Raw genomic sequence first — 57,671 nt, forward strand, 5'->3', positions numbered from 1 at the left:
TGCGGGTACTTATATGAACGGGTTTGTAACCCATGCGAACGCGCTCCTCCCCTCCCTACTCGCTCCCTTTGGTCGCTCCTTGAGGAAGGGGACTCCGCGCTACCGCTTCAGTTGAACGTCGCCGTGGATAGTAACTGCTCGGGAGGGTCCGAGCGCGCGTTTTTGATTACTCCGTGAGCGCGGCCTCCGCCTTCTCGCGGAGCCGCCTCGCTTCGGTTCGAGCCGACGGGTACCTCGTTTCGTCGTTTTCTATCTCGCTCATCTCGTCAAGCAGAAAGGCCGCTTCTCTCGGCGTGAGTTCCATACCCATCCTACGCTCCGAGGGGGATTAACCGTGAATTTCAATTCTTTGAATAAAACTTCTAAAAGCGACGTTTTCGGGACTCTCGTGTTCTAATAGAGAGCGTAAACTCACCCTTCAACCAACGTGTTCTAAGAGAGCGTACTGTACTCCGGGGGGTCATCGAGTTTAAACACGAGTTCTAAGAGCGAGTTGCCACAGAGAGTAGATACCTAAGAGTAGTAACCTTAGAGAGAGCGACCCCCTCGAAGGATGAACTTCGGGGCGAAGACTCTCCCAATTTCCCCCAAAATTCAGCCGGTCGAGGGGACACCCCCACCGTTTTGGCCGCGACCCGCGGCCGTTCGATATGGCAATCGACGAATCGACTGTCGGCGAGACGCCGCTCGTGGAACTCGACGCCGGCGTCGCCCCGACGGTGTTCGGAAAGGTGGAGTGGCTGAATCTGCCGGGGGTCGGTCACGGGGGCGGCTCGATCAAGGCGCGTATCGCCGTCGCGATGCTCGACGTCGCCGAGGAAGCGGACCACCTCCCGGGAAAAACGATACTGGAGGCGTCGTCGGGAAACACGGCTCGCGCGCTTGCCCGTATCGGTGCGGCCCGCGGCTACGAGACGGCGTTCGTCGTCCCCGACGACCTCGGGAGCGGGAAACGCGCCGCACTGGAGGCCGCTGGTGCGACCCTCCACGAAGTTCCGGCCGCGGAGGGGTACGATGCTCTGCTCGACCGCGTGACGGAATTAGCGAGCGAGCCGGGCTACTGGCATGCCGGCCAGTATGAGAACGCGACGAATCCCAGCGCTCACGAGCAGACGGGCCGCGAGATCTGGCACCAGACCGACGGCGCGGTGACGGCCTTCGTCGCCGGCGCAGGGACGGGCGGAACGGTCACCGGTGTCGGTCGTACGCTCCACGAGCGCAACCCAGACGTACGCGTCGTCGGCTTCGAACCCGCGACCGAACCCCACGGACTCCACGGGCTGAAATATATGCGCGAGGGCGGCTACCACCCCGACACCTACGACGAGTCCGTCCTGGACGAGAAGCGGTATCTCGCGACGGAGCCGGCCCGCGTCGCCGCGCGCGAGCTCGCGGTCCGACACGCCGACACCGACCCGACCATCGTCGATGCGGGCCAACACGATGGGGAGACGATTCGGGCGACCCTTCGTGTCGACGGGGACTTTCTCGTCGGGCCGACGAGCGGCGGCGCGGTCGCGTGCGTGCGAGAACTCGCCCGCGAGGGCGTACTCGACGGCGCTGACACCGTCGTCGTACCGCTGTGTGACCGCGGCGACACCTACGCCGAGGGTGAGCTGTGGGGCAATCGGCTCTCCTGAGCGTGTGAATTGTCACTAACTGTTATGAATCCGGGCCGACCAGAGTCGATGATGTCAGCCACCTTTGAGCTGTACGAGGACAAGGAAGGGAAGTATCGCTGGCGGCTCCGCCACAGTAACGGCAACATCATCGCCGACTCCGGCGAGGGGTACGCCTCGAAACAGAAGGCCAAACAGGGTATCGAATCGGTGCGGAACAACGCCGTCGACGCCAGCATCGAAGAGCAGTGAGAACCGACACACAGTAACCGCCGAGCCTGCATCCGTCGGTATGGAGACTGCCGTCTTCGCACACGACGACCCCGCCTTCGACGACGCGCTCGACATCCGGACACGGGTGTTCGTGGACGAACAGGACGTGCCGATGGACCGCGAGGTGGACGGAAGGGACCCCGCCGCGACCCACTTTCTCGTCTCCGACCCCGACCCCGTCGCCGTCGCGCGCACCCGCGAGTACGAGGACGGTCTCAAGGTTGAGCGCGTTGCCGTTCTCGCCGATGCACGCGGTGAGGGGTACGGTCACGCCGTGATGGACGCCGTCGAGTCGTACGCGAACGAAGAAGGGTACGACCGGCTCGTCCTCGACGCGCAGGTCCCCGTCGTCGGCTTCTACGAGGCACGCGACTACGAGATACAGGACGACGAGCCGTTCGAGGACGCCGGCATCCCGCACCGCCGGATGGCGAAGTCCGTCTAAGCCCCCCGGGTCGCCGTCGCAAGCGCGTGACCACCTGGTCCCGTCGAAAGCTCTATTCTTCGACCGACGAGCACTGAGTGCAGTGAAGGAGACCAGTGACCGAGGCGGGGGTCGGTGGATACGGGCGGGACTGGTCGGTCTCGGCGGTGGGCTGCTCCTCGTGACGGCCGCGGAAATCGTGTTTTGGGTCGGTATCGCTCGGCTCATCGAACCGACGTTCGTCCTCGGGCTGGCAATGAGCGTCCCCGCGTGTCTGGCACTGCTCGTCGGCGGCTACCGACTACCGTCGACCGTCGTCACACCCGACTACTACGCGCAGATCGCGCTGTTGACCGGCGGATTCGGGGCCCTGTTCGGTGTGTTTTCGTTCCTCACTGGCGTTACCTTCCTTCCGGACGTCATCTGGGCGCTGGTCGGGTCGGTCCGGTGGGGGATTTCGCTGGGGGCAGGCGGCGGCTTCGTCGTCGGCTTCCTGAACGCCCGCAGCGTCGAGCGGGCACTCGACAGCGAACGGGCGTCGATTCGGGCCGAGGCGACCGAACAACAGCGGGAGTATCTCACCTACGTCAACGGACTGCTCCGCCACGAGGTCCTCAACACCGCGAACGTCATCAGTGGCAACGTCGACCTCGCGCGGGAGGCGACCGGCGACGAGGTCGAACAGCGACTCGACACCGACGCCGTGCTCGATGCCGTCGATGACGACGCGATTGCGGCGTATCTCGCCGAGGGCGCGACAAGCGATGACTGAGTGTGCGGTAACGACCCACGCTACGCTTTTTGACTCGACGCGCGTTGTACGCGTATGACCGAAGTAGTTGTCATCGGCGGCGGTCCCGCCGGTCTGAGCGCGGCACTGTTTACAGCGAAGAACGGCCTGGAGACGACGGTCTTCGACACCGACGGCACGTGGATGCACAAGGCGCACCTGTTCAACTATCCGGGGATCGGCTCCGTCGACGGCTCGAACCTACTCGACACGATGCGCGAGCAGGTTGACGACTTCGGCGTCGACCGAAACCAGGGCGTCGAGGTAACCGACGTGGCCGCGACCGACGACGGGTTCGAGGTCACGACCGAGGAGGACAGCCACGACGCTAGCTACGTCGTGCTCGCGACGGGCGCGAACCGCGACCTCGCCGAGGGGCTCGAGTGTGCCTTCACCGACGAGGAGATCGTCGACGTGGACGTGACGATGGAGACCTCAGTCGAGGATGTCTACGCCACGGGCGGAATGGTCCGCGCCGAGGAGTGGCAGGCGGTCATCTCGGCCGGCGACGGCGCTGCGGCCGCGCTCAACATCCTCACGAAGGAGAAGGGCGAACACTACCACGACTTCGACGTGCCGTCGGACGCCGAGGCGGTGTTCGGCTCGATGATCGACGAGGAGTAGACAGACGCGTTCTCTCGTATTTTCACACGTCGAGTGGCGACGCCGTCTCCCAGTAGCGCTCGAAGGTGTCGTGTGCCCATCTCAGGACGCGCTCGTCGTCGCTCTCGACCAGCGCGCGCAACACCTCGCCGTCGTCGCGCAACAGGAAGTAGACGGTGTCGTCGGCGACGCCCATCGCGAAGGAGACGGGCTGGTCGGCCACCCTGATAGTCACGGTGTCGCTGTCGGCGACGGCGCGAAACTGCGTCCACAGCGCGGGGGCGTCTCGCAAAGGCTCGATTGTCGCGTCGGTCACGACGGCCTCGAACTGCTGGGTTCCCTTGACGGTCGCCGCGTGGAGCCGTTCGACCATGTCGCGGTTGAGCGCGTACGAGAGGATGCGGTGGTCGCGGGCGTCGTCGGTGAGTTCGAGGGCGCGCTTCAGCGGGCCGCTCGGGTCGGTCGTCGTCGGGCGCGTAATCATCGCGTCGTGGAGCGCGGTCAGGCCGATATCGAGCTCGTCGGTCGGGAGCCACGGCGCGACGTCTCGGAGGTGTTGTTCCGTCTCCACGACGGTGAGGAGGTCGGCGAAGCCGTCGGCGAGCAGTCCACCGAGCGGCGTCGCGGTGTACCCTTCGTCGGTCCGGCGAATCCAGTCGTTCTCCTCGAAGTCCCGGAGAATCCGGGTGAGCGTCGGCTGTGAGGCCGCCGTCTCCTCCCGGAGGGCGCGCCGCGAGTGTGGCTCGTCGGCGACGGCGCGCAACACCGCCACGCGATTTGGCGAGCGCGCGAGGAACTCGATTGCTTCGAGCGGCTCCGTCATACCCCGGTATGCGCTTTCACCCGACATAGATGATGCGGTCGACTTTCACGGCGTGAAACACCGCCGCGCCGTGTGCGCTACGGCGGGGGTGAAACCACGACTCCGCGTGAATCGGTTTCTGGCCATCCCTATACCGTATCCGGCCTTTCCACGTAGTATGAGCGTCTTTCAGCAGTCGTCCGGTGATTCGCCACAGGAGTCGGTGCCGGGACCGTCCGCCCCTGGTGTGTTCGACCGTATCGTCCTCGCCGTCGACGAAGAGACGGACGAAACCGTCGCCGAGACGGCAGTCGCACTCGCTGCGGCCCACGACGCGACCCTCGACGTGCTCTCGGTCGTCCGGATGTGGTCGTCGGTGGACAACTGGGACGCGGCCGTCGAGCGCCGCGAGGCGAGCGCGGAGCGCGCACTCGATACCGCCGGCGAAATCGCCGCCGAGTCGGGCGTCGAGGCCGAAAAGCGACTCCGCTACGGGTCGCCCGCCGAGGAGATCGGGCTGTACGCCGAGGGGAACGAGGCCGACATCGTCGTCGCCGGCGAGCCGTCCCGCGGTCGACTCGGTCGGATCTTCTCGGGTCGCGCGACGATGGGCGACGTGCGCCGCGCCGTCTCGATGCCCGTGATGACCGTCCCGAGCGTCTGAGCTACCCGACGACCGGCCGGGAGATTATCCACAGCGACAACACGGTGTAGCCGACCATCAACACGACCAACGGGAAGTGACCGCGCTGGGCGGCTTTCGGCGTCGGGTACCGACCCATCGCGACTCGGTGTGCGGCGACGACCGCGACGACGTGACCGACGGTGACGAGTATCACCTGCGACCCCCAGAACACCGGGAGCGACAGCCAGCTAAGTGGCGAAACCGCAACCCCGGTGGTGAGTTCAAGCAGCCGTGTGAGGTTCTCGATGACGTACGGGTAGTTGTGCGCCACGTCGTACGCCGCAGCGATGGGAAGGACGGTCGGTGCAAGCGCCAACGTCGGTCCCCGCGACGTACCAACACCGTCACCGAGACCGAGAGCGTCACCGAGACGAGCGACGGCAAAAAAGAGTCCGACGAAGCCGACGAGGCCAATCACGTACAGCAGGATGCCGGTTGAGGGGCCGAGTCCGAGCAGTTCGCGGGCGTCGAACAGGAGCGTCTGGTACGAGCGGGTGTTCGTGAAGCCGTCGAAGCTGACGGTGAAGACGGTTGCGACGACGAAGACGACGAGCGACGGGTGTTCAAACGGTCGCGTGGTCCCCTGCCACGGTGGACGAAGTGAGACGACGAGCGACCCCGAGTCGGTGCGTACAGTCGAGACCGGAGCCACCCGACCAAGCAGCTGGTAGAACACGCCGAGTGGGTCGGCACGGTCGAACCACGTCGGACCGAACAGGACACCACCAGCGACCATCGCGAGCGCGTACAGCGCGATAATAACGCTCGTGAGCGCCGGCGAGCGCGGAATAATCGTTGCGTTCTCCACGAGTCCGACAAGCAGGAGAAAACCGACGACCGCGGGCCACGAGCCGAGCCGTTCGGGATAGGTTTGTGCGGCAAGTTCCCTCCCCTCCAGCCGACACAGTCCATCATAGACCGCACGCCACGGCGAGAGCACTCGCCACGGCGACCCGACGAGGACGGCAAACAAGCCGACACCGCGGAACCACACCGGCCACGTGAACACGGTGGCGAGATTCTCGGCAGCGACCTGTCGACCGGTGTAGCCGGCGACGAGCGCTCCCGTGACAGCGAGTCCGAAGCCGACCCGCACAACGGTAGCGATGCGTCGGGACGTGCGCGAATCGATCGTGGTGACGGTCCAGCCGTTACCTTCACTCGGCGTATCGTCGGTAATCGCGAGCCACAGCGCCGTCAGCCCGACCGTGCCAGCCGCGCCGACGAACAAGAGCGACAGAGGTATCGGTGCGTCGAACCGCGAACTGCCGATATCGTGTGCGCTGGCGACACCGACGAAGAAGGGAGTGGCCACGAGAGCCGTGGCGAGCATCGATAGCTCCCGACGGCGAGACATACCTCGGGTAGGAGATGGTGGTGAAAAACGCTCGTGGTTCGACCGTCGAAGCACAGAGCAGAGAGGTCTTTATCCACGGTCACCTACCCGAGCTATGCGACGCCGAACGACGGTGGCGGTGCTTGCCATCTGTGCTGTGCTTGGGGCACTCGTGCTGTTCGGGCTGGTCGCCGGACCGAGCGGGCAGCTCACGAGCGAGTGGGTGAGCGATACGCCGCGGGAGAACTCCGTGAACCACCACGCCGTCGGGGTCGGTCCGGATATCGACGTGGTGCTCGCGCCTGTCGCCGAGGTGCCACGCGACGAGGTGGCGATGACGCGCACCTCCTGTTCGCTGGTTCGGCTCGCACCGGATGACGGCACCACGTTGTGGCAAACAGAGATGCCCCCCGACGACTGCGTGACGCACGCGTTGACGGAGCCGGCTATCGGCGATATCGACCGCGACGGGGAGATGGAGGCACTCATCGCAACGACGGAGAACGCGCTCATCGCCTACGAAACAGACGAGGGGAACGAACAGTGGCGCGTCCCGCTGGACACCTTCGGCTACGGGCGACCGACGATTGCCGACCTGCCGCTCGGTCCCGGACCGGAGGTTGTCACCAGCGATATCGGCGGGGAGGTCGTCGCAGTCCACGGGAACGGCACGGTAGCGTGGCGGCAGTCGCTGAACGAGACGGGATGGGAGCGAACGACCGTCTGGCAGTCGCCGACCGTCGCAGATTACGACGCCGACGGCAATAGCGAGATACTGCTCGGCAGCAACAGCGGACCGGTGCTGTTGTCGGCAACCGGTGCTATCGAGTGGCAGCGCGAGGGTGGGGCGACCTACACCGTGACTGCACAGACCGACGACGACCCCGCGATGGAGCTGTTTACCGCCGACACCGACGGCGTCCGCGCGTACGACGGGCGGACGGGAGCACTCGACTGGGAGCGCGAGTTCACCGACGCGCGCATCCGGACGGCGACGGATAGTGACGGCGACGGGCGCGTCGAGCTGTACGTGGGCCGGCTCGGCGGCGAGGTGGTCGCGCTCGACGCCCAAACCGGTGAGACAGAGTGGACGACCGCACTGACCGACGACGACGACACGATTGTTCCGCCACCGGTGCTCGGTGACGTGGACGGTGACGGCGACCACGAAGTGGTCACAGCGCTGAACGATGGCACTGTCGCAGTGCTCGGAACCGAGACGGGCACACAGTTGGCGCTGTATGAACGACCGGTCCCGCTGTGGACCTTCCCAACAGTGGCTGATCTCGATGACGACGGCGCGGCGGAGGTTCTCGCCCGGTACGGCGACGGACGCGTGGTCGCGCTGTCGTATGAGTCACGCGAGGGGCTGTTTGGGCTGTAGCAAGGGCAAGCTCATTAGTTGCTCCCGGGAGAATCGCCGGCAGAATGAATGCGACAGAGATCGGGATACGACTGGCCGCGGGTGTCGGACTAATCCTGCTGAACGGGTTTTTTGTCGCCATCGAGTTCGCGCTGACGCGTGCACGACAGTTCAGCGAAGAGGAGTTCGTCGACGGGAGCGCCGCCCTCGAACGGGCGTGGGAGATGACACAGGAGCTGGAGCTGTATCTCACCACCTGCCAGGTCGGGATTACGGCCTCCTCGATCGCGGTCGGTATCGTCGCCGAGCCGGCACTCGCCGCCCTCTTCGAGCCGCTGTTCGCCGGGAGCAGACTGGCGACCATCGGCGCGGGCGCGCTCATCGGCTACTTCATCATCAACCTCGTCCACCTGACCCACGGCGAGCAGACCCCGACGTATCTCGGGGTCGAGCGGTCGCGGTTCGTCTGCCGGTGGGGCGCACGGCCGCTGCACTGGTTTTACGTGCTCATTTCGCCGATTATCACGCTCGGCGACGCCGTCGCGAAATGGACGCTGAAGCTGTTCGGCGTGGAGATGACCGGCGCGTGGCTCGAAACCGAAGAAGACGCACTGGAGTCGCGTGCCCAGCTGCGAACCCGACTCAGCGACCTGCTGGAGGAGGGTGAACTCACGCGCGAGCGCCGCGAGGAGGTTATTGGCGCACTCGACGCCGACGAGCGACCGATTTCCGATATCCTCGTCGATCGGGCCGACATCGTGTCGCTCTCGACGACGGCCTCACCCGCGGAGAACTTCGAGCGCATCCGAGATACGCCACACACCCGTTTCCCACTCGTGAACGGTGGCCTCGACTCCTTCGAGGGCGTCGTCTACGCGCCCTCCATTATCGACAACTACGAGGCGCTGAGAGACGGGAGCGTCCCCTTCGCCGACATCGCGGCCCCGTCGATGACCCTGCCCGCGAGCACGGCCATCAGCGACGCGTTCGACCGGTTCCAGGCCGAACAGCAGGAACTCGCGCTCGTCGTCGACGGCGACGAAGTCGTCGGCCTGCTCACCGCGACGGACGCGCTGGAGGCAATCATGGGCGATATCGAGGACCCACTCGATTCGGAGTCGGAGGGTCAGTAGCCGGGGTCCATCCGCATCGTCTCGAACCCGTCGGTGAGTTCATCCCACCGGGTTTCGATTTCTTCTGGCGTCCAGCGACCCTCCGTGGCGACGTCCTTCGAGATGGTTCGCTCGCGTTCGGGGTCCGAGACGATAGAAAGGTTCCCGCCCGCGATGGCGAGAGTGACGCCGTTCACGTCCGTCGCGGCCTCGCTGGCGAGAAACACCGGGACGGCGGGCACCAACTGCGGCCCCATGGAGTCCTCGTCGACCCCCTCCATGTCAGGGAGGTCCTCGGTCATCCGGGTGAGTGCGGTCGGCCACATCGCATTGACGCGCACGTCGTACTGGTGGAGCTCTCGCGCCGCGGTGCGCATCAGTCCGAGGATGCCGGCCTTCGCCGCCGAGTAGTTCGACTGGCCCGCGTTGCCGGCGGCGACCCCGCTGGAGACGCAAGTGAGCGAGCGCTGGCGGTCGAAACCGCCCTCGGCCTTCGAGCGCTCGCGCCAGTGGCGCGACACGGCCCGGACCAGCGAGAAGTGGCCCTTCAGGTGGACGTTGACGACGGCGTCCCACTCGGCTTCGTCCATGTTGAACACCATCGAGTCCCGGAGGATACCGGCGAAGTTGATGTCGCCGTGGACGGCTCCGTACGCATCGACGGTGTCGGCGACGAGCTGTTCGGTGTATTCGAGGTCGCTCACGTCACCGAAGTGGGCCATCGCCTCGCCGCCTCGCTCCTCGATTCGTTCGACCGTCGATGCGGCCGGCTCGGGGTCCGTTCCCTCGCCGTCGACGGCCACGCCGAGGTCGTTCACCACGACCGTCGCGCCGTGGTCGGCCATCGCGACCGCCGTCTCCTCGCCTAATCCACCGCCCGCCCCGCAGACAATCTGTACCGTGTTCTCAAGCATCACGCACGGCTACAGAGACGGAGTATATCAGTCCCCCCGCCAGAGCCGCTCACGGCGAACAACCAGATTGGCCCTGTCGCCGGTTCGGTCACCTATTCACCGGCCAGGTAGCAGACGCCGAGGAGACACAGCGCTGGGTGCGCGACGGCCACCCGTCTGCGGGCCGCAACCAATCCGAACGCCTCGTGGAACGTCCGGTCCTCGCGGGCGGCGAGCACCGTCGCCGCGACGGCTGCACTCCGCGAGACGCCGGCGCGACAGTGGACGAGCACGCTGTCGCGTTCACGCACGAGTCGGTCGGTGGTCGCGACCGCGCGGGGGAAGTCGGCGTAGTCGGCTCCCGGACCGTCCACGAGCGGGCGATGGTGCGTCGTCGCCTCGGTCGGCTCGGGTGTCTGGGAGACGACGGCGTCGAAACCCACTGTGGCGGCAGCGCGGTTTCCAAGAAACAGTGTCTCGGTTAGTCGCCGACACTCGGGAGTCTCACTCACAGCGCCGAGCGGGCGAACAGCCAGATTGTGCGACGCGTGGCTAGTCACCACGGGCGAACCGCGCCTGTTCGAGCGTTACCGATCCAGCCCGAGGTCGTTGCTCATCGAGTTGCCCGGTCGGGGAATCCCCTTCGCGGTGTAGGTCTCGCCGGCGATGAACGAGGCGGCGGGCGAGGAGAGGAAGACGGCGAGGTCTGCAATCTCCTCGGGGTAGCCGATGCGGCGGTGGGTCTGCTCGCGGTCGGGCATGTCGGACTCGTCGATACCGAGCGTCTGGGCGACGCCGGGGGTCTGGATGAGCCCGGGCGCGATGCAGTTGACGCGGACGCCGTCGTCGGACCACTCGGTCGCGAGCGTCTCGGTCAGCCGGATGATACCGGCCTTGGCCGCGCCGTAGTGGCTCTCGCCCGGAGCGGCGTGTTGGCCGTTCACCGAGGCCATGTTGATGATGACGCCCTCGCCGTCGCCGTTGCGGAGGTACTTTCCGGCGACGTTACAACAGCGGTAGGTGCCACCGAGGTTCAGGTCGGTGACGGAGTCCCAGCCGTTCTCGGAGATGTCCTCGAAGTTGGCGACGAACTCGCCGCCGGCGTTGTTGATGACCACGTCCAGTCCGCCGAGTTCGTCGGCGGCGTTCTCGAAGAAGGCCTCCACGTCGTCGCGGTCGCGCACGTCACACTCGAAGGCGACGGCCTCGCCGGGCACGTCGGCGTCGTTGATGTCGTCGGCGACGGGACCGACGCGGTCCATCGACCGCGAGCAGATCGCCACGTCCGCGCCCGCGGCGGCGAACGTCTCTGCGATGGACTGGCCGATACCCTGTGATGCGCCCGTGATGAGGACGCGCTTGCCGTCGACGCTGAAGTCGGGTTGCTGCATACCGGAGTGGCTCGCGCGACCCACTTCGCTCTATCGTTCGCGTCGCTCGAGCAGGAGCACGCCCCCGAGGATTGCAAGCCCCGCTGCGAGAAAGAGCACGACGAGGACGAGGGGACCGCGGCTCCCGAGCAGGAAGGTTCGGACGGCGGCGACCGCGAGCGCGAGCGCGCCGACGAGTGCGCCGACGAGCCACCCCGACGGCGAGAACTCCTCCTCGGAGCGTCGTGGTTCGACCATACGCGAGGAAGTGGCGACAACCGTATGCCTCTGTCGGAACGCCTACCTTCCCGCTCTCGCATACGCCGGTATGCGACAGCTTCGATTCCACGACCCCGACGGCGACGTTCGACTCGGTGAACTCGACGGCGACGAGGTCACTGCGTTCCCGAAACAGGCCAGTCGGCTCGACTCGACGGCGACCTTCTCCCGCGAGGAGGTAGAGACGCTCCCCCCGTGTGAACCGTCGAAAATCGTCTGTGTCGGCCGCAACTACGCCGACCACGCCGAGGAGATGGGCAGCGACGTGCCCGACCGTCCGCTCTTCTTCCTGAAGCCGCCGAACGCGGTCGCGAGCGACGGCGACGACCTGACGCTTCCGAGCGGGAAACAGCGGCTCGACTACGAGGCCGAAATCGCGGTCGTCATCGGCGAGCGCGCGACTAACCTCGACGAGAGCGAGGCGATGGCCCACATCGCCGGCTTCACCTGCATGAACGACGTGTCCAACCGAGACGACCAGCAGAAGGAGCAAAACTGGGTTCGCGGCAAGGCGTTCGACGACAGCGCACCCCTCGGGCCGGTGCTCGCGACGCCCGACGAGGTGCCCGCAGATGCACGCATCCAGTGTCGCGTCAACGGCGAGACTCGACAGGACGCCACGCGTGAACACTTCATCTTCTCCGTCCCCGAACTGCTCGCTGACATCACGAGCTACGTCACCCTCGAACCCGGCGACGTGCTCTCGACCGGGACGCCGGAGGGCGTCGGCCCGCTCGCCGACGGCGACACCGTCGAGATAAGACTGGAAGGCGTCGGCACGCTCACGAACACGGTGACGATTCCGTAGCCGGCGACGAGGGCACTTTTATCGCGGTCGGGAGGCGAGAGACGGCTATGGTTCGACGCTACGAGTGGGTCGTGTACGGACTGCTCACGGCGACGGCACTGCTGGGTGTCGCGTTGTGGGGCCGGCTCCCCGATTCGATGGCGATTCACTTCTCCGGGGGCGGAGACCCCAACACCTTCGTCTCGAAGCCGGTTGGGGTGGTGCTCGCCCCGGCAATCGGTATCGGAGCCGTCATCCTGATGCAACACGGTCCCGCGGGACTGTCGAGAAGCTACGAGTCGCCGGCGATGAAGCGCGCGAGCGCGCTGTTTGCCGGCAGCGTGGTCGCGCTCGCACAACTGTACGTGTACGCGTGGAACCTCGGCTACCGGTATCCGACGTGGATGCTCCTCACGCCGGTGTTTGCCGGTGCTGTCGTACTCATCGCCTACCGGTGGCGGACGGAGGGGATGACGTGACCCTCCGTCGCGTCGACGGTGTCGGCGTCGGCGCGACCCTGCTGACCGCGCTCGGACTGGCAGCCGTGTATCCCCAACTGCCGGCTCGACTCGCCACCCACTGGAACCTCGCGAACGAGGTGGACAGGACGATGAGCAAACCCGTCTTCGTTGGGTTCAGCCTCGCGCTCGTCGCCGGAACGTACGGCTTCATGCGTGTCGTGCCGCGGCTCGACCCCGACGCCGACGTGACGGACGCGCTGTACGAGACGGTGGTCGCGGTGACGGTCGTGTTCATCGTCGCCGTGAACGCCTACGTCGTCGCCGTGAATCTCGGCTCCCCGATTCCCGTCGACGTGGCGCTCCCCGTCGGGCTGGCCGGCTTGTACGCCGTCCTCGGGACGGCGATGGTACGGTTCGACGGCACGGCACACGGGACGTGGCCGACGACGCCCGAGGGTCGAACGTACGTGAACGACGTGCTCGGCAGGAGTTTCCAGCTCGCGGCGGTGCTCACGCTGGCCGCGCTCGCGTTCCCCGCCTACACGACGCCCCTCGTTGTCGGTATCACCGTGGTCGCGCCGCTGCTCGCGCTCGCGTACGCCGCGGCGACGCTGGACGAGTCGGGCTGACGGGTACCCTGAAATCCCCCGGACGAGAAGCCGACACATGAGCACCGAACGGTTCCTGTTCGTCTCCGCGGACGCCACACTGATTACCGACCTCGCGTGGCAAGTCCACGAAGAGGGCCACGACGTGAAGTACTACATCGAGGCCGACAGCGACAGAGAGATCGGCGACGGCTTCGTCCCGAAGACGGACGACTGGCGCGGCGAAGTGGAGTGGGCCGACGTGATTATCTTCGACGACATCTGGGTCGGCTCAGACATCGGAACGGGTGAACTCGCTCAGGAACTGCGCGGGCAGGGGAAGGCCGTCGTCGGTGGAACACAGAACACGGACCGGCTGGAGGAAGACCGCGGCTACGCGATGGACGTGCTCGAATCCGAGGGCGTCAACACCGTCGAACACCACGTCTTCGAGTCGTTCGAGGCGGGGATTCACCACGTCGAGGAACACCCCGCCGCGTACGTCATCAAGCCGCTCGGCAAGGTGCAGAACGTGAAGCGACTGCTCTACGTCGGCAACGAGGACGACGGCAGCGATGTGGTCGATGTGTTGCGCGCCTACGAGAGGGCGTGGGGCCACCGGATGAAGGGGTTCCAGCTCCAGCGCAAGGTCGAGGGCGTCGAGATCGCTGTCTGTGGCTTCTTCGACGGCGAGCGGTTCATCGACCGCGTCAACTTCAACTTGAGCACAAGAAGCTGTTCCCCGGAAACATCGGTCCCTCGACCGGGGAGATGGGCACCTCGATGTTCTGGGCCGGCAAGAACGAACTGTTCGAGGAGACGCTCGGCAAACTGGAAGAGTGGCTCGCCGCAGAGGGCTACGTCGGCAGCATCGACCTCAACTGCATCGTGAACGAGACGGGTATCTACCCGCTCGAGTTCACCCCGCGGTTCGGCTACCCGACCATCGCGCTCCAAGAGGAATCACTCGAATCCGGCACCGGCGCGTTCTTTGCTGCACTCGCCCGCGGCGAGAACCCGTCGCCCGAAGTGCACACGGGGTATCAGGTCGGCGTCCGGGTCGTCCTGCCGCCGTTCCCGTTCGACGACGAGGAGACCTACGACGAGAACTCCCGCAACGCGGCGGTGGTGTTTCAGTCGGAGTCGCGTGCGGGCATCCACCTCGAGGACACAAAACGCGTCGACGGCCAGTGGCGCGCGGCCGGCGAGAGCGGGATGCCGCTCGTCGTCACGGGGAAAAGCGAGACGATGCAGGCCGCCCGCGAGCAGGCGTACGGGCGCGTTGAGGACGTGCTCATCCCGAACCTCTACTACCGCGACGACATCGGCGAGCGCTGGGTGGACGGCGACGGCGACAGATTGCAGGCGTGGGGGGTATCTCGGCCCGAGCGCGTGACCGCGGGAGAAACGCCTAACTTTAGGTTCGCCTAATCAGTAGATGTGAACGGACGGTGAGTGACACCGAAGTGTGTGTCGTCGGCGCGGGACCGGCCGGCGCGCTCGTGGCGAACAGGCTCGCGAGCGACGGCCACGAGGTGACGATACTGGAGGCCGGTCCACGGTTCGAGGAACGCGACACCGAGCGGATGGAACAGGCGCTGCGCCCCGGCCTGTCGGACCTCGGCGTCTGGGGGATGGGCGGCCCGCGGGACGCCTTCTCCACGACCGGGCGCTTCTACCCGCTGAACAGCACCCGCGTGAAGGGGGTCGGCGGCTCGACGAACCACTGGCAGGGGATGGTGTACCGGCTCCACGAGGCCGACTTCGCCGGCGACAACAACGGTCCGGCGTGGCCCATCTCGTACGCGGACCTCCGGCCGTACTATCTCGCCGCCGAGCGCGCTATCGGCGTCGCCGGCGATTCAGAGAACCCGTACGCGCCGCCCCGAGACGAACCGCACCCGATGGGCGCGTTTCCGCCGTCGTACTCGGATTCGCTGTTCGCCGACGCCTGCCGACAGGTCGGCGTCACGACCCACTCGGTCGGGAACGCGCGCAACTCAGAGGCGTACGACAACCGGGCCGCGTGTGTCGGCTACGGCACCTGCAAGCCGGTGTGTCCCTCCGGCGCGCGCTACGACGCAACCCACACGATTGCGGCCGCCGAGGAACGCGGCGTCGAGGTCATCGCCGACGCGCCGGTCCAGCGACTCGACACCGACGCGTCCGGCGAGCAGGTGACCCGCGCGGTCTACGTCCGCGAGGGCAGCCAGCAGGAACTGACGGCCGACCGGTTCGTACTTGCGGCCGGCGGCATCGAGATTCCGCGACTCCTCCTGCTGTCGGCCAACGAGAGCCACCCCGACGGGCTGGCGAACGGCTCCGGTGCCGTCGGGCGCTACTTCCACGAGCACGTCTTCGCCGGCACGGGCGGCCGCATCGACGAGCCGACCCGCCAGAACCACGTCGGCTTTACTACCTCCGAGAGCCACCAGTTCTACGACGACCCCGGTGCTGGCACGGAGACGATACCGGCCAGCGACGAGTCGCTTGCACCGTTCAAGTTGGAGTTTCTCAACTACGGCGGCCCGTCGGGAACGGGACAGGCCATTGTCCGGCGCGCGCTTGCGGGGGACAGTTGGGGCGACGACCTGCTCGCGGAGTTACGCGAGAGCTACGGGAATCAGTTAGCGATGGGTGGTCTCGTCGGCCAGCCACCCCGCGCCGAAAACCGCATCCGACTGGACGAGGAGACGACGGACGACCACGGGAATCCGGTTCCCGAGATCCAGTGGACGCTCGATGAACGGACGAAGCGAACGATTCGCCGCGCGACCGAAATCCAACGACACATCTTCGAGGCGTTGGGGGCGCGCATCGAGTGGCAGACCACGCCCGAGACGACCGGCCCGGCCGCTCATCACATGGGTACCACCCGGATGAGCAGCGACCCCAAATCGGGGGTCGTCCGCCCCGACTGCCGGACCCACGAGGTGTCGAATCTGTGGGTCGCCTCCTCGTCGGTGTTCCCCAACGGCGGGGCGTTGAATCCGACGCTCACCATCGCCGCGCTCGCGCTGTCGTGTGCAGATTCCGTCGCCGAGAGCTTGTGAGAACAAAGTGAAGGCGTCAGCGGCTCAGTAGTCCCACCGCTCGATGGCGATTTTCTTGTCGGTGTAGAAGTGAATCATGTCTTCACCCTGGGCGTGGAGGTCTCCGAAGAACGAGTCCTTCTGCCCGCCGAAGTGGAAGAACGCCATCGGCGCGGCGGTGCCGGCGTTGATGGCGAGGTTGCCGGCCTCGGCATCCTCCTTGAACTTCCGGGCGTCGCGCCCGCTGTCGGTGAACAGACTCGCCGCGTTGCCGAACCGACTCTGATTCATCGTCTCGATTGCCTCGTCGATATCGGAGACGGTCGCCAGCGAGAGCACCGGCCCGAAGATCTCCTCGTCGACGATGGTCATGCCGGGTTCGACGTTCTCGAACAGACACGGCCCGAGGAAGTTGCCGTCGTCGTCGGCCTCCCAATCGCGGCCGTCGTGGATGAGGTCGGCTCCCTCGTCCATGCCCGTCTGTATCATCTCGCGGACCGACGCCTCGTGTTCGGGCGTGATGAGCGGGCCGATGGTGGTCTCGTCGTCGAGACCGTTGCCGAGCACCTGCGATTCGACCTCTTCGAGGGCCGCCGCCCGGAACTCGTCGTACACCGATTCGTCGACCAGTACAACGTCGTTCGCGAGACACCGCTCGCCCGAGCAGGCGAGCGCGGAGTTGACGGACTGCTCGGCGGCGAACTCCACGTCGGCGGATTCGGCGACGATGACGTGGTTTTTTGCACCGCCCTGCGCCTGCACGCGCTTACCGTTGGCGGCGGCCGTCTCGTAGACGTGCCGGGCGATTGGCGTGCTGCCAACGAAGGAGACGCCTTCCACGTCGTCGTGTTCGAGGAGGGCGTTGACGGTGTCCGGGCCACCGTTGAGTAAGCTGACGACCCCCGGCGGGAAGCCGGCCTCGTCGATGAGTTCGAACAGGTACTGTGAGGTGAGCGGGTCGCGCTCGCTCGGCTTGAGGATGAAGGCGTTGCCGGTCGCGACGGCGTACGGCAGGAACCACAGCGGAATCATCCCCGGGAAGTTGAACGGCGTAATCGCCGTGTAGACGCCCTGTGGCTGTCTAACGGCGCTCTCGTCGATATCCGGCGCGGCGTGCTGGAGCGTCCCCGACTGCATCATCGACGGAATCCCGCAGGCGACCTCGACGTTCTCGATACCGCGGCGGAGTTCGCCCCGCGCCTCGCCTAGCGTCTTCCCGTGTTCCTCGACCAGCGTGCGCGCCATGTCGTCCTGGTGTTCTTCGAGGAGCTGTTTCAGCTTGAACAGCGGCTGGATGCGCTCCTCGACGGGTTGTTTGCTCCACGTCTCGAAGGCGGCGAGCGCCTCGCTCACCGTGTCGTCCACGTCGGACTCGGAGCTGAATCGCGTCGTCGCGAGCGTCTCGCCCGTCGCCGGATTGACTACCGGGTGTGACTCCTCGCCGGTCGGGTCGGCCCACTCGCCACCCGCGTAGTTGCGTACGGTCTCCGTTTCCGTGACTGCGCCAAATGGTGCCATGGGATAGAGGCGTGACAGAGCGGTATAAATCTTGATTCGCCGTTAGCTTCGCCGCGGGCTGTCAGGAGCGAGCGCGTCGTCGTACAGCCGGACGAACAGCTCCTCGATTTCGGTCTGTGTCGGCTTGCGCGGATTGTTGTCGGGCGACCCCGAGTCGATTGCGTCCTGTGCCATCTTCCCGACCACGTCGAGATACTCCTCGCGGGGCGGGACGGTCCCGTACTCGTCGAGGTAGTCGGCGAGGTCGATGTCCGAACAGAGGTCGTGGACACCCTCCACGGCGGCCTCAGCCGCGGCGCGGTCGCTCATCTCGTCGTCGTCGACTCCCATCGTCCGGGCGATGTCGGCGTAGTCTTCGGGCGCGGCGATGAGTGAAAACTCCATCACGTACGGGAGCAGGAGTCCGTTCGCCAGCCCGTGTGGGATGTGCAGTTGTGCCCCGAGCGGGCGCGCCATGCCGTGGACGAGTGCGACCGATGAGTTCGTGAACGCCTGTCCGGCCTGTAGCTGGCCGATAAGCGTCTCCGTGCGGGCCTCGATGTTCTCGCCGTTGGCCCACGCCTTCGGGAGCGCGTCGGCCATCCGGCGGATGGCGTTAGTCGCGAAGTCATCGGAGACGCTGTAGGACTTCACCGAAACGTACGCCTCGATGGCGTGGGTGAGCGCGTCGATACCCGTGAAGGCGGTGTGGCTCTGTGGGAGTGACACCGTGAGTTCGGGGTCCTCGATGGCGACGGTCGGGACGACGTTCTTCGAAACAATGAGGAACTTCGTCGACGTGGACTCGTCGCTGACGACGACAGACCGGGTCGCCTCGCTCCCGGTTCCAGTCGTCGTGTTGACCGCGATAATCGGCGGCGTCGGGTTCGGGACGCCTTCGTAGCCGGCCTTGTCGACCCCGAAGTCGCGGATGTCGCCATCGTTTGCCGCGAGGATTCCTACCCCTTTTCCCGTGTCAATCGAGGAGCCACCCCCGAGCGTGACGATAAGGTCACAGCCGCCCTCGACGTAGCGCTCGTGGGCGGCCTCGATGTTCTCGACGGTCGGGTCTGGCCGTACCTCGTCGTAGACCACCACCTCGACGCCCGCGTCGGTGAGCAACTGCTCGATGCGCTCGCCGTGGATGTCGTAGATTTCGGCGGAGGCGACCAGTAAGGCGGTGTCGCCGTAGGTGTCGGCGTACTCGCCGACCGTCTCGACTGCTCCACGGCCCAGTTCGATTTTTCCCGGCGAGACGACGAGCCGGGATTCGTGTGCCGGTGTACCAGATGGCATGGTCGTATGTCACAACCACACGACATAGATGTTACGAGAGAGCCACTCTCAATACGGAGCGACCGGCGAGGCGAGCAGTCCGGCGTCGACGAGCAGGAGCACGGCGACGACGGCCCCGGCACGGAAGAACGGCCGTGCCTCGCGGGCGGGCTCCCGGAGTTTGTCGGCGTCGAGTCCCTCCCGGAGTCGCGCGCTCCCGATTTCGACGAGCGCGGTGAGCACGAGCCAGAGGACGAGCATCGCGAGCACGAGGTGACCGCGGAACGTCCCGGTGAGCATCTCGATACTGTAGAAGTTCCCCGCTTGGTGACCGCCCGTCAGGAACAGGACGACGGCCGAGCTGCGGGAGACCGTCGTGAGCCGGCCAGTGACCTGTTTGAGCGCGTCGGGCTGGATGTCGCCTGCGACGGCGGTCGGATTCACGGCGAGCGCGACGTAGAGCACGCTCCCGGTGAGCAGTGTACCGAAGACCATGTGAAGCACGTAGGAGATTGCATCGACGATCATACGCCGAGATAGAGGGCGGGCATCCTGAATCCACCGCTCGTGGCCTGGAGGTTGCTGTCGTTCGTGTACCACACACGCGGTGTGGGTGTCCACCGTTCGTGTATCACACACGCGGTGTGAGCACTCTTAAGAATGCCCCGCTGTTTTCACCGGGTATGGAACCACGAGACCTCTCGACGCACGTGCCCTACGAGGCGGGCCGTGGCATCGAGGAGACGGCTCGCGAACTCGGGATGGACCCCGACGAGCTGGTGAAGCTCTCCTCGAACGAGAACGCGTGGGGACCGTCGCCGAAGGCGGTCGTCGCGCTCCGGGAGTCGGCCGCGACGGTCCACGCCTACCCGAAGGCCTCACACACCGACCTGACCGCGGCCCTCGCCGACCGGTTTTCGGTCGAAGACGACCAGGTGTGGCTCGCCAACGGCGGCGACGGTGCCCTCGATTATCTGGCCCGCGCGCTCCTCGCACCCGGCGATGAAGTGCTCGTCTCGGACCCCGGCTTCGCCTACTACGCCATGTCGGCCCGCTTTCACCACGGACAGGTGAACAAGTACCCGATTCGGAAGGCAGACGACTTCGAGCAGACCGCCGAGGGCGTGCTCGACTACTACGACGGCGAGCGCGTTGTCTACGTCACCTCGCCGCACAACCCCGCAGGCACGGAGATGCCACTCGGGGAGGTGAGGAAGCTCGCCGACGCCACCGACGAGGAGACGCTCGTCGTCGTGGACGAGGCGTACGGCGAGTTCTCCGAGACGCCATCGGCAGTCGAACTCACCCGCGAGCGCGACGACGTGGCCGTGCTTCGGACCTTCTCGAAGGCGTTCGGGCTGGCGGGCTGTCGGCTCGGCTACGCCATCGTCCCCCGCGACTGGAGCGAGGCGTACGCCCGCGTCAACACTCCCTTCGCGGCGAGTGAGCTCGCCTGTCGCGCCGGACTCGCGGCCCTCGACGACACCGATCACGTCGAGCAGACCGTTGAGGGCGTCCGCGACGCGAGAGAGTACATGTACGATAACCTCGACTGCCCGACGTGGGAGTCACAGGGGAACTTCGTGCTCGCCGAAGTGGGCGACGGCACCCGCGTCTTCGAGGCCGCCAAGCAGGAGGGTGTCATCATCCGCGACACCTCCTCGTTCGGCCTGCCGGAGTGTGTTCGCATCACCGCCGGCACGCCTGCCATGACCGAACGCGCCGTCGAGGTCATCAACGGGGCACTATGAGGGTCGCCGTCACCGGCACGCCGGGGACGGGCAAGACCACCGCCGTCGACGCTGTGGAGACGGACCTCGACGTTGTGCACCTGAACGAGGTTATCAAGTCCGAAGGGTTCGACACCGGACGCGACGACCAGCGCGGTTCGCGCGTCGCCGACATGGACGCGCTTGGCGAGTGGCTCGGCGACCGCGACTGCCTCGTCGAGTCGCATCTCGCCCACCACTTCCCGGCAGATCGGGTCGTCGTGCTCCGGTGTCACCCGGACGACCTCGAAACGCGGCTCACCGAGCGCGGCGAGAGCGTCGAGAAGGCTCGCGAGAATGCAGAGGCAGAAGCACTCGACGTAGTGCTCTCGGAGGCCGTTGCGAACCACGGGCGGGAGTCGGTGTACGAGATCGACACGACCCACCGGACGCCCGAGGAAGTGGCGAGAGAGATAGAGACCGTCGTCGCCGACGAGCGCGAGCCGTCGGCCGGCACGGTCGATTTCATCGGGTGGCTATGACGCTCGACCAGTATCGCAGCGTCTCCGACCGCCTGCTCACCCCCGTGGTTCGGGTCGCGATACGGCTCGGCCTGACGCCGAACGCGATTTCCGTCGTCGCCATCGCGACGGCGGGCGCGGCGGGCGCGGCCTACTGGCTCGCCGACCCCGGCTCCATGCTGTATCTGCTCGGCGCGTTCCTCGTGTTAGCGAACGGCCTGCTCGACGTGCTCGACGGGATGGTCGCCCGCCAGACCGAGACCGACTCGCCGGGCGGTGACCTCATCGACCACGTGCTCGACCGCTACGCCGACATCCTCCTGCTTGTCGGACTGGCGGGCGGGACCGGCGAGTTCGCCATCGGTATCGCGGCCGTCACGGGCGTGTTGATGACCTCCTATCTCGGGACGCAGGCGCAGGCCGTCGGCTTGGACCGCGTCTACGGCGGCTTGGTCGGGCGCGCCGACCGACTCGCCATCATCGGTATCACCACCGGTATCGCGGCGTTCACGACCGTCTCGTATCGGGGGCTGTCGCTCGTCGGACTCCTGCTCGTCTTCTTTGCCGTCGTCAGCCACGTCACCGCACTCCAGCGGTTCTACTACGCGCTGCGCGCGCTGGAGTGAGCGAGCGGTCCTTTTAAGCCCGCTACGCTACCCCCTGCAGGTATGAAAGCCACCGCGAAGGCCCACCCGATTCAGGGGCTCATCAAGTACCACGGGATGCGCGACGCCGAGCGTCGCTTCCCGTATCACGACTCCATCAGCGTCTGTACGGCTCCGTCACACTCGAAGACGACCGCCGAGTTCGACGAGGCGCTCGACGGCGACGAGATCGTCATCGACGGCGAATCCGTCGACGGGCGCGGGCGCGAGCGCGTCGAGATGGTCGTCGACCACGTGCGCGAGCTGGCAGATATCGACGCCCCCGTGCGCTTCTACTCCGAGAACAACTTCCCGACGAACATCGGCTTCGGCTCCTCCTCGTCCGGATTCGCGGCCGCGGCGATGGCACTCGTCGAGGCGGCTGGACTGGATATGACCCGACCCGAGATTTCGACGGTCGCCCGGCGCGGCTCTTCCTCGGCGGCGCGGGCGGTGACGGGCGCGTTCTCCCAACTCGACGCCGGGATGAACGACGAGGACTGTCGTGCCCACCGCATCGAGACGGACCTCGAAGACGATCTCCGCATCGTCGCGGCGGAGGTCCCGGCGTTCAAACACACCGAAGCCGCCCACGACGAGGCTGAAGCCTCCCACATGTTCGAGGCGCGACTCGCCCACATCCACCAGCAGATGTCGGATATGCGCGACGCGCTCCGTCGTGGCGACTTCGACGAGACGTTCGAACTCGCGGAACACGACTCGCTGTCGCTCGCCGCGACGACGATGACAGGGCCTGCGGCGTGGGTGTACTGGCAGCCCGAGACGCTGGAGATCTTCGAAACCGTCCGTAAACTTCGCGGTGAAGGGGTTCCCGTCTACTACTCGACGGATACCGGTGCGTCCGTCTACGTGAACACGACCGCCGAGCACGTCGACCGCGTCGAGAGCGCCATCGCCGAGCTCGTCCCGACGCGCGTCTGGGAGGTCGGCGGTCCCGCCCGGATTCTCGACGACTCCGAAGCCCTGTTCTGACGACGCGGCGAGGACACACGCGGGGGGTTCAAGCGGCCGGCCCACTAATTATCGCGTATGCATGTTGCCGTCTTCGGCGCTGGGTACGCCGGGCTGACCGCGGTCCGCCGGCTCGAACGCACACTCCCCGACAGCGTCGGCCTGACGCTCGTCACCGACGAACCCTATCATCTGGTCCAACACGAACTCCACCGGGCGATTCGCCGCCCGGACGTGACCGACACCATCTGTCTCCCGCTCGAACACGTGACCGGCCGTGCGACCCTCCGCATCGAGCGCGTCGAGTCCATCGACCCCGCGGCCGGCACCGCGACGCTCGCCGACGGCGACATCGAGTACGACTACGCCGCCGTCTGTCTCGGAGCCGAAACCGCCTTCCACGGTCTCGAGGGCGTCGAGGAGCACGCGCTTCCGCTCAAGCGACTCGAACATGCAGAGCGCATCCGGGCGGCCGTCCACGCCGCCGAAGGGGGCGATATCGTCGTGGGCGGTGGCGGTCTCTCCGGAATTCAGGTCGCCGGCGAACTCGCCGCGCTCGCCGAGGAGGAGGAGTACGACGCGGACATCACGCTTGTCGAGCGGAACGAGTCGGTCGCCTCGGGCTTCGAATCGGCGTTTCAGCGCGCGGTCCTCGAGGAACTGACCGAGCGGGACGTAACGGTACGGACCGGCGTCGGCGTCACCGGCGCGGACGACGACCGCGTCCACCTCGACACCGACGAGTCACTTGCCTACGAGACGCTCGTCTGGACCGGAGGTATCCGTGGTCCGGACGCGCTGGCCGGCGACCGCGCCGCGACGCGGGAGACGCTGCGCGGCGAAAACGGGACCTTCTACGTCGGCGATAGCGCGCGCGTGACGGACGCGAACGGCGCGGCCGTCCCGGCGAGTGCCCAGACGGCGCTACGCGAGGCGAAGGTGGCCGCCGACAACATCGCCGCGCTCGTGGATCACGACCTGTCAGGGTCGGGGGGCTTTGCTCCGTCGCTGGACCGCTACAGCTTCGACTCGCCGGGCTGGGTCGTGACGGTCGGCGACGGCGCGGTCGCACAGGTCGGTCCGACCGTCCTCCGCGGGCAGGCGGCCCGCACCGCGAAGGCGAGTATCGGTGCGGCACACCTCTCCTCGGTGGGGGCGATTACGAACGCCTCGACGCTGGTGCGCGACGAGCTGTAATCAGACGAATGGGACGCCGACGGCCGACGGAGAGGTGACGTTCGCGGCCGCGAGCACGGAGAGCACGACGACGGAGGCGACCCACGCGACGAGCGAGATACCCGCGGCGGTCGTCCAGCCGACGCGGTAGCGGCTGCGCACGACGAGTAGATACGACAACAGCGTCGCGACCGGGCCGACGACTGGGATACCGCCGACGAGCCAGCCGACGACACCCCACACGAGCGCACCGAGCGCGGCCGTCACGACGGCGTGGCTGTAATCACGGCTCGACGCGAGCAGACTCGCCCCGACGTGGATGCCGATACCACCGACGAGCAGGCTGACGACGAAGACGACGACGTTGTCGGAGAGTGCCATCACCCGCCCGAGGCGGGCCACCCTCAAAGCGATTGTGTCGGCGACAGCCCGTCGGGAAGCGCGGTCGCGTCGACCAGCGGCGTCATAATAGCGTCCGACTCGGGGAGGTCAGCGTCGAGTCCGGCCGCGGTCGCGACGGTGGCGAGGAAGGTCGCCTCGCGACACGGTAGCTCGGTCGCCGCGCCCGGGTCACGACCGTCGTGGTGGGCAAGCGCGCCCTCGATACCGCGCGCGACGACGGTCGGGTCCCCGTCGAGAAGTCCTTCGAGGAACGCGACGCGGCCGCCGTAGAGCCGCTGTTCCTCGCGAGCGGTCGTCTCGAAGAAGCCGGCCGTCGCGAGTCGCGTCGTCTCGGCCGCGAGGCGGTCGGTGGCTTCGGCCACGGTTTCGTCGTCACCTGCGGCCCCGGCGGCGAGCGCGCGGTAGTAGTCGATGTCGAGCGAACCCCGCTCGTCGAGTTCGGCGAGCGTCGCCTGCTCTGTCGCCCGCGAGAGCCGCCGAGCCAGTCCCGGGACGGCCTGCTTTGCACCGGCGAGCGTCGCCGCGCGCAGCGCGAAGTACCGCTCGGCGGCGACGTTCGTCCCGGCGTCGGCCGCACCGGCGTGGAGATTGCTCGCCGCGTCGAACCGCCGGCGCGCGCCGTGGGGGTCATCCTCGATTCCGAGTTGTCCGGCGGCGACCTTCTCGCCGAGCGTGGCTGTCGTCGCCCGGTACGGACCGACCGCCTCGGGGACGCCACGCGCCAGTTTATTTGTGCGCTCGGTGAACGTCTCGCGTTCCTCGGCCAGCCAGCCGTCGAGTCGCTGCATACGAACGGTAGGCGTGGAAGAGAGATAGCGTGTAGCCCGAACCAGTTCGGCTCAAAACCGCTCGTAGATGTCCTCACGAAAGAGGTCGAGTTCGGTGACCGCGGCGGGCGAGGCGTTCGAGAGGACGTACGCCACCGCGTCGGCCACGTCCTCGACGGAAAGTTCGGCGTCGGGGTCGAGTCGGTCGTCGTTCGATTGCTCGCGAAACTCTCCACCGAATGCCGTCGGCACGCCTGAGGGGTTGACGACACCGACCTGTACCCCCTCGGGACCCACGCGGCCGGCGAGACTTGCGGCGAATCCCCGAAGCCACCACTTCGAGGCCGCGTAAATCGGGGTGGCGGTGCTCGGGTACTTGCCCTTGTAGCTCCCGAGGAAGACGACCGCGCCCGACCGTTCGCGAATGGCCGGCAGCGCGGCCCGAACTGTGTAGAAGGCTCCCTTCACGTTCACGTCGGTCACCTGTTCGAACTGGTCGAGGGAGAGTTCCGACAGCGGTACGTCCGGCTGTTCGCCCGTGCCGGCGTTGACGACGACGCCGTCGAGGCGGCCGAACCGGTCGAGCGTCGCGTCGACGAGACCCGCGACAGCGTCGAGGTCGGTCACGTCCGTCGGAACGGCGAGTGCATCCGTCGGCAGGTCCTCGCGCACGCGGTCGAGTCGGCCCTCGCTCCGGGCGGCGAGGACGACCCGGTAGCCGTCGGCTGCCAGCCGACGGGCCGTGGCGGCCCCGATACCCGAACTCGCTCCCGTGACGAGAACGACCTCGGACATTAGTCCAGTTCCGTGATACGCTCCTCGTCGGGTGCGGCTTCGGCGGCAGCGAGACCGGCGATGGCATCGAGGAACGCCGTCCGGTAGCTGGCCGACCCCTCGAAGTCGCCGTACGCGCCGGCCGCCGCGCGCTCGCCGGCGCGTCCGTACGCAAGCGTCCCGGCGAGCACGGCATCGAGCGTCTCCGCGACTGCGCCCGCGAACACGGCCTGTGTCACCCCCTGCATACAGCCGGTGCCGACGAACCGGCCCATCAGTTCGTGGCCAGCCTCGATTTCGAAGGCGCGGTCGGCGGTCGCGACCACGTCGGTCGCGCCGGAGGCGACGACGACCGCGCCGGTGTCGGCGGCCACGGCGGTCGCGTCACGGGCGATCTCCGAGTAGTCGCCCACCGATTCGACCCCACGAACGTCTGCCGTCTCGCCGGCGAGAGCCGTGATTTCGCCGTAGTTGCCGTTGATGACGGCGATGTCGAGGTCGGTTGTGAGCCGCCGTGCGGTCTCGTCGCGCGCCGGCGTCGCGCCCACGCCGACCGGGTCGAGGACGATGGGCACGTCGTGGTCCATCGCCGAGCGGCCGGCCGCGAGCATCGTCTCGACGCCTGCCTCGTCGGTCGTCCCCATGTTGAGCAGGAGTCCGTCAGCGCCGGCGACCATGTCGACCACGTCGTTCTCGTCGTCGGACATCACCGGCAGCCCGCCCCAGAAGAGAGCGGCATTCGCCACATCGTTCACGGTGACGGCGTTGGTGATGCAGTTGACGAGCGGGCTCGTCTCCTCGATAGCGTCGAACGCTCCATCGAGGTCGGGGTTCATGATTCCACCTCCGTGCCGGCGACGGTTGCATGGAGCGCCCGCGTCGCGGCCTCGGGGTCGTCGGTGTCGGTGATCGCTGAGATGACGGCGACGCCGTCCGCGCCGGCCTCGATTACGTCCCGTGCGTTCGTCGCGTCGATACCCCCGATGCCGACGAACGGAATATCGACGGCCGCGTCGATTTTACGGACGGTGTCGAGTCCGATTTCGGACTCCTCGGGGTCGGTCTCCTTCGACCCGGTGGCGAACACCGCGCCGACGCCGAGATAATCCGCACCCCCCGCAGCCGCTTCCTCGGCAGCCTCGGCTGTCGACACCGACCGGCCGATGATGGCGTCGCCACCCAACTGCTCGCGGGCGACCCCGATTGGGAGGTCGTCGTCGCCGAGGTGGACGCCGTCAGCGTCGATTGCCGCCGCGAGGTCGACCCTGTCGTTGACGATGAGGGGCACGTCGGCCGCGCGCGTCACCTCGCGGAGCTGTCGACCGAGATCGTACCGCTCGCGGACGCTCGTCGCCTTCTCGCGCAACTGCACGACGTCGACGCCGCCGGCGATTGCAGCCTCGACTGTTTCGAGCGTCGAGTGTGTCGAAAAGCGGGCTTCGGTTACCAGATACGTCTGCAGATTCATCGGTGGTAGTTACTGGTGGTCGAGGTAAGGGCGTTTCGCCCGACCGCCGCCGTCTGTCCTGTCACAGCGGTATCCCCACGGAACTGCCAGCGGCGCGCGGAATCGAGCAGCGCCGACGGTCGACGTGCCGACAGCCGGGCGTAATCGCACCACCCCATCCGGGAGATATTTATACAAAAGTGGCGACTCCACCGCATGGACGATTCGAGCGACGCGACCACGACCGTGGGCGAGGCGGTGGTCGCGGCGATGGCCGAGACCGGTATCGACGCGGCGTTCGGCATCCCGGGCAAACAGACGCTCCCGCTGAACGAGGCGATGGCGGGCAACGACATCCGGTACGTCGTCGCCCGCCACGAGACCGCGGTCAGCCACCAGGCGTGGGGGTACGCCGAGACGACGGGCCGACCTGCGGCGACCGTCGTCATTCCCGGACCAGGAGACCTGAACGCGGCCAACGGGCTGAAGAACGCGTATAACGACTGCACGCCGCTGTTGCACGTCGCCGTAGAGACGGCTCCGGAGGTGCGTGGCGGCGACGGCATTCACGAAACGCCGCCGGAGGTGTACGACGAACTGGTGAAGGCGAACTACACGGTCGAGTCACCAGCGAGTGCGGCAGCAGTCGTCACCGAGGCGGTCGAGGAAGCGACCACCCACCCCAAGGGTCCCGTCCGCGTCGGCATCCCGAAGACGTTTCTCGGGCAGGCGGTGGCGTCGGTCGACGCGGGCGAGGCGAGGACGACCGGGCCGAAGCGACCGGCTCCTGACGCCCTCGCGCGGGCGAGGGACCTGCTCTCAGACGCGACGCGACCGGCTATCCTCGCGGGGGGCGGCGTGCGCGCGAGCGACGCCGCGGCGAGCCTCGAAACGCTCGCCGCCCATCTGAACGCGCCCGTCGTGACGACGTACAAGGGGAAGGGGACCCTCGCCGAGGACCATCCGCTGTCGGCCGGGGTGTTGTGCGGCGGAACCAGTCCCGAGGTGGCGGCCGTCCTCGAAGACGCCGACGCGCTGCTCGCGGTCGGGACGGACTTCGACGCCGTCGCGACCGGCGAGTGGGGGTATGACCTCCCGGACCGACTCGTGCACGTCACCTACCACGCGAGTGATATCGGGACCGGCTACGACCCCGCCGTCGGCGTCCTCGCGGACGCCGACGCGACACTCCGAGCGCTCCACGACTCACTACCGGCGGGCGACGGGGACGGCAAGACGCGAGCGCGGGAGGCGCGGACTGCCGACCGAGCGCGGCTCGATGCGCTGCTCGGTGAACACGACGGGCAACTGACCTCCGTCGAGGCGCTCCGAGCCGTCCGCGAGGTGATCCCGCGCGAGGCGACGGTGGCGGTCGACGCCGGCGGCTTCCGCATCTGGGCGCTCGTCTCCTTCCCGGCGTACGGCCCGCGCCGATACGTCAATCCGGGGTCGTGGGCGACGATGGGAACCGGACTTCCGTCGGCAATCGGGGCGAAGGTCGCGGACCCCGACCGTGAGGTCGTCGCGCTCACCGGCGACGGCGGACTGATGATGTGTCTCCACGAACTCCACACGCTGGCCGCCGAGGAGCTGGACGTGACGGTCGTCGTCTTCCGCAACGACGACTACGCCATTATCAGCGAGGAAGCGACCCGGAGCTACGGGCTCGAAGCGGTAGCCTACGGTTGGGGCGAGACGCCGGTCGAGTTCACCGCGCTCGCGGAGTCGATGGGCGTGGCCGGCTACAGGGCCGGCTCGCCCGAAGAGATCGCCGACACCGTGGCCAAGGCGCGGGCGAGCGACGGGCCGTCACTGGTCGAAGTTCGGACCGACCCGACCGAGCCACAGGCGAGCGAGTGGATGCGGCGGTGAGCTACCCCTCGGCCGCGTACTCCAGGATGCGCGGCGTGACGAGGAACTCTGCGGCGGCGAGCAACACGAGGAACCACCGCGTCGGTCCCTCGGCTGCCGTAAACGCGAGAAACAGGAGCGCGGCCGCGCTCGCGGCACCGATACCATACCGGACGAGAGGACTGGCGAGGGCACTACTCATCTGGTTCACCCGTCCTCCGCCGTGGGTTCGTCGGCGTCGTCGAGGAAGCCGTGGTACGGACAGACGTACTCGTCGCGGATGAGCTGTTCGTCGACGACACGGAGCCCGACCGCGTCGAGTTCCTCGCTGATGCGGTTGAGGTCATCGTGGTCTCGGCCGATGGCGTTCACGTAGACGTTCCGCTCGCCGGTCATAATCTCACGGACGGCAGTCACCCCCCGAATCGTGCGCGCCTCGTTGGCGAGTTCATCGCGCTGTGGAATCGGTGCCGTGCAGATAATCTTAGTGTACAGCGGATAGCCGGCGAGGTCGTAGTCGATGTCGATATGGTAGCCGCGGATGACGCCGCTGTCCTCCAGCTTGTTGAGTCGGGTTCGGACCGTGCTCGAAGACAGCCCAAGCTCGTCTGCGATGTCCGTCGACGACGTCGAGCGCGCGTCCTGCTGGAGATGATAGAGGATGTGCCTGTCGACAGAGTCTAGGTCGCCGTCTTTCATCGGTGGTATCCGTTGGACCGCGGGCGCAATATAAGCTTGTCACGTCACTGCTCCCGCGGTCTCCCCCGCGAACCGTGTGCCCCCGGCCACCACCGTGTGCAACAATAACGAACTATAATACCCCATTTGATGACGAACCGTCAATGAGGGCAGTCGATTTATCTGTTTCCGTCACGAGTTTACAAATACACACCAATGCGACGCATCTATCTCTCCACGAGCACGCCATCATGATTCCACGGCGAGACACCACGCGCTGCGTCTCGGGTGACGGACAGGGCGACTCCACCGTCGGGCGGGTCGGTGAGGCGAGATGAAGGAGCTCGAACGCGACCTCGGACTGCCGTCGGTGCTCGCGATTAGTATCGGCGCGATGATCGGGAGCGGTATCTTCATCCTGCCGGCCCTCGCGCTCGACATCGCGGGCCCGTCCGTCATCTTCGCCTACGCGCTGGCCGGGCTGCTCGTCGTCCCGGCGGCGCTCTCGAAGTCCGAGATGGCGACCGCGATGCCCGAGGCGGGCGGCACCTACATCTACATCGAGCGCGGGATGGGACCACTGCTCGGGACGATTGCCGGCGTCGGGACCTGGTTTTCGCTGTCGTTCAAGGGCGCACTCGCGCTCGTCGGTGGCGTCCCGTATCTGCTCATCCTGTTTGACCTCCCGGCCGAACCGGTCGCGTTGGGACTGGCCGTGGTGTTGATTCTCATCAACATCGTGGGGGCAAAACAGACCGGCCGACTCCAGGTGGTCATCGTGGTCGTGATGCTCGCTGCGCTCGGCTGGTTCGCCGCCGGGAGCGCGCCGCTCGTCGAGTCGGCGAACTATGCCGACTTCTTCGACGACGGTATCGGTGGGCTGCTCGCCGCGACCGGGCTGGTCTTCGTCTCTTATGCCGGCGTCACGAAGGTCGCGAGCGTCGCCGAGGAGGTAGAGGATCCGGGTCGGAACATTCCGCTCGGCATTCTCGGTTCGCTCGGCTTCACCACGGTACTGTACGTCGCAATCGTGTTCGTCCTGGTCGGCGTGACCGACCCGGGGACCATCGCCGGCTCCGACACGCCGGTGGCAATCGCTGCCGAGGCGACGCTCGGCCGACTCGGCGAGATAGTTATCATCATCGCGGCGATGCTCGCGCTCATCTCGACGGCGAACGCGGGAATCCTCTCGTCGTCGCGGTACCCGTTGGCGATGAGCCGCGACCAGCTCGCACCGCCGTCGCTTGCGGACGTGAGCGACCGGTTCGGCACGCCGGTGAACGCCATCACGCTCACGGGGGCGGTGTTGCTTGTCCTCATTGCGTTCGTCCCGATTCTCGACATCGCGAAGCTCGCGAGCGCGTTCCAGATCATGGTGTTCGCGCTCATCAACCTCGCAGTCATCGCCTTCCGCGAGGGCAACGCGGAGTACGAACCCGAGTTCACCTCGCCGCTGTACCCGTGGATGCAGGTGTTCGGCGCGATTACCGGGGCCCTGCTGTTGACACAGATGGGGTCGGTCGCACTCATCGGCGCGGCGGTCATCACCGTCGGGAGCGTCCTCTGGTATCTGGTCTACGTCCGGTCGCGCGTCGACCGCGAGGGCGCGGCGACGGACGCCGTCCGTCGTCGGGTCGGTCGCGACGTGCTCACGGAGACGGAGGCCGCAGTCGACACCGCCAGCCGGGAGGTGCTCGTCGCGCTCACGAAGAACCTCGACGAGAGCCGCGAGCGTGCCCTCGTCGCCATCGCGGCCGATATGGTGCGGGCGGACGACGGCCGCGTCGTCGTCGCTCGGTTCGAGGAGGTGCCCGACCAAGCGCCGCTCACCGAGAACGTGACGACACAGTCGTCTACGGACCTCTCGTACGAGACTCGAATCGAGGGGCTGGCCGAGGAGTTCGACGTCGACATCGAGGCGGACGAAATCGTGAGCCACGACACCAAACACGCAATCGTCAACTTCGCGCGCGAGCGGGGCGTCGACTCCGTCGTCGCGGAACACGAGCCGCTGCGGCTCCGGTCGCGGCTGTTCGGCGACCCCATCGACTGGGTCGTCCGACACGCACCGTGTGACGTGTTGCTCGTCGACAACCTCGGCTACGACCGCCCGCAACAGATTGCGCTGTCGGGCGACGGTGACCCGTATCCACCGCTCGCGGTCGATGTGGCCGGGGCCTTCGCCGCCGCGAACGACGGCGAGATCTCGCTGTGGTACCCCGCCGACTGGCAGGGGACCGAGACGTACAGAGAGACCATCGCCGAGTACCAGACAGAGCTTTCGGAGCTGCTGTCGGTGCCGGTGCGGACGGAGTCCGTCGGCAGCGATCAACAGACGGACGCCGACGTGGTGGTGCGGCGCGGAACCGACCAACGGCTCCGTGGTGCACTGTTCGACGACGGACCGGCGCTGCCGAGTCCGGGCTGTACGACGGTGACGGTGTACCCACACGAGTCACAGCGACCGGGACTCGTGCGCCGACTCCTCGAACGGCTCACGTTCTGAGCCGCCGATTCAGGCCTGTGGAATCGTCACCGAGAACACTGCGCCGCGCTCCTCGTCGGGGACGAGCACGTCGTCGGGAGCCTCGCTCGCGTCCGTGATATCGAGCGTCCCTTCGTAGCTTCGGACCATCTCCTTGACCAGATATAGCCCGAAGCCGTTGCCCGGCTCGTCGAGTTCGGACACCCCTTTCTCGAGGATGGCGTCGCGCTCCTCCGGTGGGACACCGGGACCGTTGTCCGCGACGTGGACCGTGACGCCGGCGGTAGTCGCACCCGACGCCTCCGTTTCGCCATTCCCGCTTCCGGACAGCAAGGTGGGCGATTCGCCCGCAGCAGAACGCGGCGTCTCACGCGCCGTCACCGTGACCCGCGGCCGGTCCGTGTCGTTGTGGACGACCGCGTTCGTCAGGATGTTCTCGAACACCCGGCCGAGGAGACCGTCAGCGAGCACGGCACTCGGGACCTCGTCGAGACCACGACTGGTGACTTCTACCCCCGAGTAGCTGTGTTCGAGTAGGTCTAGCTGCTCTCGGAGCGTCTCGGTGAGCGATATCGGCTCTAGTTCCTTCGACCCGTCGGTTTCGAGGGCGGACATGAGCTCTCGCATCGTCTCGATCAGCTCCGTGAGGTCGTCGACGCGGTCGCGAATCACGTCGATATGCTCGGTGACGGGGTGGTCCTCGTCGAGGTGGGCCCGGGCGGTCTGCGTCTCGACGGTGACGACGTTGAGTCCGTTGAGGATGTCGTGGCGGAGCGTCCGGTTCAACAGCTCCAGCCGCTCGCGTTCCCGCTCGATGGTTCGCTCGTACTCGTGGCGCTCGGTCAGGTCGCGCGTCACCTTGGTGAACCCGCGGAGCGTCCCGTCGTCGTCGTGAATTGCCGTGATGGTCACGCGCGCCCAAAACCCGCTGCCGTCCTTGTGGACGCGCCACCCCTCGTCCTCAACGCGACCGTCTCGGGCCGCCGTAGCGAGGTTCCGGCTCGGTCGCCGGTTTTCGCGGTCTTCGGGGGTGTAGAAGGTCGAAAAGTGGTCGCCGATGATTTCGCCCGCGTCGTACCCCTTGAGCTGTCTCGCGCCCTCGTTCCACGTCTGGACGGTGCCGTCAGGCGTGATGAAGAAGATCGCGTGATCTGAGACGGTCTGGACTAGCTCCTCGAACTGGACCTGGTCGCGGGCGGCTGCGGGTTCCGTCTCCTGCCACCAGACCGTCGTTCCTTCGGGACCAGTCTTTTCTCTCAACGTCCCCTCCGTCGACAGTCGGCACAACACATCCTCGATAGTGGCCGGGTCACCGTCGATGCGGGAACGGAGTTCGGCCGTCGTGTGCGGCTCGCTCTCGACGGAATCGAGGACGGCCACCCTGATGTCCGCCCGTGCTGTCGGTGAGCCAGCCATCTATACGTTCCGTGCGAGTCGGCCGTCGACGGAGCTACTCTGCGAGCAGACACGGCCGTGACTGGCTCGTCTCCGCTGTATCGACCACGCTTCCCGAACTGGTTCCCCCACGAACATGCCTCCGTCTACGAGCGAGGGCCAAATTAATCGGTTGTTTCCAGAAGCGCGGCTGTCGCTCGCCGCGCCGGTCTCCCCCTCTCAGCGGGTCCCGCCGAGAATCTCCGTGACGCGGCCGTGGTCGAACAGCTGGTCGTCGCTACCGAACTCCGGGTAGGTGTCGCCGTTCTCGTACCCCGGCCACTCGCCGAACTGGTCGGGGTAGAGCTGCTTTGCCATCATCTCGAGCTGGAACAGGTTCATCAGCGGCCCTTGCCACCGGGTCCCTTGTGCGTACACGCGGTCGTTTTGAACCGCCGAGAGGTCGCTGGCCACGGGATCGTCCCGTAGATTCTGCCGGAGTCGGTCGAAGTCTACGGAGTCTGTCACCGTCCAGAGCGCGAGAATCGCGTCCGGGTCGGTCTCGACGACCGCCTCCATGTCGACCTGATTGAACGCAGCGCCGTCGAACTCCGCGTCCGCGAACGCGTCGACAGCCCCCAGCGGGCGCGTGTGCGTGTTCCAGTACCCCTCGGCGTTCAGCCGGAGCACGTAGATGCTCGACAAGTCGGTCGAGACGGAGAGATACGCGACGGTCGGGCGGTCGGACTCCGCGGGCAGGGTGGCGTCGACGGTTGCGAGCAGGTCATCGCGGACGGACGCCAGCGCCTCGTAGCGGGCGCGCTCGCCGTACAGCGACGCCACCTGTTCGAACAGCTGCCACAAGCTATTGTACTCGTATCCGTCTGCCCACTCCTCCGATGGTGCCGCATGATAACGGCTGTAGTAGTTTCCGAACCACGGGCCGACGTTGTCGGCAATCTCTTCGATGTCGTTACGGTTCCAGTTTTCCTGTGTCGTCGCCCACGCGGGGTCGACGAGATGGAGGTCGCTGTCGAGGGCGTACAGCTCCTCCTCGCCGAAGCCGTACCCGCCCGTCTCGTCTGCCCACTCGATTTCGACACCGTCCATCCCGGCGGTGAAATACTCCATCGCGGCCGCGGTGCCGTCCCACCAGAGAGAGTTCACCGTCTCACCCTGTCCTAGCGCCGTCGCCATGTCGGGAAACTACGGGAAATGTGTGAAGACGCTCGTCGGCGGCTCATCGAGGGCCACCTCACCGACCGGCGAGATGGTGCCCGTATGCTCCTGTCGTGGTGGCTCGGTCGACGTCCGTCGTAGCGTCCGTCGCCGTCGGCTCCGACGCGCTCTGGCTCGAACAGCCCGCGAGCAGCCCCCCGCCCACGACCGCGCCGTCGTACTTCACGTACTCTCTCCGTGATGACAATAAACGGATCGCGCTCGCGATTGTAGTCGGCGACGTCTCCGGCGACCGCTTCGATGAGTCGGCGATGAACTTCTCTGGCTGCTCGTCCCTCGTCTGGGCTCAAGTAGTGGAGCCCGCCCAGCTCCGTCCAGAAATCACCGTCAAGGCAAAAGAGTGTCTCATCGTTCGACTGGTGGATGATGTCGCCGTTATCGGTCAGTCCCCCGGTGTCGAGTTGACCATCCGAGAGCTGGGCGCGTGCCAGCACCGCCACAAGCTGCCGGCGTGAAATGGATGCATGAACAGCAACATCGTCGATCAAACTCCCAAAGTAGACTCCGACAATATCAATGGTTTGGGAGAACTCATCAAGCGTAACGGAATCTAACGGTATCGTATCTATTGGTACTTCTCGAGTTTGCAAAAATCGAGAGCCGCTAAGTAATACGTCAGATGCAAGCTTGACTTCAATACTATCCGCCGTTCGACAGTACTGTGTTTTATTTCTGCTCTCGTCCGCAGTGGCCTCTTCTAAATACATATTCTCAGAGAGTTCCTTCACACGTCTGTAACAAGTGGCAATCGGAGTATCTAGCTCTTAACTCAGCCAGCTAACTGATCGCGGTTCCCCTGCCGCCCGCAGTATATCAACGCTTTATTTCGGCCCGAGTACCTCAACTGCTTCCGTCAACATCTTGTTATCACAATTGATTTTCAAGGGTGAATAGCTGTACCCTATATTTATCGAGCCAATTCTATTGGGGCCGATATGAGATGGTTCTGTTAGTGAAAGCATAATATAGCGGAACAACAATATACGATGTATGAGCGATGGAGACGCGTACACGGAACACACACCTGCGGGACTTCTTGGGTTGTCTTCGGAACTGAACCAAGCCGGTTCGATTGAGGACGTCTCTGCCGTTGCGGTCCGAATGTTGGATCTCAATTTTGATGCGCCTCTTTCGGCGATCTGGGAGTACGATGAGCAGGAAAACGAACTCCGCCCAATCGCCGAATCAACTGAGGCACAAGAGGTGATCGGCGATGCACCTATCCTTCCACTTGATTCTCTCGCCGGGCGTGTGTACAGACAGAACCGTCCGGAAGTGTTCGACGATGTCCGCGAGGCCGATGGCACGTATAATTCAGACACCCCGATTCGGAGCGAAATTCTTGTGCCAATTTCAGATTTCGGCGTCTTGAGTGTCGGAGCTACTGAAGTCGATGCCTTTACTCAGAACGACGCAGAACTGGCGAAACTCGTCGTCTCGAATCTCGAACCTGTAATTTCACGAATCCGACACCTCGAGGAGTTACAGGCTGAACGTGATTGGACACACACGTTGTTTGAAGACTCCAACGATGCCATTTTCGTCAGTGATTCAGATGCGAATTTCGTCCAAGTGAATCAGGCTGCCTGCGAGTTAACTGGCTATGAGCGAGAGGAACTCCTCTCGATGTGTATTCCCGATCTTCACGAAGAGGTCGACTTACATGCCTATCAGGATTACCACGATCAGATTTTAGCCGGCGAACAAGCAACCACTGAAGCGAAACTACTTCGGAGCGACGAGAATAAAATCAATGTCGAGTTCTCGAGCCGTCGGATCGAGCGCGATGGGGAGGCCTATATGCATACCGTTGCGAGAGATGTGACGGAACAGCGGGAACGCCGGCGTCGCCTGGAGTCATTTAAATCGGCTATCGAGAATGCGAGTGATGGGATTGCTATTTTGGAGAACGAGGAGTACACGTACGTTGACCAAACGCATACCGAAATGTACGGGTTCAAGCACCAAGATGAGTTACTCGGGCAGACTTGGCGTGATTTGTATGCTGATGCCGTTGAAATCGAGCGCATAGAGGATGAGGCGTTTTCAGCCCTCCGGTCTGATGGTGAGTGGAGAGGTACTGTAACTGCATCTCCGGACGGTACAGAAGAGTTCCCGACCGAACTATCTCTGACACGTTTGGAAGACGGTCGAATCGTCTGTGTTGTCCGTGACGTGTCTGAAAAGCATCAACGCCAAGAGGAAATTCAAAAAAACGAGCGGCGTTTCGAGTCCGTGCTCGAAGACCCCGAGATGCTGGTGGGGTTATTAGAAACTGATGGTGAGACGATTGAGGTCAATGAAGCAGCGCTAGACTACGTTTCGAACGACAAATCCGATATCTTGGGGGAACCGTTCTGGGAAGGAGAGTGGTGGTCGCATTCCTCAGACCTACAAGAAGAGCTAAAAGACTGGATCGAACGAGCGGCTGCTGGCGAGTATGTTAGTTTCCAAGCTGAACATCCGTATCAGGACGGTGACAATCGGTTCATCACGGGTACGATCCGTCCCGTGGCAGGGGAATCAGGAGTCGAATCGCTCGTCGTTTCTAGCCGTGATATTACTCCCCGTGAGCGACGACGTCGCGAGTTAGAGACGTTCCAGCAGGCCGTCGAAGATGCGAAAGACGGATTCGCCATTCTCGAAGATGGAGAATACACCTATATCGACGAGACACATATCGATATGTATGGGTTCGATGAGACGGACGAATTCCTCGGGAACTCTTGGCGGATGCTCTATAACGAAGAGGAAGTGGAGCGTCTTGAGTCGGAAGCCTTCCCGGTTCTTGAGTCGGAGGGGCACTGGCGGGGCGAAGTAACCGGATCCCGACCGGACGGGACGACGTTTCCGGCCAAGCTTTCCCTGACCATCGTTGATGATGGCGCCCTCGTCTGTACTGTGCGCGATGAAACTGCAAAACAGGAACGGCAACGTGAACTCGAACTCAAGGAGCAAGCGATCGATTCCTCGAACGTTGGAGTCATGATTACCGACCCACAGCAGGAGGACAATCCGATCGAGTACGTCAATAAAGGGTTCACTGACATTACCGGCTATGAGGAGGACGACGCCTTAGGTCGTAATCCACGTTTCCTTCAGGGACCCGAGACAGACCCAGAGGAAATATCAAAGCTTCGGGAGGCGATTGCAGCCGGTGAGCCGGTGACAGTAGAGGTGAAAAACTACCGAAAGGACGGGAGTGAATACTGGAATCGGTTGTCTGTCACGCCAGTCACTGACGCGGATGGAACGCTTTCGGAGTTTATTGGTATACAGCAGGAAGTTACAGATCGAAGGGAACGGACTCGGAACCTAGCAGAACAGAATCAAAAACTCCAGTTGGTTCTTTCTGGAACGGACACCGGTATCGCAGAGTGGAATTTCGAGACGGGCACGATGTCATTCAACCAAACGCTTATCGATTTATTTGGCCACGACCCGGACAACAAAGAAGAGTTCTTGCAGATCGTCGCGCCAGAAGATCGGGACCGTGTTCGTGATTTATTGAGCCAACTTGGTGACACTAATACCTTATCTGTGGATTTCAGGGTCATTGATACAGACGGACAAACACGATGGGTGCACACAGATGCTATTCTGAGACACGATGACGAACGTGAAGAGAAGCTTATCGCGATTGCAACAGACATAACAGAGGAAAAACAACGGGTTCGGCAGATTCAACAGGAACGGGAGCGGTTTGAGATTCTCTCAGAAAGTCTCGAAGAATACGCCTTCGTACTTCTCGATGACGATGGACAGATCGACGGCTGGAACGAGGGAGCAGCCGACATTTTTGGATATGACGAGGAAGCTGCGATCGGTATGCCAGTAGCGGAGTTACACCCTGAACAGGAGCAAAAGCGTGTTGCTGATCGGCTATTAACACAGGCATCTCTCGCAGGAGAAAGTACTCACGAAGGACAACGTGTCCGTCAGAATGGATCGTCGTTTCCTGCTGAAGTCTCATACGTCTCGCTTCAAACTGAAGAAGCGTTTCTGGGGTATGGGATGGTCATCAGAGATCTCACTAACCGGCGTCAACAGCGCCGGAGAACGGAGCGGTTCGTTGAGGAATCAGTCGATGTCGTGTCCATCTTAGATCGTGATGGGTGTTTCACCTATCTTAGTGGCTCTACTGAACGAGTTCTCGGATATGATCCAACTCAGCTAGAACAAGAGAGCATCTTTGATTATATCCATCCTGAGGACCGGGACCGTGTAATGGAGGACTTTTTCAATACCGTTAACGACGCCGACTCAAGCGTTCAGCTAGAGTTCCGATTAAAAACTGAAGCCAACGAGTGGATCACGGTAGAGGCACGTGGACGGAATCTATCCCACGACAAAGCAATTGGTGGGTTCTTGTTATATATTCGCAATATCACCGAGATCAAAAGTCAGATCAAAAAGTTCGAATCCGTATTCAATCAAACGTTCCAATTAACCGGACTACTGAACCAGAGTGGTGACATTCTCGAATTAAATGAACCCATCACGGAGTTCGGTGGGATAGAGGTAGACGAAAGCAGAGGCACGCCACTCTGGGAGAGCGAAATATTTTCGCATTCATCTGAAGTACGAGATAAAATCAGACAGGCAATTAATCAAGCAACTTCGGGTTCGTTCGTTCGGTTCAAGGTGGAAGCAGAAGGTGTTGATGGACTCGCTACTTTTGACGTCTCGATTAAGCCGATTTCGAACCAACATGGAGAGCTTAGCTTCCTCGTATTCGAGGCACGGGATATCACGGCTCAAGAACAGCGTCGACAGCACGTCCAAGTCTTACACCGGATTATGCGGCACAATATCCGAAATGATCTGACGAAGCTTAGAGGGTACGTCGAGCTACTTGAATCGAGTACAGATACGGACACTCGTGAACAGCGGGCAGCGACGGTTCTAGAAATACTTGAAAATTGGGAACGAATGGTCAGCAAGATTAAATATCTGCGAGAGATTCTCACAAGCGAGAGTGATTTGTTTACCCACCGATCCGTTGAACAAATAATTACGGATATTCGAACAAAAGCAGAAGAAGAATATACTACTGCAAGTGTCACGGTCACAACTGAACACGATACCGAATTACACGTACCGGATGATCTCGACAAAGCCATCTCTGAGCTCGTCGATAATGCCATCACGGCGGATAAAACTGGCCAGCCATCTGTACAGATCAGTGTCTCGAAACCTGATAAACGGTGGGTGGAAATCTGTGTTTCCGATACCGGGCCTGGACTCCCAGAGATGGAGAAAAGTCTGCTTGAAACCGGCGAAGAAACGCCGCTCAGTCACGGTCAGGGACTCGGACTGTGGATGGTGCGGGCGCTGGTGACTCGTGTCGGTGGGTCGGTTTCGGTCGAAACCTCGGAAGATGGGACCGATATTACGCTGGAAGTCCCCACCCAACCGTCTCGAGAGGACTCACAAAAACCGGTACCGCGTCGTAAACTATGATGCAAAAGGGAAAGATAAAGATCTTGGTCGTCGAGGATGACCAGAGTTTGGCTGAGCTGTATGCAGAGTGGCTCGCAGACCGCTATGTTGTCGAAACCGCATACTCTGGCGAAGAAGCCCTGGAAGCGTTCGATTCGACTGTCGATATCGTTCTTCTGGATCGGATGATGCCCGGGTTATCGGGCGGAGAGGTTCTCACGCGACTCAGACAATATGAGTCGAACTGCCAGGTGGTTATCGTCTCTGCGGTGACACCGGACTTCGATATCGTCAAAATGGGATTCGATGCGTATCTCGAAAAGCCCGTTGAAGCAGACGGTCTTGAAGACGTTATTTCCCAGATGCTCACTCGTGCCGAGTACAACGAGGATCTACAAGGGCTGTTCTCGCTGATAGAACGCCAATCGACCTTGGAAGCCGTCATGGACGCAGATACCCTCGAAACGAGTCCGAAATACCAGACACTCACGGACCAACTCACAGAACTCGAGGATAAAGTCGAACGGTACCTCCAGAACCTGCCAGACAGGGATTTTCGAGTGGCTATTGAGCGCCTGCAACGAACAGCAGCAGAGCGCAGGGAACAACAGCAGTACCAGTCCCTCACTGAAGACGTCCTGGACACATCAGAGGAAGGGATCGTTGTCGTTGATCGCGACGGACAGGTGGTGTGGGCAAACGAAACTACAGAAGAATTACTCGGAGTTGATAGAGACGATATCCAAGGGTCTGACTACAGTCGCATTGCTTCTGAATCGTACAACGAATATCCCTCAGGTGAGCAAACACTGTCGGACCTCGTAACTCATTCTCTAGAGAATATGAATTCCGAAGTCGAAGCCGTCGTCCGAATCCCTGAGACGGCTTCGAAAGAGCAGCAGTGGTTGGAGTACTGGAGCGGGCCGATTCAAACTGGTCTTTATGCCGGTGGGCGGATTGAACATTACCATAACATTACAGAGAGGTACGCGTATGAACAGCAGCTTGAGGATCTGCATGCGGTTTCTCGCGATTTAATGACAGCGGACTCGGAACGTAGCATCGGTGAGACCGTGACAACTGCCGCAGTCGGTGAACTCGGATTCGAGTTTGCCACGATATATACACGAGACGAGCACACGGGACGCTTGGTCCCACTAGCACACGCATCCACTGAAGATGGTACTGAAATCGAGCTTCCATCCATCTCTGAAGGAGACACACCAGTCTGGACAGCCTACGTGACTCGAACAGAACAGTTGAGCCCCGAAGACGAAGACGTTGCAGATACTCGGTCAAGCCAGTGGTTGACAGAGGAGTTCTCGTCGTGGTGTCTCTACTCACTAGAATCAGAAGGGGTCCTGTTGGTGGGGATGACCACGACGCCAGAGATCCCCTCGGGAAAGAATAAATTGGCAAAGACGTTAGCAGCGAACGCAGCAAGCGCATTCGAACGAACAGCCCAAGAGGCGGCTCTTCGGGAACGGGACCAGCGGTTAAACGAGCAAAACGAACGGCTGACACGACTGGATCGCATCAACACACTGATACGGTCGATAAGTGCCACGGTTATCAGTGCAAATACACGAGAAGAACTATACCAGGAGGTCTGTAATGCTTTAGTTCATCTGGATCTGGTTAGTGGGGCCTGGATCGGTAAAAAAGATATTAATACGAATACGATTGAGGTCAGAGCCAAAACTGAGTCGCTCCAATATCAAAAAGTGGGAACGAACGACACTCCAGCAGATGACAATACCCAACGGAATCACTCTAAATTGCCACCTGCTGAACGAGCATACAGGATTGAAGACTCGGTCGTGGAGGGCGACTTAATGACCGCTCGCTCCGAAACGGAGTGGGAACAAGACGCACTGAAAAATGGCACCAACTCGATTGTGGCCGTACCACTACAGAGCGAGGCTTCGATCCTCGGAATATTAGAAGTCCATTCCAAACTGCCAAACGCCTTCGCTGAAGAAGAGGTGACAGCCCTCACAGAGCTCGGTCAGATAATAGGTCACGGGATATCAGCACTCCGGCAAAAGGCGGCGCTTCTATCCGGTGGGGGCACAATTCTCAAAGTCCAGTTCGAGGACGATACTGGCCTTGCAGCTCTTGTTTCGGATATGGAGACGGATCTCGAAGTGTTGAATGTAGTGACTGAGAGTCCAGATCACCTCCTGTTCGCACGAGTGACCGGTGAAAACGTGACCCCCGAGGCGTTCGAAGCCGCTGGTTTTGATCCAGAGACGGTCATTTTGAGCGACTCTCGAAATGGTATCTACTGTAAAATCCCGGTGCGGAACAGCAGCTTTTGCGAGAAACTGACCGACCAAGGAGTTGCAGTAAATCAAATCACAAACGCTTCCGAGTCCAACGAAATCGTGGTTTCAGTAACCGTGCCATTCACAGTCGACGTCGGAGAATATCTGAGTTCACTCCGGCAAGACTACAGCGATCTCACCCTGTTATCCAAACTGGATAGTGAGCGGGGAGAAACCAATACCTCTCTCTCGGCACGTCTTGATGGAGCTCTTACCGCCCGGCAAGAAGAAGTCTTGCAGACGGCGCTCTACGCAGGATATTTTAATTGGCCGCGGGATGCAGATTCGACGTCGATTGCCAAGACTCTCGATATCGCACAGTCAACGTTCAACCAGCATCTTCGAGCTGCTGAGTCTAATCTGCTGACGACTCTCTATCAGGACTCAACGGAACTATAGACGCTGTTGAGGGCCTCTGGATATTGGTGTACCTTTCAGTATAGGCTCAAATTCCCCCACCCCATTACATATGCCAATAATGATTAATACTCACAACTGCCCTATGTAGGACACATACGTGTACCTCGAAATTGGCCATAGGGCTAAAGTTAATACAGGCTCCAGCCGATATCTAATGATATTTACTTTTGGAATCTCCGGATGATATCTACTATAGCACTGCTGATCCCGCGTGAGCTGGTACGTTTTAACCTATTTTACTTATAAATGAAGGCCTACGCTGCGCTATTTAGTGCTCTCATTCTCATTTCAGTCACGATTATACCCGCTGTTGGTTTTGGAGCCGCTTCTAACCAGCCGGCTCTGGATAGTAATGTCCAGATAACAATCGAAGAGGATTCAAAAATAAATCAAATTACTAATACCTCGTTAGATTCGAGTGATCCAGACGGCGATTCAATCACGTACAACGTTTCTGTTGGCGTCTTGAACGGCACACTGTTTGTCGATGGGAGTGGGAGCGGATCTGTAAACGAACTCCTTGACGGCGGCGAAGCCGTCGAGACGGGATTGTTCACGCAGGCAGACATCGACGATGGGAGTCTGTACTACAGCCACGACGGCTCCGAGTCGGCGAACGACAGCTTCGAGTTTGATGTTACAGACGGAAACGGCAGTTCGTCTGGCCCCCACACGTTCAGTATCAACGTGACGGCGGTTGATGACCCGCCAACACTGACGACGAGTTCGGCCGGGACCAACTATACGGCGTCGGCCGGCGGCTTTGTTGTCGACGAAAACCTGACTGTGACCGATCCGGACGGTGGGACGATCGACGGAGCGACCGTCGCTATCGGGTCAGGATTTGATGCGGATGTGGATACACTCGTGGTGAACAGCACCGCGGTGTCGGATGCCGGTCTCACCAGCAATTATGATACTTCCAGAGGTGTGCTGACGCTCGAGGGGACCGTGTCGGCTGCCGAGATGCAGACGGTTCTGCGAACGGTCACCTACACCTACTCGGGCGAGACCACGGCGTCGGCGCGCGACCTCGACGTGTCGTTCGCGCTGGGAACCGATACTGGTGGGAATGTGGAGTACCTCCCGGAAACCGGCCACTTCTACGAGTACGTCTCGACGGATGAGACGTTTCGGGGTGCCGAGCAGGCAGCTGCCAACCGCTCGTATCTCGGATTGTCTGGGTACCTGACGACGGTAACCAGCGCACAAGAGGATACCACGGTCACAGACCTCTCCGGACCAGCATGGATCGGGGCCTCCGATAGGGTTGAAGAGGGTAACTGGACATGGATTACAGGTCCGGAAAAGGGGACGCAATTCTGGCAGGGAGCAGACGATGGGTCGGTAAAAAACGGGCTGTACGCCGGTTGGGATAGCAGTCAGCCGCAGGCCGACCGGGGAGATGAAGACGGTGTTGTGATAAACGCGTACGCTACCCCGTGGCACGACGAATTCATCGATCAAGGGACGTCCTATGGATACGTCGTTGAGTACGGCGGTCTGAGTGGCGACCCGTCGGTGACAGCCGAGCGAACCGTCACGGTCGATACCGACGCGCCGACGGTGACGACGAGTTCGAGCGGGACCGATTACACGTTTACTGATGGCGGGTTCGTGGTCGACGACCAGCTGACCGTGACCGACCCGGACGGTGAGGCAATCAACGGGGCGACCGTCGCCATCGGGTCGGGCTTCGACGCGAGCGTGGACAGACTTGCGGTGAACAGCACCGCGGTGTCGGATGCCGGCCTCACCAGCAGTTATGATACTTCCAGAGGTGTGCTGACGCTCGATGGGACTGCGTCGGCCGGTGAGATGCAAGCAGTTCTGCGAACAGTCACCTACACTTATTCGGGCAAGGCCACAGCATCAGCGCGCGGCCTCGATGTGTCGTTCGCGCTGGGAACCGGCGGTAACATCGTGTTCGACCCGACGACTGACCACTACTATGAGCACGTTTCGCAGGGGAAGAACTTCGACAATGCGAAAACAGCAGCCGCAAGTAACACACACCTCGGGCAAGCGGGCTATCTGGCTACAATCACCAGTGAGCGAGAGGACGAGACTATCTTCAATCTGACACCGAATAGGGTCTGGATCGGGGCATCCGACGAGGCCACAGAGGGCAACTGGACCTGGGTCACCGGATCAGAGAACGGGACGCAGTTCTGGAGTGGTGATGGATCTGGAACCGTGGTGAATGGTGGGTACGACGGATGGGGTGAGTATGGGAACGGTCCTGAACCACAAGGCGGCACCTACGCCGTGGCCCACAATCAGAATCAGATAGGGTGGTTTGACTCGGGGGACGGCACCAATGAATACATCGTTGAGTACGGCGGGCTGAACGGTAGTTCTTCGACGACCGCCCAGCGAACCCTCACAGTCGATACCGAGGCACCGACACTGACGACGAGTTCGGGATCGGTATCGAACACCACCGCGAGTGGCAGCCACCTCGTCGACGACAAGCTGACCGTGACTGACCCGGACGGCGGGACGATCGACACTGCGACGGTGAGTATCGACCAAGGATTCGATCCGAACAGTGACAAACTCTCATTAAATACGACCGTCGCCGCCAATCGTGGGATAACGAGCACGTACGACGACACGACGGGCGTGCTGAACGTCTCAGCGAACAGTTCGGCCACGGTGACGGCCGACGACTTCCAAGCGGTCCTTCGTACTGTTACGTACAATTTCACCGGAACGTCGGCCACCAACGAGTCGGAGCGGACCGTGCCGATCAGGTTCGCACTGGATGCGAATCAAAAACAGGTCACCGCGTACGACGGACATTACTACGAATTCGTTTCAGACAGTGTGAGTTGGAAAACCGCCAAGCGCGACGCCGAGAACCGGTCTCACCTCGGGTTACAAGGTTATCTCGCGACGCTGACGAGTCAGGAAGAGGACGACGAAATCCAGAGCAAGTTTACCGATAGGGCGTGGATCGGTGCGTCCGACGAGGACACGGAGGGTGACTGGACCTGGGTCACCGGCCCGGAGAACGGAACGTTGTTTTGGAAGGGAGCCAGCTCTGGCTCCGAGCAAAACGGGGAGTACGCTGGATGGACAGACAACAACCCGAGTAATCATAACGGAAATGAGCACTATGCAGAGATCAATTGGAAAGGTGGTTGGAACGATCACAAGCTAGAGAGTGATAATGCACAAGGCTACCTCGTCGAATACGGCGGCCTGACGACCGACTCGGCGATCACCGCCCAGCGAAACGTCACGGTCGACACCGGCGCACCGAACGTCACCAACGTCACGATCAGACGAACCAGCGGCGGCGGTGTCGTCACGACGAACGACACGATCGAAGTGAGCGCCACCGTGACCGACGCGTCTCCGATCCGGTCGGTCACTGCCTCCGCGAGCGCGTTCGATGCGGGGACGGTACATCTCAGCGACGACGGCCCGAACTCCAGCGCTGCCGACGACGTGTACAGCGCGACGTTCACCGTCGGCCCGGACCCGATCGAGCGGACCCAGTCGGTGACCGTTCGCGCGACCGACGACGCCGGAAACGGCGGCACTCCACCGGGAGACCTCGTGTACGACTCGATCACGGTCAACCCAGAGGGGACGACCGACTTTCGTACCGTCACGCTCCCGCGCTCGTTCGAGAATCCCGTCGTCATCGCGAAGCCGCTGGAGTCGACCTCTCCCGGAAAAGCCGGGAGCAACGTCCCGAACGATCTGCGCGGGACCCCACGAGTTCGGAACGTCCAGTCGACGTCCTTCGAGATTCGCGTCGAGGAGTGGTCGGTCCAGGACGACGAGACACACCCCCCGGCGAACGTCTCGTACATCGTGGCCGAGGCCGGCACGACGACACTGGACGGCGGCACGAAAGTCTCCGCTGGGACGATCGAGTTGAACGAAAACGATGGATTCCAGCCGATCACGTTCGAGGAGTCACTCAACAATCCCGTCGCGTTCGCCAACGTACAGACGGCTAACGACATGGATTCGGTCAGCACACGCGACAAAAGTGTCGATTCGAACGGGTTCAGTTCAAAGATCGAAGGCGACCAAGGCGATCAGGACAGTGGGACAGAACCGAATCCACACGGAACCGAGACGCTGGGGTACATCGCCATCGAACAGGGGGACTCGGCGCTGGGCGAGACCGGGTTCACTGCTGGTACGCGAGGCAACGTCGACGAGAATTTGGCCAGCATCAACTTCGGCGGCTCGTACCCGGCTGGCTTCGTTGCCGCTATGCAGACGAACAGTGGAGGTGAAGAATCGTACCTTCGATACGACGGTCGAACCGACACCGGTGTCGAGGTTCGAATCGAAGAGGATCCAGTCGACAACAGCGATGGTCACATCAGCAACACTGTCGGCTATCTCGCCTGGAACGAAAGCACCCAAGTGACCGGCACCCGGTCGAACGGGCTTTCGGTCGACACGTCCGCGCCGCGGATCGACGACCTGTCCGCATCGCGCACCACCGGCAACCCGCCGGTCTCGACCGGAGACAAGTTCCGGGTGACGGCGACCGTGACCGACGCCGGGGCCGTCTCGACGGTCGAGGCCGACGTCGCTGCGCTGGACGCAGATCCCGGAACGATCACGCTCGACGCCGTCGGTACCGACACGTACGAAGGGACGTTTGAGGTCGGAGGGAACCCCGACCCGACGCGAGCGGTCGCCGTGACCGTGACAGACTCGCTGGGGAACAATGCCAGCGCAACGACGATTGCCGGGAGTCAGGCGTCGTGGGACCACACGGTCAACGGCACCGTCCAGACCGGCACGTTTGCCGGTAACGGCTCGACGGTGGACCCGTACATCATCGACTCGCTCGTCGATCTACAGGCGATCAACAAGAACGCCACCACGCGCGGGTACAACTATCAGCTGGGCTCCGACCTCGACGCCTCGGCCACGCGGTCGTGGAACGTGCCCAGCGAACACGGGGAAGGGTTCGCGCCGATCGGTGGGCTGTTTGGCATCGACAGCGGTGCCGCATTTAGTGGCTCGCTCGACGGCGGCGGCCACACGATATCGAACCTGTCGATCGATCAGAGTGCGACTACAAAAAACGAGCTCGGGTTCGTCGGGACACTGGAATCGGGTGGTGTGGTTCGGAACCTCGCTCTCACGAACGTCTCGGTCGTCGGTGACAGACACATCGGTGCGGTGGTCGGAGAAAGCGCTGGGACTGTCCAGAACGTCACCGTATCAGGGACGGTCGAGGGCCGCCAGGAAATCGGTGGCGTCGTTGGGACTGTCACGTCTGGAGGGACTGTGAACAACGTCAGCGCGAGCGTGACTGTCACCGCGAGCGGGCAGTACGTCGGTGGGCTCATCGGTGATCACCAGAGTTCGACGCCGGTGACCGACGTGAACGCCTCGGGGGCTGTCACCGGAACCAGCTACACTGGCGGCCTCGTCGGGCGGGCGCGGACCGGCGTCATCAACGCCTCCGCCAGCGGCGACGTGACGAGCACGTCCGGCGGGTACGCTGGCGGGCTTGTGGGATATTTGAACGCGTACGATGATGAGGTGGTCAGAGCCGTCAAAGCGACAGGCAACGTCTCTGCAGGCAGTGCCCACGTGGGTGGGCTCGTCGGGTACGTGGACCAGAACTCGGGCAGTGATGAGGTCACGATGTCCGACGCTCACGCCACCGGCGATGTCAATACGACGAATAGCGGTAGTAACGCGTACGTCGGCGGGCTCGTTGGTCGCTTCCACGAAAGCAGGGATCTTACCGACGTCTCTGCCACCGGCGACGTTACCAGCGCAACTGGCAGCTATGTCGGCGGCTTGGTCGGTCGACTGCGAATGGAAAACGGTAATCAGGTCGTCAGTAACGTCTCCGCGACCGGCAACGTCACCACCACGGGAGACAGGATTGGGGGATTGATCGGGAGCCACGAGGACGGTCAGACAATCAGCAACGCCACGGCGACCGGTGACGTGTCGACTGCGGGAGATTATGTCGGCGGGCTTGTCGGTAACACACGAGCGTCGATCACGAACGCCAGCGCAAGCGGTGAGGTCACCACGGACGGACAGGAAGTCGGCGGGCTCGTGGGATACTTAGAGGCGCACTCCGACGAGGTGGTCAAGGCCGTCAAAGCGACAGGCAACGTCTCTGCTGGTAGTTCCAACGTGGGTGGGCTCATCGGGTACGTAGACCAGAGTTCGGACAGTGACGAAGTCACGATGTCTGACGCCCACGCCACCGGCGATGTCAGTACGACGTACGATGCTGGAGGTAACGCACAGGTGGGCGGGCTCGTTGGTCGCTTCCACGAAAGCAGAGACCTCACGAACGTCTCTGCCACCGGCGACGTTACCAGTGCAACTGGCAACTATGTCGGTGGCCTGATTGGCCGGCTCCAAATGGAAAACGGCAATCAGATTGTCAGCAACGCCTTCGCGACCGGGGCTGTCACCTCCACGGGAGACAGGGTCGGTGGGCTCATGGGCGATTCTAACGGGATCATCACCGACTCGTACGCTCACGGTGCTGTCAGCACCACAGGGCAGCGGGTCGGTGGACTGGTCGGGAGCCACCAGGATGGGCCGATCAGGAATGTCACGGCGACCGGCGACGTGTCGACTACGGGACGCAAAGTCGGCGGGCTCGTCGGCTACACACAAACGTCCGTCACGAACGCCAGCGCGAGTGGTGAGGTCACCACTGATGGGCAGGAAGTTGGCGGGCTTGTTGGAGAGCTGGACGCGCACTCCGACGAGGAGGTCAGGACTGTCACGGCGACAGGCAACGTCTCTACAGGTAGCTACTACGTAGGTGGGCTCATCGGGTTCATAGACCAGAGCGGTACCAACGCTCAGTATCACGAAGTCACGATGTCTGACGCCCACGCCACCGGCGATGTCAGTACGACGTACGATGCTGGAGGTAACGCGTTCGTCGGCGGGCTTGTTGGTGACTTCCGAGATAGCAGGGATCTCACAACCGTCTCTGCCACCGGCGACGTTACCAGTACAACCGGCAGCTATGTCGGTGGCCTGGTTGGCCGGCTCCGATTGGATAACGTCAATCAGATTGTTAATAATGCCTCCGCGACTGGCAACGTCACCACCTCCGGGACCTACGTCGGCGGATTGATCGGGAGCCACGAGGGCGGTCAGACAATCAGCAACGTCAGGGCGACCGGTGACGTGTCGACTGCGGGAGATTATGTCGGCGGGCTTGTCGGCCGGACACGGGCCTCTATCACGAACGCTACCGCGAGTGGTGAGGTCACCACCAATGGACAGCGAGTCGGCGGGCTTGTGGGGTATCTGGACGCATACTCCGACGAGGAAGTGAGGACTGTCACGGCGACGGGCAACGTCTCCGCTGGCGGGCAATACGTAGGTGGGCTCATCGGGTACGTGGACCGGAGTGGCACCAACGCTCAGTATCATGAAGTCGCGATGTCTGACGCCCACGCCACCGGCAACGTTACCACGACGTACGCCGGGGCTAGCAACGCCTACGTGGGCGGACTCGTCGGCCGCTTCCGCGATAGCAAACACGTCTCCGACGTCTCCGCCACCGGCGACGTCACAAGTGAAAGTGGGAACGAAGTCGGTGGCTTGATCGGCCGACTCCGACAGGACAGCACGGCGTATGACCTCAGGAACGCCTCTGCGACCGGCGATGTCACTACCACGGGTCAAAAAGTCGGCGGACTGATTGGGTATCATACTGGTGGTAGCGTCGAAACCTCATACGCACGAGGGAACGTCTCCACCGATGGTGACCACGTGGGTGGACTCATCGGCCAGTCTACCAACCTTGTTGCCGACTCGTACGCGCGCGGTGACGTCACCAGCTCGGGGGACGAAGTCGGTGGACTCGTCGGTCGTCACGGCGATGAAGCGACTCGCGTGTACGCCAGCGGACGCGTCGAGGGCGGGAGCACCGTCGGCGGACTCGTCGGGAACAACAACGGAGCACTCTCGGACGCCTACTGGGATAGAGGCGCGACCAACCAGACGACCGCGACCGGAAGCGGCCCGTCGGAGGGCGCGACCGGCTACGGGACAGTCGGTGACTCCCGCGCGCTGAAGATGCAGGGCCGAGCGCCGACGACATTCATGAAGTCGTTGAACTACACGTCGCCGTGGAAGCTCACGAGTACGTATCCGGTCTTCCAGCGGGAGTCGAATACGACCGGGCCCTCGATTTCGCCTATTGGCTCGATGGAGGCCTCCGACACGACAGCACTGCAGACCGAGCAGACGACGATCGACGTCACCGCGACGGTCGACGGTAACCCTGCTGACGCAGGCTATGTGATCCGTGTCGACAACGCGGACGGCCTCACCGAACTCGCGGACGCCGGGGCCGTGACCGACGCGAACGGCACTGCAACGTTCACCTTCGCCGAATCAGCAATCGGGACGTTCACGCCGGGGTTCAGCGCGGCTGGTGAATCGACCGTCTCGACGACCGCGACGGTCGAGGTGGAGCCGGGCACAGTGCGGACGTACACTCGTGATGACGGCACCGAGCTGACGGCGACGTATCCCGGTAACGGGACGGACACGGGCCCGTACCTCCTTGACTCGCTCGCGGATCTCCAAGCGATCAACATCAACGCGACCACGCGTGGTGAACAGTACCGACTCGCCGAGGATATCGACACGTCGGCGACGAACAACGCCTCCTGGAACAGCGGCAGCGGCTTCGAGCCGATTGCGGGTGAGAGCGGAACATTCGACGGTACGCTCGACGGAGACGGGCACACAATCTCGAATCTATCTGTCAATCGGAGCGACACGAGTACGGCTGGGCTCATCGGCACGCTCGATTCGAACGGGGTGATCCGGAATCTGACGCTTCAGGACGCCTCGATCACTGGGAACGACGACCTCGGTGTGATAGCCGGGACCAGCGACGGAACGATCCAGAACCTGACCATCGAGAACGCCTCTGTCACCGGGAACAACGACCTCGGTGTGGCAGTCGGAATCAACAACGGCAGAGTCGAGAACGTCACCGCTTCAGGGACCATCAGCGGAAACGATCGGATTGGTGGTCTCGTCGGGACGATTGAGGCCAGCGGGACTGTCACCGGTGCAACCACCACCGCGACTGCAAGCGGCAGCCAGTCTATCGGCGGACTGGTCGGGGAGAGTAGCGGCGCGGTGAACAACGCCAGTGCGAGCGGGACTGTCACCGCGACCGGGCAGTACGCTGGTGGTCTCATCGGCGATCACCAGAGTTCGACGCCGGTGACTGACGTGAACGCCTCGGGGGCTGTCACCGGAACCAGCTACACTGGCGGGCTGATCGGGCGGGGGCAGGCTGACGTTATCAACGCCTCCGCCAACGGCGACGTGACGAGCACGTCCGGCGACCGGGTTGGTGGATTGATCGGCAATCACAATCCCAATCAGGCGGCGACGATCAGGAACGTCTCGGCATCGGGTAACGTGTCGGGCAGCGGCAACCGGGTCGGTGGACTGGTCGGTACTTCGGAGTCTGGCAACCAGATTACTGTCTCTAACGTTCACGCCACAGGGGATGTCGCCACAACAAACACTGGCACGTACGCGTACGCCGGGGGACTCTTCGGTCGACTTCGACACGCGACCGACGTGACAGACGTCTCTGCTACCGGTGATGTCAACGCTTCCAGTACGCCCGGAAACGGTCGCCGAGTTGGCGGACTAGCCGGCGAACTCCACCACGATTCAGCTAATTACATCCTGACGAATGCCTCGGCCAACGGTGACGTTGACGCGACGGGAGAGAAAGTCGGCGGGCTGATCGGGTATCATGATAAAGGGAGGACGATTAATAACGTTACTGCAACGGGCGACGTGTCAACTGTGGGAAAGAAGGTCGGCGGATTACTCGGAGAGACGGACGCTAGCGTCATCCGAGAGTCGTCCGCCAGCGGTGACGTGACGAGCACGTCCGGCGACCGGGTTGGTGGATTGATCGGCAATCACAATCCCAATCAGGCGGCGACAATCAGGAACGTCTCGGCATCGGGTAACGTATCGACCAGTGGCCAGAAGGTCGGTGGGCTGGTCGGCAGCTCAGATACTAACGACCAGATTACCGTCTCTAACGCCCACGCTACGGGTGACGTCAACGCGACAGAGACCGGCACGAACTCGTACGTCGGGGGACTCTTCGGTCGACTTCGACACGCTGTCGACGTGACAAACGTCTCCGCCACCGGTGACGTTTCGGCTCAAGACAACTCCTATGGTCGCCAAGTCGGCGGACTGTTTGGCGAACTCCACCACGATTCAGCTAATTACATCCTGACGAATGCCTCGGCCAACGGTGACGTTGACGCGACGGGACAGCGAGTCGGCGGGCTCATCGGCTACCACCAGAACGGTGAGGTGGTGAGAGACGCCACCGCGACTGGCGATGTGTCGGGTGGCGCTGGTTACGCGGGTGGACTGATTGGCGATCATACGAACGGTGAGACAATTGAAAACGTCTCTGCGATTGGTGACGTCGCCAGTGACGGCGACTACACAGGCGGACTGTTCGGACGTGTAAGTGCGAGCGTGAGCAACTCCTCAGCTAGTGGGACCGTGACGAGCACCTCCGGTGGGTACGTGGGCGGATTGGTCGGCCAATACAACCCTAGTCAGGCGGCAACAATCGCGAACGTCTCGGCGTCGGGTGACGTGTCAACCAGCGGCAATCGGGTCGGCGGATTGGTCGGCCAAGCGTTTTCGGGTTCTAACAAGCCGATCACCGTCTCTGATGCTCATGCTTCGGGCGCAGTCAACGCGACGGACGCTGGAAACACTGCTTACGCTGGCGGGCTTGTCGGGGAGTTCCAGAACGCAGGAAACCTAACAGATGTATCCGCGACCGGCGACGTTTCTGCTCAAGCCAGCGCCGACGGCAGAGATGTTGGCGGATTGGTCGGCTCGCTCCAGCACAATTCGGGAAGCTATGTCGTGGCGAACGCCTCGGCGACCGGTAACGTCAACGCGACGGGACAGCGAGTCGGCGGACTGATTGGGAATCTCAAGGGTGGAAGGAGCGTTGAAGCCTCGTACGCCAAGGGAGACGTTTCCACAAGCGGTGACACTGCCGGCGGACTCATCGGACAATCTGTTGAGGTGCCCATCACCGATTCGTACGCGCGCGGTGATGTCAACAGTTCGGGAAACAATGTGGGCGGCCTCGTTGGTTACACAACAGCAGATATCACGAACGCCAGTGCGAGCGGCGATGTGACGAGCACGTCTGGCAGACACGTGGGTGGACTGATCGGGCAATGGAAATTGAACGCTGATGATGGCCGCTTTGGTTCATCCTCATCAGCACTGGCAGGTCATCAGATGGTGAACGCAACCGCATCGGGCAATGTCAGTGCAGATAATAAATATATTGGTGGGCTAGTTGGACAGGTGTCTTCAGGGTCTGACTGCGCACGCGAGTTTGTTGACTTCGGAATTGCTTGTCGTAGCGGCACACAGGTACGTGGATATGCGCCGATATCTGACGCGCATGCTACCGGTGATGTCAACACGACATACGATGGTGATGGTAATGGAGATGCGCACGTGGGCGGGCTTATTGGCGGCATGGAAGGAGCCAGACAGCTCACCAATCTCTCCGCCAGCGGTGAGGTCACGAGTGCCAGCGGGGACCGCGTTGGTGGCTTGATTGGAAATGTAAATCACGCGGACGGAAACTATGGCATCACAAACGCTTCTGCGACCGGGAACGTGAGTACTACGGGGCAGAATGTCGGCGGGTTGATTGGGCGATATTTCGGTGGCGGTAGCGTCGAAACCTCGTACGCACGCGGCAACGTTTCCACCTCCGGGAACTACGTTGGCGGGCTCATCGGATCTACTTCTGAGCCCATCACCGATTCGTACGCGCGTGGTGACGTCAACAGTTCGGGAGACGCTGTCGGGGGGCTCGTCGGGTCCACGACCGGGGATGTAACTCGAACGTACGCCAGCGGACGCGTCAAGGGCGGTGGCAGCAGTGTCGGCGGCATAGTCGGGAGCAACGGTGGCACACTCTCGGACGCCTACTGGGACAAGGGCGCGACCAACCAGACGACCGCGACCGGAAGCGGCCCGTCGGAGGGCGCGACCGGCTACGGGACAGTCGGTGACACCCGTGCCCTGGAGATGCAGGGTCGGGCGCCGACGACATTCATGAAGTCGTTGAACTACACGTCGCCGTGGAAGCCCACGAGTACGTATCCGATCTTCCAACGGGAGTCGGAGACGGCCGGAAGTCTGCTCGCAACTGTCGACACCGTTGAAGCCACCGGCACAACCGGAGTTCAGACACAGCAGTTGACAGTCGAGGTCAACGCGACAATCAATGGCAGCCGTGTCGGCCCTGGATACTTCATCAACGTCTCGGATCCGAACGGCCTCGCCGAACTCGAAGGCCAAACAGCTCTGACCGATCGGAATGGCACCGCGACGTTCATGTTCGCCGAACCGACGACTGGCACCTTCGAGCCGACGTTCGTTGCGGTGAGCGATTCGAGTGTCACGGCGACCACGACGGTGGTAGTGAACGAGGGAACCGCACGAACCTACATCCGTGAGGACGGCACAGAACTGACCGCGGTGTACACTGGAAACGGTACCGCTGACAATCCGTACCTGATCGACTCACTTGCGGATCTCCAGGCGATCGACAACAGCAGTGCTGCGCGTACCGACGCCTACCGGCTAGCCGCCGATATCGACGCGTCGGCGACGAACGATGCCTCTTGGAACGGTGGCGACGGGTTCGAATCGATCGGCAGTGTCTCCGGGGAGACGTTCGACGGCACGCTGGACGGCGACGGGCACACCATTTCGAATCTGTCGGTTAACCAGAGAGACACGAGCACAGCTGGGCTCGTTGGCAAGCTGAGCTCGGGCGGAACGATTCAGAATCTGACAATCCAGAACGCCTCGGTCACTGGGAGTGACGAACTTGGTGTGATAGCCGGGACCAGCGACGGAACGATCCAGAACCTAACCGTCGCGAACGCCTCGGTGAACGGGAATAACGACCTCGGCGTGGCAGTCGGAACCAACGACGGCACGGTCCAGAACGTGTCCGGTTCGGGGACCGTCAGCGGGAACGATCGGATTGGTGGTCTCGTTGGAACCGTCAATAGTGGCGGTGTCGTCACCGAAGCGACTGCAACGGCGGCCGCAAACGGGAGCCAGTCCGTCGGCGGACTGGTGGGACAGAGTAGCGGGACGGTGAACAACGCCAGTGCGAGCGGGACTGTCACCGCGACCGGGCAGTACGCTGGTGGACTCATCGGCTATCATCAGAGTTTGACGTCGGTGACCGACGTGAACGCATCCGGATCTGTCACCGGGACAAGCAACACTGGCGGGCTAATCGGTTGGGGAGAGGCGAACGTAATTAACGCCTCCGCCGGCGGCGACGTGAACGGCACGTCTGGCGATGATGTCGGCGGCCTCGTCGGGTATTGGAATGTGCGTGAAAGCGGTCAGCGCATAACGAACGTCACCGCCTCGGGGAACGTTTCTGCGGATGGACAGCAGGTCGGTGGACTCGTCGGATTCGTCGACAAGGATGAGTCTGGTACTGCGTATTCCAGCAAGATTTCCAACGCACACGCTACCGGCGATGTTAGCGCAACAGGCCGGCGAGTTGGCGGGCTTGTCGGACTGTTTGAGGAGAGCCAAGATCTCAGTAATGTCTCGGCTGCCGGCGATGTCACAGGAGGTAGCTTGCAAGTTGGTGGCCTAGTCGGGGTACTGAATCACGCAGACGGGGCGTATGTCGTCAGAAACGCCTCGGCGACCGGCAATGTCACAGCTACGGGACGACGAGTTGGTGGACTGATCGGTGATATAGTTCGTGGCGGTGTCAAGAACTCGTACGCACGAGGGGACGTCTCCACCACTGGTGACAATGTAGGTGGGCTCATCGGGCGCTCTAATGACGGCGGGCCTATTGAGGATTCGTACGCGCGCGGTGATGTCACCAGTTCGGGGGATACTGTGGGCGGGCTTGTCGGAAGCACAAATACTGATGTAACCCAGGTGTACGCCAGCGGACGCGTCAAGGGCGGGAGCAGTGTCGGCGGACTCGTTGGCTCCGGTGGCACACTCGCGGACGCCTACTGGGACAAGGGTGCGACTAACCAGACGGATGCCACCGGAAGCGGCACACCGGCTGGAGCCACCGGCTTCGGCATAGTGGGTGACAACACCCGCGCTCTGAAGATGCAGGGTCGCGCCCCGACGCAATTCATGGCAGCGTTGGACTACACGTC

41 protein-coding genes and 2 pseudogenes (1 of these 43 running past the window's edge) are annotated in these 57,671 nt (G+C 63.0%); 23 read left to right on the plus strand and 20 right to left on the minus strand.

Going from position 1 to position 57,671, the window contains the following annotated elements; translation table 11 throughout:
- Window positions 1–166: 166 nt before the first annotated feature.
- Window positions 167–304, minus strand: coding sequence for a hypothetical protein (locus DMP03_RS14400; RefSeq protein WP_172967156.1), 138 nt, complete (start codon window positions 302–304; stop codon window positions 167–169).
- A gap of 346 nt (window positions 305–650) precedes the next feature.
- On the opposite strand from DMP03_RS14400, the gene DMP03_RS12685 reads away from it, so the two are divergent.
- The 5 genes from DMP03_RS12685 to DMP03_RS12705 all read left to right on the plus strand — a co-directional run bounded on the left by DMP03_RS12685 (window position 651) and on the right by DMP03_RS12705 (window position 3,730).
- Entirely contained in the window at window positions 651–1,640 is a 990-nt protein-coding gene (locus tag DMP03_RS12685) for a PLP-dependent cysteine synthase family protein (RefSeq protein WP_152120918.1), read from the plus strand.
- A gap of 51 nt (window positions 1,641–1,691) precedes the next feature.
- Window positions 1,692–1,871, plus strand: coding sequence for an HVO_2922 family protein (locus DMP03_RS12690; RefSeq protein WP_152120919.1), 180 nt, complete (start codon window positions 1,692–1,694; stop codon window positions 1,869–1,871).
- A 40-nt stretch (window positions 1,872–1,911) separates the two neighbouring features.
- Window positions 1,912–2,337: a GNAT family N-acetyltransferase gene (locus DMP03_RS12695; protein ID WP_152120920.1), complete on the plus strand. Its 426-nt coding sequence runs from the start codon at window positions 1,912–1,914 to the stop codon at window positions 2,335–2,337.
- Between the two features lie 82 nt (window positions 2,338–2,419).
- Complete coding sequence (locus DMP03_RS12700) at window positions 2,420–3,088, plus strand: hypothetical protein (RefSeq protein ID WP_152120921.1); 669 nt, start codon at window positions 2,420–2,422, stop codon at window positions 3,086–3,088.
- 54 nt (window positions 3,089–3,142) lie between these two features.
- On the plus strand, window positions 3,143–3,730 hold the full coding sequence (locus DMP03_RS12705; protein WP_152120922.1) for an NAD(P)/FAD-dependent oxidoreductase: 588 nt from the start codon (window positions 3,143–3,145) through the stop codon (window positions 3,728–3,730).
- A 22-nt stretch (window positions 3,731–3,752) separates the two neighbouring features.
- On the opposite strand, the gene DMP03_RS12710 is transcribed toward DMP03_RS12705, so the two are convergent.
- Complete coding sequence (locus tag DMP03_RS12710) at window positions 3,753–4,532, minus strand: helix-turn-helix transcriptional regulator (protein WP_152120923.1); 780 nt, start codon at window positions 4,530–4,532, stop codon at window positions 3,753–3,755.
- A gap of 157 nt (window positions 4,533–4,689) precedes the next feature.
- On the opposite strand from DMP03_RS12710, the gene DMP03_RS12715 reads away from it, so the two are divergent.
- Window positions 4,690–5,175 carry a universal stress protein gene (locus DMP03_RS12715; protein ID WP_152120924.1) on the plus strand — a complete coding sequence of 162 codons (486 nt, stop codon included), beginning with the start codon at window positions 4,690–4,692 and terminating at the stop codon, window positions 5,173–5,175.
- Between the two features lies 1 nt (window position 5,176).
- Here the strand turns inward: DMP03_RS12715 and DMP03_RS12720 are convergent, their stop codons facing one another.
- Window positions 5,177–6,553: a hypothetical protein gene (locus tag DMP03_RS12720; protein WP_172967157.1), complete on the minus strand. Its 1,377-nt coding sequence runs from the start codon at window positions 6,551–6,553 to the stop codon at window positions 5,177–5,179.
- Between the two features lie 94 nt (window positions 6,554–6,647).
- Here DMP03_RS12720 and DMP03_RS12725 point away from each other — a divergent pair, with 94 nt between their 5' ends.
- Both DMP03_RS12725 and DMP03_RS12730 read left to right on the plus strand, forming a co-directional pair.
- On the plus strand, window positions 6,648–7,916 hold the full coding sequence (locus DMP03_RS12725; protein ID WP_152120925.1) for an outer membrane protein assembly factor BamB family protein: 1,269 nt from the start codon (window positions 6,648–6,650) through the stop codon (window positions 7,914–7,916).
- Between the two features lie 44 nt (window positions 7,917–7,960).
- Complete coding sequence (locus DMP03_RS12730; protein WP_152120926.1) at window positions 7,961–9,028, plus strand: hemolysin family protein; 1,068 nt, start codon at window positions 7,961–7,963, stop codon at window positions 9,026–9,028.
- On the opposite strand, the gene DMP03_RS12735 is transcribed toward DMP03_RS12730, so the two are convergent.
- The 4 genes from DMP03_RS12735 to DMP03_RS12750 form a co-directional block, all read right to left on the minus strand.
- The gene (locus tag DMP03_RS12735) at window positions 9,022–9,921 is read right to left on the minus strand and encodes an SDR family NAD(P)-dependent oxidoreductase (protein WP_152120927.1); all 900 of its coding nucleotides are present in this window, start codon (window positions 9,919–9,921) and stop codon (window positions 9,022–9,024) included. The two genes, DMP03_RS12730 and DMP03_RS12735, sit on opposite strands and share 7 nt — an antisense overlap.
- Window positions 9,922–10,013: 92 nt before the next feature.
- Window positions 10,014–10,343: a dual specificity protein phosphatase family protein gene (locus DMP03_RS12740; protein ID WP_225870814.1), complete on the minus strand. Its 330-nt coding sequence runs from the start codon at window positions 10,341–10,343 to the stop codon at window positions 10,014–10,016.
- Between the two features lie 144 nt (window positions 10,344–10,487).
- Window positions 10,488–11,291, minus strand: a complete 804-nt coding sequence (locus tag DMP03_RS12745; protein WP_152120929.1) for an SDR family NAD(P)-dependent oxidoreductase — start codon at window positions 11,289–11,291, stop codon at window positions 10,488–10,490.
- Between the two features lie 30 nt (window positions 11,292–11,321).
- A complete protein-coding gene (locus DMP03_RS12750; protein ID WP_152120930.1) occupies window positions 11,322–11,528 on the minus strand; it encodes a hypothetical protein in 207 nt (68 codons plus the stop codon).
- Window positions 11,529–11,598: 70 nt separating this feature from the next.
- Between DMP03_RS12750 and DMP03_RS12755 the strand changes: the two genes are divergently transcribed.
- The 5 genes and pseudogenes from DMP03_RS12755 to DMP03_RS12770 all read left to right on the plus strand — a co-directional run bounded on the left by DMP03_RS12755 (window position 11,599) and on the right by DMP03_RS12770 (window position 16,437).
- Window positions 11,599–12,357: a fumarylacetoacetate hydrolase family protein gene (locus tag DMP03_RS12755; RefSeq protein ID WP_152120931.1), complete on the plus strand. Its 759-nt coding sequence runs from the start codon at window positions 11,599–11,601 to the stop codon at window positions 12,355–12,357.
- Window positions 12,358–12,404: 47 nt separating this feature from the next.
- Window positions 12,405–12,815 carry a DUF1648 domain-containing protein gene (locus DMP03_RS14405; protein ID WP_152134266.1) on the plus strand — a complete coding sequence of 137 codons (411 nt, stop codon included), beginning with the start codon at window positions 12,405–12,407 and terminating at the stop codon, window positions 12,813–12,815.
- The gene (locus DMP03_RS14410; protein WP_172967158.1) at window positions 12,812–13,426 is read left to right on the plus strand and encodes a DUF1648 domain-containing protein; all 615 of its coding nucleotides are present in this window, start codon (window positions 12,812–12,814) and stop codon (window positions 13,424–13,426) included. The genes DMP03_RS14405 and DMP03_RS14410 overlap by 4 nt, the downstream gene beginning before the upstream one ends.
- A gap of 37 nt (window positions 13,427–13,463) precedes the next feature.
- Window positions 13,464–14,815: pseudogene (locus DMP03_RS14850) on the plus strand (phosphoribosylamine--glycine ligase).
- A gap of 20 nt (window positions 14,816–14,835) precedes the next feature.
- The gene (locus DMP03_RS12770) at window positions 14,836–16,437 is read left to right on the plus strand and encodes a GMC family oxidoreductase (protein WP_225870817.1); all 1,602 of its coding nucleotides are present in this window, start codon (window positions 14,836–14,838) and stop codon (window positions 16,435–16,437) included.
- A 24-nt stretch (window positions 16,438–16,461) separates the two neighbouring features.
- Here DMP03_RS12770 and DMP03_RS12775 read toward each other — a convergent pair whose 3' ends face one another.
- Genes DMP03_RS12775 through DMP03_RS12785 form a run of 3 tightly spaced genes read right to left on the minus strand, consistent with a single transcriptional unit; the run spans window position 16,462 to window position 19,716 of the window.
- Window positions 16,462–17,934, minus strand: coding sequence for a CoA-acylating methylmalonate-semialdehyde dehydrogenase (locus DMP03_RS12775; RefSeq protein ID WP_152120934.1), 1,473 nt, complete (start codon window positions 17,932–17,934; stop codon window positions 16,462–16,464).
- 42 nt (window positions 17,935–17,976) lie between these two features.
- Window positions 17,977–19,209: an iron-containing alcohol dehydrogenase gene (locus DMP03_RS12780; protein ID WP_152120935.1), complete on the minus strand. Its 1,233-nt coding sequence runs from the start codon at window positions 19,207–19,209 to the stop codon at window positions 17,977–17,979.
- A gap of 48 nt (window positions 19,210–19,257) precedes the next feature.
- On the minus strand, window positions 19,258–19,716 hold the full coding sequence (locus DMP03_RS12785; protein WP_152120936.1) for a CopD family protein: 459 nt from the start codon (window positions 19,714–19,716) through the stop codon (window positions 19,258–19,260).
- Window positions 19,717–19,871: 155 nt separating this feature from the next.
- On the opposite strand from DMP03_RS12785, the gene hisC reads away from it, so the two are divergent.
- From hisC to DMP03_RS12810, 5 genes are read left to right on the plus strand one after another with little or no spacing between them, the layout of a single operon-like run.
- Window positions 19,872–20,939: a histidinol-phosphate transaminase gene (gene hisC / locus DMP03_RS12790; RefSeq protein ID WP_152120937.1), complete on the plus strand. Its 1,068-nt coding sequence runs from the start codon at window positions 19,872–19,874 to the stop codon at window positions 20,937–20,939.
- Window positions 20,936–21,439, plus strand: a complete 504-nt coding sequence (locus DMP03_RS12795; RefSeq protein ID WP_152120938.1) for an adenylate kinase family protein — start codon at window positions 20,936–20,938, stop codon at window positions 21,437–21,439. Before hisC ends, DMP03_RS12795 begins: the two co-directional genes overlap by 4 nt.
- Window positions 21,436–22,044 carry a CDP-alcohol phosphatidyltransferase family protein gene (locus tag DMP03_RS12800; protein WP_152120939.1) on the plus strand — a complete coding sequence of 203 codons (609 nt, stop codon included), beginning with the start codon at window positions 21,436–21,438 and terminating at the stop codon, window positions 22,042–22,044. The genes DMP03_RS12795 and DMP03_RS12800 overlap by 4 nt, the downstream gene beginning before the upstream one ends.
- Window positions 22,045–22,086: 42 nt before the next feature.
- A complete protein-coding gene (gene mvaD / locus DMP03_RS12805) occupies window positions 22,087–23,055 on the plus strand; it encodes a phosphomevalonate decarboxylase MvaD (RefSeq protein ID WP_152120940.1) in 969 nt (322 codons plus the stop codon).
- A gap of 57 nt (window positions 23,056–23,112) precedes the next feature.
- Window positions 23,113–24,231 carry an NAD(P)/FAD-dependent oxidoreductase gene (locus DMP03_RS12810; protein ID WP_152120941.1) on the plus strand — a complete coding sequence of 373 codons (1,119 nt, stop codon included), beginning with the start codon at window positions 23,113–23,115 and terminating at the stop codon, window positions 24,229–24,231.
- Here DMP03_RS12810 and DMP03_RS12815 read toward each other — a convergent pair whose 3' ends face one another.
- From DMP03_RS12815 to thiE, 5 genes are read right to left on the minus strand one after another with little or no spacing between them, the layout of a single operon-like run.
- Window positions 24,232–24,591 (minus strand): hypothetical protein, encoded by a 360-nt coding sequence (locus DMP03_RS12815; RefSeq protein ID WP_152120942.1) that lies wholly within the window; start codon window positions 24,589–24,591, stop codon window positions 24,232–24,234.
- Window positions 24,592–24,614: 23 nt separating this feature from the next.
- Entirely contained in the window at window positions 24,615–25,400 is a 786-nt protein-coding gene (locus DMP03_RS12820; RefSeq protein ID WP_152120943.1) for a hypothetical protein, read from the minus strand.
- Between the two features lie 51 nt (window positions 25,401–25,451).
- Entirely contained in the window at window positions 25,452–26,174 is a 723-nt protein-coding gene (locus DMP03_RS12825; protein WP_152120944.1) for an SDR family oxidoreductase, read from the minus strand.
- Window positions 26,174–26,989, minus strand: a complete 816-nt coding sequence (gene thiM / locus DMP03_RS12830; protein WP_152120945.1) for a hydroxyethylthiazole kinase — start codon at window positions 26,987–26,989, stop codon at window positions 26,174–26,176. The genes DMP03_RS12825 and thiM overlap by 1 nt, the downstream gene beginning before the upstream one ends.
- The gene (gene thiE, locus DMP03_RS12835; protein ID WP_394351042.1) at window positions 26,986–27,615 is read right to left on the minus strand and encodes a thiamine phosphate synthase; all 630 of its coding nucleotides are present in this window, start codon (window positions 27,613–27,615) and stop codon (window positions 26,986–26,988) included. Before thiE ends, thiM begins: the two co-directional genes overlap by 4 nt.
- Window positions 27,616–27,816: 201 nt before the next feature.
- Between thiE and DMP03_RS12840 the strand changes: the two genes are divergently transcribed.
- Window positions 27,817–29,472: a thiamine pyrophosphate-binding protein gene (locus DMP03_RS12840; RefSeq protein WP_152120947.1), complete on the plus strand. Its 1,656-nt coding sequence runs from the start codon at window positions 27,817–27,819 to the stop codon at window positions 29,470–29,472.
- Between the two features lies 1 nt (window position 29,473).
- Here the strand turns inward: DMP03_RS12840 and DMP03_RS12845 are convergent, their stop codons facing one another.
- Both DMP03_RS12845 and DMP03_RS12850 read right to left on the minus strand, forming a co-directional pair.
- Window positions 29,474–29,653 (minus strand): hypothetical protein, encoded by a 180-nt coding sequence (locus DMP03_RS12845; RefSeq protein WP_152120948.1) that lies wholly within the window; start codon window positions 29,651–29,653, stop codon window positions 29,474–29,476.
- 5 nt (window positions 29,654–29,658) lie between these two features.
- Window positions 29,659–30,150 (minus strand): Lrp/AsnC family transcriptional regulator, encoded by a 492-nt coding sequence (locus tag DMP03_RS12850; RefSeq protein WP_152120949.1) that lies wholly within the window; start codon window positions 30,148–30,150, stop codon window positions 29,659–29,661.
- A 313-nt stretch (window positions 30,151–30,463) separates the two neighbouring features.
- Here DMP03_RS12850 and DMP03_RS12855 point away from each other — a divergent pair, with 313 nt between their 5' ends.
- On the plus strand, window positions 30,464–32,635 hold the full coding sequence (locus DMP03_RS12855) for an amino acid permease (RefSeq protein WP_152120950.1): 2,172 nt from the start codon (window positions 30,464–30,466) through the stop codon (window positions 32,633–32,635).
- Between the two features lie 9 nt (window positions 32,636–32,644).
- Here the strand turns inward: DMP03_RS12855 and DMP03_RS12860 are convergent, their stop codons facing one another.
- The 3 genes and pseudogenes from DMP03_RS12860 to DMP03_RS14970 all read right to left on the minus strand — a co-directional run.
- Entirely contained in the window at window positions 32,645–34,030 is a 1,386-nt protein-coding gene (locus tag DMP03_RS12860; RefSeq protein WP_152120951.1) for a PAS domain-containing sensor histidine kinase, read from the minus strand.
- Between the two features lie 198 nt (window positions 34,031–34,228).
- A complete protein-coding gene (locus tag DMP03_RS12865) occupies window positions 34,229–35,185 on the minus strand; it encodes an ABC transporter substrate-binding protein (protein WP_235908773.1) in 957 nt (318 codons plus the stop codon).
- A gap of 221 nt (window positions 35,186–35,406) precedes the next feature.
- Window positions 35,407–35,796, minus strand: a pseudogene (locus DMP03_RS14970) (hypothetical protein); the annotation flags it as partial.
- A 421-nt stretch (window positions 35,797–36,217) separates the two neighbouring features.
- On the opposite strand from DMP03_RS14970, the gene DMP03_RS12875 reads away from it, so the two are divergent.
- The 3 genes from DMP03_RS12875 to DMP03_RS12885 form a co-directional block, all read left to right on the plus strand.
- Entirely contained in the window at window positions 36,218–40,690 is a 4,473-nt protein-coding gene (locus DMP03_RS12875; protein WP_152120952.1) for a PAS domain S-box protein, read from the plus strand.
- Complete coding sequence (locus DMP03_RS12880) at window positions 40,687–43,395, plus strand: helix-turn-helix domain-containing protein (protein WP_152120953.1); 2,709 nt, start codon at window positions 40,687–40,689, stop codon at window positions 43,393–43,395. Before DMP03_RS12875 ends, DMP03_RS12880 begins: the two co-directional genes overlap by 4 nt.
- Before the next feature lie 267 nt (window positions 43,396–43,662).
- Window positions 43,663–57,671: the 5' portion of a GLUG motif-containing protein gene (locus DMP03_RS12885; RefSeq protein WP_152120954.1), read on the plus strand. It continues 13,762 nt past the right edge of the window; 14,009 of the gene's 27,771 nt are visible here — the first part of the coding sequence; its start codon is at window positions 43,663–43,665; its stop codon lies beyond the right edge, outside the window.

The organism is Halosegnis rubeus (assembly GCF_009184545.1).
Taxonomy (GTDB): Archaea; Halobacteriota; Halobacteria; order Halobacteriales; family Haloarculaceae; genus Halosegnis; species Halosegnis rubeus.

Coding starts and splice junctions, on each gene's coding strand:
- DMP03_RS12880 (WP_152120953.1), top strand. CDS start 40,687: ATGATGCAAAAGGGAAAGATAAAGATCTTGGTCGTCGAGGATGACCAG.
- DMP03_RS12715 (WP_152120924.1), top strand. CDS start 4,690: ATGAGCGTCTTTCAGCAGTCGTCCGGTGATTCGCCACAGGAGTCGGTG.
- DMP03_RS14405 (WP_152134266.1), top strand. CDS start 12,405: ATGGTTCGACGCTACGAGTGGGTCGTGTACGGACTGCTCACGGCGACG.
- DMP03_RS12780 (WP_152120935.1), bottom strand. CDS start 19,209: ATGCCATCTGGTACACCGGCACACGAATCCCGGCTCGTCGTCTCGCCG.
- DMP03_RS12795 (WP_152120938.1), top strand. CDS start 20,936: ATGAGGGTCGCCGTCACCGGCACGCCGGGGACGGGCAAGACCACCGCC.
- DMP03_RS12725 (WP_152120925.1), top strand. CDS start 6,648: ATGCGACGCCGAACGACGGTGGCGGTGCTTGCCATCTGTGCTGTGCTT.
- DMP03_RS12800 (WP_152120939.1), top strand. CDS start 21,436: ATGACGCTCGACCAGTATCGCAGCGTCTCCGACCGCCTGCTCACCCCC.
- DMP03_RS12685 (WP_152120918.1), top strand. CDS start 651: ATGGCAATCGACGAATCGACTGTCGGCGAGACGCCGCTCGTGGAACTC.
- DMP03_RS12850 (WP_152120949.1), bottom strand. CDS start 30,150: ATGAAAGACGGCGACCTAGACTCTGTCGACAGGCACATCCTCTATCAT.
- DMP03_RS14400 (WP_172967156.1), bottom strand. CDS start 304: ATGGAACTCACGCCGAGAGAAGCGGCCTTTCTGCTTGACGAGATGAGC.
- DMP03_RS12845 (WP_152120948.1), bottom strand. CDS start 29,653: ATGAGTAGTGCCCTCGCCAGTCCTCTCGTCCGGTATGGTATCGGTGCC.
- DMP03_RS12865 (WP_235908773.1), bottom strand. CDS start 35,185: ATGGCGACGGCGCTAGGACAGGGTGAGACGGTGAACTCTCTCTGGTGG.
- DMP03_RS12815 (WP_152120942.1), bottom strand. CDS start 24,591: ATGGCACTCTCCGACAACGTCGTCGTCTTCGTCGTCAGCCTGCTCGTC.
- DMP03_RS12750 (WP_152120930.1), bottom strand. CDS start 11,528: ATGGTCGAACCACGACGCTCCGAGGAGGAGTTCTCGCCGTCGGGGTGG.
- DMP03_RS12745 (WP_152120929.1), bottom strand. CDS start 11,291: ATGCAGCAACCCGACTTCAGCGTCGACGGCAAGCGCGTCCTCATCACG.
- DMP03_RS12710 (WP_152120923.1), bottom strand. CDS start 4,532: ATGACGGAGCCGCTCGAAGCAATCGAGTTCCTCGCGCGCTCGCCAAAT.
- DMP03_RS12875 (WP_152120952.1), top strand. CDS start 36,218: ATGAGCGATGGAGACGCGTACACGGAACACACACCTGCGGGACTTCTT.
- DMP03_RS12705 (WP_152120922.1), top strand. CDS start 3,143: ATGACCGAAGTAGTTGTCATCGGCGGCGGTCCCGCCGGTCTGAGCGCG.
- DMP03_RS12720 (WP_172967157.1), bottom strand. CDS start 6,553: ATGTCTCGCCGTCGGGAGCTATCGATGCTCGCCACGGCTCTCGTGGCC.
- DMP03_RS12840 (WP_152120947.1), top strand. CDS start 27,817: ATGGACGATTCGAGCGACGCGACCACGACCGTGGGCGAGGCGGTGGTC.
- DMP03_RS12695 (WP_152120920.1), top strand. CDS start 1,912: ATGGAGACTGCCGTCTTCGCACACGACGACCCCGCCTTCGACGACGCG.
- DMP03_RS12855 (WP_152120950.1), top strand. CDS start 30,464: ATGAAGGAGCTCGAACGCGACCTCGGACTGCCGTCGGTGCTCGCGATT.
- DMP03_RS12785 (WP_152120936.1), bottom strand. CDS start 19,716: ATGATCGTCGATGCAATCTCCTACGTGCTTCACATGGTCTTCGGTACA.
- DMP03_RS12860 (WP_152120951.1), bottom strand. CDS start 34,030: ATGGCTGGCTCACCGACAGCACGGGCGGACATCAGGGTGGCCGTCCTC.
- DMP03_RS12755 (WP_152120931.1), top strand. CDS start 11,599: ATGCGACAGCTTCGATTCCACGACCCCGACGGCGACGTTCGACTCGGT.
- hisC (WP_152120937.1), top strand. CDS start 19,872: ATGGAACCACGAGACCTCTCGACGCACGTGCCCTACGAGGCGGGCCGT.
- DMP03_RS12735 (WP_152120927.1), bottom strand. CDS start 9,921: ATGCTTGAGAACACGGTACAGATTGTCTGCGGGGCGGGCGGTGGATTA.
- DMP03_RS12730 (WP_152120926.1), top strand. CDS start 7,961: ATGAATGCGACAGAGATCGGGATACGACTGGCCGCGGGTGTCGGACTA.
- mvaD (WP_152120940.1), top strand. CDS start 22,087: ATGAAAGCCACCGCGAAGGCCCACCCGATTCAGGGGCTCATCAAGTAC.
- DMP03_RS12825 (WP_152120944.1), bottom strand. CDS start 26,174: ATGTCCGAGGTCGTTCTCGTCACGGGAGCGAGTTCGGGTATCGGGGCC.
- DMP03_RS12820 (WP_152120943.1), bottom strand. CDS start 25,400: ATGCAGCGACTCGACGGCTGGCTGGCCGAGGAACGCGAGACGTTCACC.
- DMP03_RS12775 (WP_152120934.1), bottom strand. CDS start 17,934: ATGGCACCATTTGGCGCAGTCACGGAAACGGAGACCGTACGCAACTAC.
- DMP03_RS12810 (WP_152120941.1), top strand. CDS start 23,113: ATGCATGTTGCCGTCTTCGGCGCTGGGTACGCCGGGCTGACCGCGGTC.
- thiM (WP_152120945.1), bottom strand. CDS start 26,989: ATGAACCCCGACCTCGATGGAGCGTTCGACGCTATCGAGGAGACGAGC.
- DMP03_RS12690 (WP_152120919.1), top strand. CDS start 1,692: ATGTCAGCCACCTTTGAGCTGTACGAGGACAAGGAAGGGAAGTATCGC.